We start from the raw sequence: 56,533 nt of genomic DNA, 5'->3' as shown, positions 1-56,533 counted from the left end.
CAGGCCTTGAGGTTGACGGTGGTGCGCCGCTCCTCGTCCATGATGCCGACCTTGAGCGTGTTCTCCGGCAGGCCCAGCATCGTCTCGACGCGGTCGAATATCTCGCACGTGAACGAGACCTCGTCCGGGCCGTGCATCTTCGGCTTGACGATATAGGCAGATCCCGTGCGGCTGTTCTTGACCTTGGAGTTGCCTTTCAAGTCATGAATGGCAAGAAGCCCGGAGACCGCGGCATCGAGCAGGCCTTCCGGGACTTCCTCGCCGGTCTCGTCCAGCACCGCATCAGTGAACATGTGGTGACCGCAATTGCGCATCAGCAGTAGGCTGCGGCCGTGCAGCTTGACCTCGCTCTTGCCGTCCGGCGTCTTGTAGGAGCGGTCGGCGTTGAGTGAGCGCGTCAGCGTCTTGCCGCCTTTTTCGAAGTCCGCCGACAGCGTGCCGTTCATCAGGCCGAGCGTGTTGCGATAGACCAGTACCTTGTCCTCGGCGTCGACGGCGGCGACCGAGTCCTCCATGTCGAGAATGGTCGACACGGCCGATTCCATGATCATGTCGGCGACGCCGGCCGGATCGTCCTTGCCGATCGCGCTGCTGCGATCGATCTTGACCTCGACGTGCAGGCCGTTGTTGGCGAGCAGCACCGCGCTCGGCGCGGTCGCATCGCCCTGGAAGCCGGCGAATTGCGCGGCGTTCTTCAGCGCGGTGGCGTTGCCGCTCTTCAGCTTCACCGCGAGCTGGCCTGCGACGACGCTGTAGGCGGTCACGTCGGTATGGCTGCCGGTCGCGAGCGGCACGGCGGCATCGAGGAAGGCTTTTGCTTTCGCGATCACCTTGTCGCCGCGTGCCTTGTTGTAACCCTTGCCGCTTTCCGACGGATCGTACGGGATCGCGTCGGTGCCGTAGAAGGCATCGTAGAGCGAGCCCCAACGCGCATTCGCCGCGTTCAGAGCGTAGCGTGCGTTGGTCAGCGGCACGACCAGCTGCGGGCCGCAGATCTTGCCGATCTCCTCGTCCACATCAGCGGTCTCGACCTTCTGCGTCGCGGGCTCGGGGACGAGATAGCCGATCTCTTTCAGGAAGGCGGTGTAGGCGTCGAGGTCGAACGCCTTGCCCTTGTTGGCGCGGTGCCAGTCGTCGATCTTGGCCTGCAGCGCGTCACGGAAGGCGAGCAGCGACCGGTTCTTCGGCCCCAGCTCCTTGATGATGGCGGCCACCCCGGCCCAGAACGCATCCGGCGCGATCCCCGTTTTCGGGGCGGCTTCCTTGGCAATGAAGTCGAAAAAGACGGGGGCGATCTTCAATCCGTGGGCGTCAACGCGTTTCATGATGGTCTTTCTTGTTGGAAATGGCTGTTTTTGGCTGCTTTGACCCGACAGCAGCAAAATGCGCCCGCGTGGGGCGGCTTTCGGGACCTATTAGCCTCAAAATCGGGGCGGTGAGAAGACCCCCGACGTCTGTCAAAATGTCAAGGAGAGGTGGCGGCTGCTCCGCGCGCCGCCGTCATTCCCCGCGAAGGCGGGGAATCCAGTACGCCGCAGCTTTTCCGTATCCCAACGCTGTCTCTGGAATACTGGGCGCCCGGTCAAGCCGGGCGACGGCAGGTGTGGAAATGCGATCGGCTCAAATATTCGCGGCGAGGTCCACGACTTCGTCGAACAGCACGCCGGTGGTCTTCAGCATCTGCTCGATCTCGTCGGCCGCGTCAGCAACCGTCCGCGTCGACGTGTCGATCACGAGCTCGGCGGCCTCGGGCCGCTCGTAGTCGTTGCCGATGCCCGTGAAAGAGGCAAGGGCGCCGGCGCGGGCCTTCTTATAATGGCCCTTGGGATCGCGCTCCTCGCAGATTTCGGCCGGTGTCGCGACATGGATCTCGCGAAACGCGGCGTCAGCGATGCGACGTGCAGTGGCGCGGTCCTCGCGGGCCGGTGAGACGGCGGCGACGATGGCGATGTGGCCGTTGCGGGCGAGATGGGTTGCGACCTCGGCGAGCCTGCGGATATTCTCGCTGCGATCGGCTGCGGAGAAGCCGAGATCGCCATTGAGCCCGGCCCGCAGCGTGTCGCCGTCGAGCAGGATCGGCGAGCCGCCATTGGTGAAGAGACGCCGCTCCAGCGCCTTCGCCAGCGTCGACTTGCCGGAGGCCGGCAGACCCGTGAGCCAGACCACGGCACCGTTGTGCTGATAGCGCGCCGAGCGCTCGTCGGGCCGCAGCGCCGATTCCACCGGCACGATATCGACCGGCACGGCGCGCTGGCCGGCATCGACCGACAGCACCAGGCCGCCGCCGGCGATGCGCCCGGAGACCTCGATCACGAGACGGCCGGTGCGCGGATTCTCGGTGTAGGGATCGGTCGCGATCGGATTGGACAGGGAGATGTCGATCTCGCCGACATGGTTGCGGCCGATCGCCTTGTTCTCGATGCTCGAGAGCTCGCCAGGATCGACCGCCTTCTCGATGGCGACGACGGTGGCGCGGCTCTCCTTCGGCCCGCAGCGGACCAGGAGCTGATCGCCCTTGGCGAGTGGCTTGTCGTGCAACCAGAAAATGCGCGCGCGCAGCCGCCGCGTCTCGCGCGGGGCGGTGTCCGTATGCGCGATGATGTCGCCGCGCTCGATGAACAATTCTCGGTCGAGCGTGATGCCGACCGAGCGGCCGGCGCCTTGCCGTCCCGCGATCGGGGTCACCGGCCAGCTCTCGACCGTCTTGATCCTGGCGATCTTGCCGGCCGGCATGATCACGATCTCGTCGCCGGCAATCAAGCTGCCGGATTCGATGCGGCCCGCGACGATGCGGCGGTCGTCGAACTTGTAGATCGCCTGTACCGGCAGGCGCAGCGCCAGCGCTTCGAGCGGCCGCGCCGGCTCGAGTCCATCGAGCGCCTCGACCACGGTCGGCCCCTTGTACCAGCCGATGCGGTCGGTGCGCTCGGCAACGCCGTCGCCGTCGCGCGCGGAAATCGGGATGATCGCGGCCGGCGTCACGCCGAGGCCGTTGAGATGCGCGGAGATCTCCTCGCTGATCTCCTTGAAGCGGTCGGCGGAGAAATCGACGCGGTCCATCTTGTTGACGACGACCGCGACCTGCTTCACGCCGAGCAGATGCAGCAGATAGCCGTGACGGCGGGTCTGGTCGCGCACGCCTTCGAGCGCGTCGATGATCAGCACCGCGCCGTCGGCCTGCGAGGCGCCGGTGATCATGTTGCGCAGGAATTCGGCATGGCCGGGCGCGTCGATCAGCACGATGTCGCGCGAATTGGTGCGGAAGCGGATCTGCGTGGTGTCGATGGTGATGCCCTGGTCGCGCTCGGTCTGCAGCGCGTCGAGCAGGAACGACCATTCGAACGGCATGCCGCGCCGCGCGCTGACGGCTTTGAGCATCTCGAGCTTGCCGTCAGGCAGGCTCCCGGTTTCGTGCAGGAGACGGCCGACCAGCGTCGACTTGCCGTGGTCGACATGGCCGACGATGACGATGCGGACCTGCGGTCGCGTCGTGCCATTCGGCATCGAACTGGTGTCGTTCGGCGTGGCGGACGAAGCGGGAGTGACGATCATGTTCATACGACTGCGCGTCCTTGATCAGAGATAGCCGGCGACGCGCAGGCGCTCGAAGGCGTCCTCGGTCTCGTGGTCGAGCGCGCGGCCCGCGCGCTCCGGCACCTTGGTCTGCTCGAGCTCGGCCAGGATCTCGTCGATGTTCGACGCGCTCGATGCGACCGGATTGGTGATGTCCTGATCACCCAGCGAGCGATAGCGCTTGCCATTGTGCGAAAGATAGAGCGGGATGATCGGGATGTTCTCGCGCTTGGTATAGGCCCAGATGTCGGCCTCGGTCCAATGCAGGATCGGGTGGATGCGCAAATGCGCGCCTTGCGGCGGCGATGCGTTGAAATGATCCCAGAACTCCGGCGGCTGGTCGCGCACGTCCCAATTGCCTTCGAGGCCGCGCGGCGAGAACACGCGCTCCTTGGCGCGCGTCGCTTCCTCGTCACGGCGGATGCCGGCGATCAGGCCGTCGAAGCCGTATTTCGCCAGCGCCATCTTGAGGCCTTCGGTCTTGCGCGCGGCGGAACGGGCGGCCGGCGGCAGCGTTGGGTCGACGGCATCGATGGGCGGGCAGGGCTCGACGCGCAGGTCGAGCTCCCACTGCTTCCCGTAGTGATCGCGGAAGCGATACATCTCCGGAAACTTCTTGCCGGTGTCGACGTGAAGGGCCGGGAACGGCAGGCGGCCGAAGAAGGCTTTCCGCGCCAGCCAGATCATGACGTTGGAGTCCTTGCCGAGCGACCACAGCAGGGCGATCTTCTTCAGGCGGGCAAAGGCCTCGCGGAAGATGTAGATGCTCTGGGCTTCCAGCTGGTCGAGATGGTCCATGCTGGGGGCGGTCAGCGCGACGGGAATTTGCTCGGAAGCCGGGGCGCGGAGGTCCCGTCCATCTGCACCAGAATCGGTCCTGAGAAGATGCATCTCTGCCACTTTGCGTTTGGAGGCGAATTTTCTATAGTTGCGCTGCAGAAGAGAAGAAAAAATTTTCTCTTTGCGCGTCAGAAACGACACATATATAGAAAATAATTCCAGTCAACCCCGGATGTGGGGGAAGCGAGTATCGCATGCGGTTCTTGCCGGTGTTCCTCGATCTCAAGGCCGGTCCGGTGGTCCTCATCGGCGCGGGCGAGCTTTTGCGCGCAAAACTGCGCGTGCTCGCCGCTGCCGGTGCGCGCATCCGCGTGCATGCGATCGACGGCAATCAGGACCTGGGTCTGAGCTCCGATGACGCGGCGCGTATCGAGATCGCGACGGGCGATCCGCTCACCGCCGATCTCGCCGGTGTCATTGCCATCGTCTGCGCAGGCGCGGGCGATGTCGGCGTGGCGATGTCGGCGCGGGCGAAGTCGCTTGGCCTGCCCGTCAACGTCATGGACGATCTCGAACATTCCAGCTTCATCTTCCCGGCAATCGTCGATCGCGGCGATGTCGTGGTCGCGGTCGGCACCGGCGGCACCTCGCCGGTGGTGGCGCGGCGCGTGCGGGAGAAGATCGAGGCGCTGCTGCCCGCGCGCATCGGCGAGCTCGCCGAGTTCATCGGCGGCTTCCGCAAATCCATCAACGAACGTATCGCCGAGTTTCCGCTGCGCCGCCGCTTCTGGGAACGCGTCATCGACGGTCCGATCGGCGCCGCCGTGTTGGCCGGCCGCAAGGACGAGGCTGACGCAGCACTCAAGCAGATTTCCGATCCGTCCGCGTTCGCGCGCGCCGACAAGCCGGACGGCTCGGTGGCGCTGGTTGGCGCCGGCCCCGGCGATCCCGATCTCCTCACCATCAAGGCGCTGCGCGCGCTGCAGGATGCTGACATCGTCTTCCATGACGAGTTGGTCTCGCCCGAAATTCTTGACCGCATCCGTCGCGACACCGCGCGCATTGCCGTTGGCCGTCGTGTCGGCAAGCCCGGCATCGGCCAGGACGCCATCAACAGGCGCATGATCGAGGCCGCGCAAGCTGGCCAGCGCGTGGTGCGGCTGAAGGGTGGCGATCCCTTCGTGTTCGGCCGCGGCGGCGAAGAGGTGGAAGCGCTGCGCGCCGCCGGCATTGCTTATTCGATCATTCCCGGCATCACCGCAGGCCTCGGCGGCGCCGCTGATTTCGAGGTGCCGCTCACTTACCGTCACGAAGCGACCCGCATCACCTTCCTCACCGCGCATAAGGCGCGCGACGCAGAGACGGTGGACTGGTCGACGCTGACGGACACCAAAATGACTGTTGTGGTCTACATGGGCATGACCGCTGCGCCGGCCGTTCGCGCTGGTTTGTTCGCCGCCGGCCGCTCGCCGGAGACGCCGGTCGGCGTGTTCGCCCGCGTCACGCGGCCGGATGCGCAAAGCGCGATCGGCACATTGCGCGACCTGCCCGAGCTCGTGCGGCAGACCAATGGCGGTCCCGCCATTCTCATCATCGGCGACGTGGTCCGGCATGCCGGTTCGCTTCGCCGTCAAACACCCAACCAAATCATCTCTGACCTACTGGATGCAGCCGAATGACCTCCCCGCTTGAACAGAAGAAGATCAAAATCGCCGGCCCCTCGGTCGTAACCGCCAACCGCACCTGGGATGGCATCGTGGTGTATCGCACCGCCGCCAAGAGCTGGTCCGCGGACCTGTCGGAAGCCGCGATCGTGCGCAACTCGGACGAGGCGAAAGCGTTGCTTGCGGAGTCGGTCGCCGATGACGTCGGCGCGATCGGTCCCTATATCGCCCCGGTGCAGGTCGGAGCGGATGGCAAGATCGAACCCGGCAATCTGCGCGAACAGATCCGCCGCACCGGTGTGACCGTCGGACAGCCGGCCCAGGTTTAAGGCATTCTCTTATGTACGCTTACGACGAAATCGATCGCACGCTCGTCAACGAGCGCGTCTCGGAGTTCCGCGACCAGGTGAAGCGCCGCCTCTCGGGCGAGCTGACGGAGGATGAGTTCAAGATCCTGCGGCTCCAGAACGGCGTCTATCTGCAACTGCACGCCTATATGTTCCGCGTCGCCATTCCTTACGGCACGCTGGCGACGAACCAGCTGCGGGCGCTTGCCCATGTCGCGCGCAAGTACGACCGTGGCTACGGCCACTTCACCACGCGGCAGAACATCCAGTTCAACTGGATCAAGCTCGCCGAGCTGCCGGATGCGCTCGCCGATCTCGCCGAGGTCGGCATCCATGCGATGCAGACCTCCGGCAACAACATGCGCAACGTCACCTCGGACCAGTGGGCCGGCGTCGCGCCCGGCGAGATCGAGGACCCGCGCATCTGGTCGGAGCTGATCCGCCAGCACACCACGCTGCATCCGGAATTCTCGTTCCTGCCACGCAAGTTCAAGATCGCGATCACCGCGTCGGACCATGATCGTGCCGCGATCAAGATTCACGACATCGGATTGAAGCTGATCAAGAACGAGAAGGGCGAGACCGGCTTCGAGGTGCTCGTCGGCGGCGGTCTCGGCCGTACCCCGTTCATCGGCAAGACCATCAAGCACTTCGTCCATGGCCGCGATATCCTCAGCTATATCGAGGCGATCCTGCGCGTCTACAACCAGTACGGCCGCCGCGACAACATCTACAAGGCGCGCATCAAGATCCTGGTGCACGAGCTCGGCATCGAAAAATTCTCACGCGAGGTCGAGGAGGAGTGGCAGCAGATTCGTAACTCCTCGCTCCAGATCGACGACGAGGTGATCGAGGACATCCGCTCGCGCTTCACCTATCCGAACTACGAAAAGCTGCCGCACATGCCGGACGAGCTGCGCCAGGCCGCGGCCGATAGCGACTTTGAGGCGTGGCGCAAGAACTCGGTCTCGCCGCACAAGGTGCAGGGCTACTCGATCGTCACGATCTCGCTGAAGCCGATCGGCGCGCCTCCGGGCGATGCCACGGCCGAACAGATGGATGCGCTGGCCGATCTCGCCGACAAATATTCCTTCGGAGAGATCCGCGTCGGCCACGAGCAGAACCTGGCGCTGCCCCATGTCGCCAAGCGCGACCTGCCGGCGTTGTGGAAGGCGCTCGACAAGCTTGGGCTGGCGACGCCGAACGTCAATCTGATCACCGACATCATCGCCTGTCCGGGTCTCGACTATTGCTCGCTGGCCAATGCACGCTCGATCCCGATCGCGCAGGAGCTGACACGGCGCTTTGCCAATCATGAGCTCGCCAATCTGATCGGCCGGCTGCACATCAACATCTCGGGCTGCATCAATGCCTGCGGTCACCACCACGTCGGCCATATCGGCATTCTCGGCGTCGAGAAGAACGGCGAGGAGGTTTACCAGATCACCATCGGCGGTCGTGCCGACGAGGGTGCTGCGCTGGGCAATCTGATCGGACCCGGCGTCAAGTTCGACGAGGTCGCCGACGTGATCGAAGACGTCGTGGAAGCCTATCTTGCGCTGCGCGAGCGGCCCGAAGAGCTGTTCATCGACACGGTGAAGCGCCTCGGCGTCGAACCTTTCAAGGAGCGCGTCTATGCCACTCGTTAACGGCGGAAAAATCGCCGACGACAGTTTCGTCAAGCTGGCCGTCGACACGCCGCTGCCAGAGAGCGGCGACATCCTGGTGCCCGCCGAGCGGTTCCTGGGCGATGCGGACGCGCTGCTCAAGCGCGGCGGCAAGATCGGTGTGATCTGGCCGAACAATCGCGACATCGCCGAGCTCGTGCCTTATCTCGGCAAGGTCGCCGTCGTCGCGCTGGTGTTCCCGACCTTCCGCGACGGACGCGCCTACAGCCAGGCGCGGCTGCTGCGCGAGCGTTACAATTATCGCAGCGAATTGCGCGCGACGGGCCAGATCCTGCGCGACCAGTTCGTGTTCATGCTGCGCGCCGGCTTCGATTCCTTCGAGGTCAAGAAGCAGGCGGACGCGGAAGCCTTCATGCAGACCGCGAAGCGCTACTCGGTGTTCTACCAACCGACCGGCGACGGCCGGATCACGGCGCTGCACCGGCGCATGCAGCTGCGTCACTCCGAAGGAGTCGGTACGTGAACGCCATGGCTACTCAATTTGCATCCCAATCCACCTCGGTGTTGCCGACCGCGGATGAGCTCGACCGCGCGCTGCGCGACGCCGCTCCGGCCGAAATCATTGCTGCCGCGCTGAAGACCGTCGGCCGCGATCAACTCGCCGTGGTGTCGTCGTTCGGGACGGAGTCGGCCGCGCTGTTGAAGGTGATGGCTGATGTCGATCCGGCGATTCCAGTGATCTTCCTCGATACCGGCTGGCTGTTCGAGGAGACGCTTGCCTATCGCGACACGCTGATCGCCAGGCTTGGCTTGAGAGATGTTCGTTCGATTAAGCCGCTGGAGGAGGCGCTGAAGCGAGACGATCCCGATCAGGAGCTCTGGTTCTCCAATCCCGATGCCTGCTGCCGTATCCGCAAGGTCGAGCCGCTGGCGCGGGCGCTGAAGCCGTTTTCAGCGTGGGTCAATGGCCGCAAGCGGTTTCAGGGCGGCGTGCGCGCCGACATTCCGGTCGTCGAGGTGGATGGCGGGCGGCTGAAGTTCAATCCTTTTGCCAATGTCTCGCGCGAGGAGATCAAGGACATCTACGCGCGTGCCAAATTGCCGCAGCATCCGCTTCAAGCGTCGGGTTTCATGTCGGTTGGGTGTATGCCTTGCACCAGCAGAACGACCGAGGGCGAGGATGAGCGCGCGGGTCGCTGGCGCGGCCGCGCCAAGACAGAATGCGGCATCCACACGATGAAGACTTCGTAGCACAGGCAAGCTGCCGGGCTGCGAACAAGAAAATCCGGTTCCGTTGACTTGAGCGTGTTTCGCCACGAGTTTCGCCTGCATGCCTTCGCCGACAGTGACGTCGTCGAGGTGAATGGAGATGGACATGATGCGTCGTATCGTTCCGCTCGCGGCAGGACTGCTCGTGACAGGATTCTTGGCAAGCTCGGCTCTCGCCGCTGACATCAACCTCTTGAACGTGTCGTATGATCCGACGCGTGAACTCTATGTCGAGTTCAACAAGGCGTTCGCGAACGCCTATCAGAAGGAAACCGGCAAGAGCGTCGAGATCAAGCAGTCGCATGGCGGCAGCGGCTCGCAGGCGCGCGCCGTGATTGACGGGTTGCAGGCCGACGTGGTGACGCTCGCGCTCGCCTATGACATCGACGCCATCGCCGGCAAGGGCCTCACTGCAGCCGATTGGCAGAAGCGGCTGCCGCAGAATTCATCGCCCTACACGTCGACCATCGTGTTCCTGGTGCGCAAGGGCAATCCGAAAGGCATCAGGGACTGGGACGATCTGCTCAAGCCGGGCGTCGCCGTGATCACGCCGAACCCGAAGACCTCCGGCGGCGCGCGCTGGAATTATCTGGCGGCTTGGGGCTTCGCGCAGAAGAAATACGGATCAGTCGACAAGGCCAAGGATTTCATCGGAAAGCTCTATCAGCAGGTGCCGGTGCTCGACACCGGCGCGCGCGGCGCCACCGTGACCTTCGTCGAGCGCGGCGTCGGCGACGTGCTGCTGGCCTGGGAGAACGAGGCCTATCTCGCACTGAAGGAATTCGGCCCGGAAAAATTCGAGATCGTGGCGCCGCCGCAATCGATCCTGGCAGAGCCGCCGGTCGCGATCGTCGACAAGGTGGCCGACAAGAAGGGCACCCGCAACGTCGCCGATGCCTATCTCCAGTACTGGTACACCAAGGAAGGGCAGGAGATCGCCGCGCGCAACTTCTACCGTCCGCGCGATCCCGAGACTGCTAAAAAGTATGAAAACTCCTTCGCAAAGGTCGAGCTGTTCACGATCGACGATGTGTTCGGCGGCTGGACCAGGGCGCAGAAGGAACATTTTGCCGACGGCGGCGTCTTCGATCAGATCTACAAGAACTGATCGGGCGCTGTCGGAGGGGTTTGAACAGGGGGCCTGGTGAGCGCAATCGCAGCACGACGCCGGACATTGCCGGGCTTCGGTCTCACGATGGGACTGACGCTGACCTGGCTGTCCGTCATCATCCTGATTCCGCTCGCGGGGCTGTTCCTGAAGTCGCTCGAGCTCAGCCCCGAGCAATTCTGGAACATCCTCTCGAGCCGCCGCACCCTGAACGCGCTCCGCGTCTCCTTCGGGCTCGCGTTTGCGGCGGCCTGCGTCAATCTCGTAATGGGCAGCATCATCGTCTGGGCGTTGGTGCGGTACCGCTTCCCGGGCCGGCGGCTGTTCGACGCCATCGTCGATGTGCCGTTCGCCTTGCCGACCGCCGTCGCCGGTGTCGCGCTGACCTCCTTGTTTGCCGAGAAGGGCTGGCTGGGCGCGCCGCTTGCCGCGCTCGGCATCAAGGTCGCGTTCACGCCGCTCGGCATCTTCGTCGCCATGATCTTCATCGGCATTCCCTTCGTGGTCCGCACCGTGCAACCGGTGCTGCAGGATCTCGACCCCGAGATCGAGGAGGCAGCCGGTAGCCTCGGCGCCAGCCGCTGGCAGACCATCATCCGCGTGATCCTGCCTTCGCTCGCGCCGGCGCTGCTCACGGGGCTAGCACTCGCCTTTGCGCGCGCGGTCGGCGAATACGGTTCGGTGATCTTCATCGCCGGCAATCTGCCCAACGTCTCCGAGATCGCGCCGCTCTTGATCGTGATCCGGCTGTCCGAGTTCCGCTATGCCGACGCGACCGCGATCGCCGTCGTCATGCTCATCGTCTCCTTCGTCGTCATCTTCGCGGTCAACCGGTTGCAGCGCTGGGCGCAGAACCGGGTCCCGGTGCATTGAGGCGGGATGCGATGACGATGCAGATCGCCGATTCCGTTTCGCTGTCCTCGCCCGAGGCAAAGGCGCGCGCGCATGCCGCAGCCGCGCGCAACAATCTCCGCACCGAGCCCAAGGCGGTGCGCATCGCCATCATCACGCTGGCGATATTATTTCTCTCCGTTTTCGTCGTGCTGCCGCTGGTGCTGGTGTTCGCGCAGGCCTTCTCGAAGGGTATTCTGGCCTATTTCGACGCACTCGCCGAGCCGGAGGCACTGGCTGCGATCAAGCTGACGCTGCTGGTCGCGGCGATCTCGGTCGTCCTCAACCTCGTGTTCGGCCTCGTCGCCGCCTGGGCGATCGCCAAATTCGAGTTTAGAGGAAAAACCTTCCTGATCACGCTGATCGACCTGCCGTTCTCGGTGAGCCCGGTCATCTCCGGCCTCGTCTTCGTGCTGCTGTTCGGCGCGCAAGGCTATTTCGGCGGCTGGTTGAGGGATCACGACATCCAGATCCTGTTCGCGGTGCCCGGCATCGCGCTCGCCACCACCTTCGTGACCTTCCCGTTCGTGGCGCGCGCACTGATCCCGTTGATGCAGGAGCAGGGCACGCAAGAGGAAGAGGCTGCGATCTCGCTCGGCGCCTCCGGTTTGCAAACCTTCTTCCGCGTCACGCTGCCCAACATCAAATGGGGCGTGCTGTATGGCGTCCTGCTCTGCAACGCGCGCGCGATGGGCGAGTTCGGTGCGGTCTCCGTCGTCTCCGGCCACATTCGCGGCGAGACCAACACCATGCCGCTGCTGGTCGAGATTCTCTACAACGAGTACCAGTTCGTCGCCGCGTTCGCGATCGCCTCGCTGCTGGCGATGCTGGCGCTGATCACGCTGATCGCCAAGACCATTCTCGAACGTCATCTCGACGAAGGACACGACGTCAATGACCATTGAAGTCAAAAATCTCGTCAAGAAGTTCGGCAGCTTTGCGGCGCTCGACGGCGTCGACCTCAAGGTCAATGACGGCGAGCTGCTCGCTCTGCTCGGCCCCTCCGGCTCGGGCAAGACCACGCTGCTGCGGATCATCGCTGGCCTCGACTGGCCGGACTCAGGCGAAGTCGCCTTCAACGGCGAGGATGCGCTGGCGCAGGGCGCGCGCGAGCGCCATGTCGGCTTCGTATTCCAGCACTATGCGCTGTTCCGCCACATGAGCGTGTTCGAGAATGTCGCCTTCGGCCTGCGCGTGCAGCCGCGCGCAGTCCGGAAGGACGATGCGACGATCCGCGCCCGGGTCAAGGAGCTGCTCGATCTCGTGCAGCTCGACTGGCTCGCCGACCGCTATCCGAGCCAGCTCTCCGGCGGCCAGCGCCAGCGCATCGCGCTGGCCCGCGCGCTTGCGATCGAGCCGCGCATCCTTTTGCTCGACGAGCCCTTCGGCGCGCTCGATGCGAAGGTGCGGAAAGAGCTGCGCAAATGGCTGCGCTCGCTGCATCACGAGATCAACGTCACCTCGATCTTCGTCACCCACGACCAGGAAGAGGCGCTCGAAGTCGCCAACCGCGTCGTGGTGATGGACAAGGGCAGGATCGAGCAGATCGGCTCGCCCGACGACGTCTACGAGACGCCGGCAACCGCCTTCGTGCACGGCTTCATCGGCGAATCCATCGAGCTGCCGATCCAGGTCGAGGGCGGCGTCATCAGGCTCGGCGACCGGCCGCTGCGGCTTGTCGCAGACGGGCTTGCGCCTGGCGCGTCAAAACTGTTCGTACGGCGACACGACATGCTGGTCGGTCCGCCCGGTTCGGGCGCCTTCGAGGGGGCGGTTCAGCATGTCCGGAATTTCGGCCCCGTGCAGCGAGCCGAGGTCGCATTGTCAGGGGGCGAGACCATCGAGATCGACGCTCCCCGCGACCGGGAACTGCGCGCCGGCGACACGATCGGCCTCGAGCCCCGCCGCTATCGCATATTTGCGGGCACCTGAGCGGGTCCCGACAGGTCGAATTTTCCTCAAAATTCACCTTTCAGCCACGGTTGGTATGCAACAACGGCCCCTCATTTGGGGGCCCCGATTCATGCGTGCTGCGGCCGCAATTCTCATCACTTTGCTTCTCGCCGGCTGCGCCGGCAATGAAGCGCCGGTCCAGCAGCCGTCGATGTATGCCGACATGTCGGTCCCGGGCGCCAAGCTCGATGCGCCGGCGGCCGCGATCATGATCTCGCAGTACCGCCAGAACAACGCTCTCGGCACCGTCATCGTCGACCCCGATCTGATGCGGCTCGCCGAATCCCAGTCCAACGCCATGGCTGCAGCCAACAAGATGGACCACGACGTCCGCGCGCCGCTCGCCAAGCGTCTTGTCGCCGGCGGCTATCCCGCGACCGTGGCGGTCGAGAACATCTCGGCCGGCTATCATACACTGGCGGAAGCGTTTTCCGGCTGGCGCGACTCGCCTCCGCACCGCGCCAACATGCTCAAGGGCGGTGTCACAAAATTGGGCATAGCGGCGAGCTATGCTCCGGGCACCAAATACAAGGTGTTCTGGACCATGATCCTGGCATCGACCGACCCCCGATAAGCCAGACTTGATCCCGGGATGCATTGAAGTCGCGGCAGACTGTCGCCACGGTGGCTCGCCTTCTGCTAATGTTCCCGAATGACCGATCATAGCCCGGAAGTCGCAACAGTCCCCGCGAAGGCGCAACGTGTCCTGGTTCTCCAGGGCGGCGGCGCGCTCGGCTCCTATCAGGCCGGCGCCTATCAGGCGCTGTGCCATTTCGATTTTGAGCCCGAATGGGTTGCCGGCATCTCGATCGGCGCGGTCAATGCCGCCATCATCGCCGGCAATGAGGGCCACACCCGCGTCAAGCGGCTCAAGGAATTCTGGGAGATGGTTTCCGCGCCGGTGCCGTGGAAGCCGATCGGCAAGAGCGACCACAGCCGCGAGCTGTTCAATTCGACCAGCGCCGCGCTGATCGCCACCTTCGGCGTGCCCGGCTTCTTCACACCGCGCATCCCTCCAGCGCCGCTCTGGCCGCCGGGCAGCCCGCAGGCCGAAAGCTATTACGACACCGCGCCGCTGAAGAAGACGCTGGAGCGGCTGGTCGATTTCGACCGCATCAACGACCTGAAGACCCGCCTGTCGGTCGGGGCCGTCGGAGTCAGCTCCGGCAACTTCAAATATTTCGACAATTACGAGTTCAAGAAGCTCGGCAAGAAAATCGGCCCCGAGCACATCATGGCCTCCGGCGCGCTGCCGCCGGGCTTTCCGTCGGTCGTGATCGAGGGCGAGCATTATTGGGACGGCGGCATCGCCTCCAACACGCCGCTCGACTTCGTGCTCGATGCCGAGGTCGATCGCGACATGCTGATCTTCCAGGTCGACCTGTTCAGCGCGCGCGGCGATCTGCCGAATTCGCTGATCGAGGCCACCGAGCGCGAGAAGGACATCCGTTTCTCCAGCCGCACGCGGATGAACACCGACAAGAACAAGCAGATCCACAACGCCCGCCGGGCCGTGCGCGACCTGATCGGCAAATTGCCGGACTATCTGAAGAACGATCCGTCCGTCGAGTTCCTCGCGAAGGTCTCGCGCGAAAGCACCGTCACCGTGGTGCACCTGATCTATCGCAGCAAGAACTACGAATCCTCGTCCAAGGACTATGACTTCTCGCATGTCGCGATGGTCGAGCATTGGGAAAGCGGCGTGCGCGACGTGCATCTGTCGATGCGCCACAAGGACTGGCTCGAGAAGCCGCAGTCCGGCGAGACCATGGTGACCTACGATCTCACGGGGGACGTCACCGCGCCCCCGCCAAAAAGGAGCGAATAATATGGGTACTCTGTCAGGCAAAAACGCCGTCGTGACCGGTTCGACCAGCGGCATCGGGCTCGCCTATGCGCGCGCCTTTGCGGCTGCCGGCGCCAATGTCGTTATCAACGGGTTCGGCTCGCCGGAGGACATCGAGAAGGAGCGCTCCAAGATCGAGTCCGATTTCGGCGTGAAGGCGGTCTACTCGCCCGCCGACATGACCAAGCCGGCCGAGATCGCCGGGATGATCGCACTCGGCGAGAAGTCTTTCGGCTCGGTCGACATCCTCGTCAACAATGCCGGCATCCAGTTCGTCTCGCCGATCGAGGAATTCCCGCCGGAGAAGTGGGACCAGATCATCGCGATCAACCTGTCCTCGGCCTTCCACGCCATTCGCGCCGCGGTCCCCGGCATGAAGAAGAAGGGCTGGGGCCGTATCATCAACACCGCGTCGGCGCACTCGCTGGTCGCCTCGCCCTTCAAGTCGGCCTATGTGTCGGCCAAGCACGGCATCGCCGGCCTGACCAAGACCGTGGCGCTGGAAGTCGCGACCAACAAGATCACCTGCAACTGCATCAGCCCCGGCTATGTCTGGACGCCGCTGGTGGAGAAGCAGATCCCGGATACGATGAAGGCCCGCAATCTCACCCGCGAGCAGGTCATCAATGACGTGCTGCTCGATGCCCAGCCGACCAAAGAGTTCGTGACGTCGGAACAGGTTGCGGCCCTTGCGCTGTTCCTGTGCAGCGACGATGCCGCGCAGATCACCGGCACCAATCTGTCGATCGACGGCGGCTGGACCGCGGAGTAACGGCGCACTCCTTGTCCCGGACGACACACCTGTAGGGTGGGCAAAGGCGCGCCAGCGCCGTGCCCACCATCTTTCTCCGATCGAAAAAAGTGGTGGGCACGCTTCGCTTTGCCCACCCTACGATTCCGTCCCTTGGTCGGGCCTCAATGGCTCCAGGCCAAAGCCGTCACGATCGCCGATTGCAGGTTCAGCTCCGCGAACATGATCTTGCCGGCGACCACGACGAGGACGCTGGCGAGCGCCACACGCAACACCGTCTCCGGCACGCGCGTCGCGCTGTAGCTGCCGAGGATGATGCCGGGCAGCGAGCCCAGCAGCAGCACGCCCATCAAGGCCCAGTCGACCGAACCGAGCATCCAGTGTCCGATGCCGGCCACCAGCGTCAGCGGCACCGCGTGCGCGATGTCGGAGCCGATGATGGTTGCCATCGGCAGGCGCGGGTAGAGCAGCAGCAGCACGGTCACGCCGACCGCACCGGCACCGACGGACGAAATCGAGACCAGTACGCCGAGCACGACCCCGGTCACGACGGTCGCAATCAGGGTGGTGCGCTCGCTGACCTGCTCCGTGCGCCGGCGATACCGCTCCATGATCGACTTGCGGAAGATCAGCGATGTCGCGGTCAGGATCAGCGCAAAGCACAGCACCAGATTGACGAGATTGCGCTCGGCATCGCCCCTGAGATCGAGCTTCCACAGCACCAGCAGCGTTAATGCGCTCGCCGGGATGCTGCCACAGGCAAGCCGCAGCACGGCCGGCCAGTGCACGCTGCGCGACCAGCCATGCACCACGCTGCCGCCGGTCTTGGTGGCGGCGGCATAGAGCAGGTCGGTGCCGACGGCGGTGGTCGGGTGGATGCCGAACAGCAGGATCAGCAGCGGCGTCATCAACGAGCCGCCTCCTACGCCGGTCAGCCCGACAAGCAGGCCGACGCCGAATCCCGAGGCGACGTAAAGCGGGTCAATCATGGTCTGGGGGAATCTAGATTTATCTCGTCAGTTGGGCAATACGACGTAGAATAAATTTCCCCCAGGGCGCAACTGCTTGGGTGGAATAAGAAAAATTGTGCTCCGAGCTGGAAATCGGCAGGTGTTTCGCGCTGTCCTTGGGGTCGTTGCGAAACAGCCATTCCCCGAGGGGGCGGCCCAGGACGAGCGCGTCGTACCTATTTACCAAACGCCAGCACGTGCAGCCCCAGGCGCTGCCGCACGATCCAGAACAGCAGCACTGTCTCGAAGGTGAGCGAGATCGAGGTCGCGGCCGCGGCGCCGTGGCCGCCGAAGCGCGGCACCAGCGCAATGCAGAGCACGACATTCATTGCGAAGGCCAGCGCGTAGGCCAGCGCGCAGATCTTCTGCTGCCCGAGCATGTTGAGCAGGCGCTCAACCGGGCCGATCGCGGCGCGCACCACGAGGCCGATCGCGGCGACGAACATGATGTCGTAGCCGACCACGAATTGCGGCCCGAACAGCCAGAGCAGCGGCTTGCCCAGCGCGAGCAGCACGGCGGTCGCCGCCAGCGACGGCCAGAACGTCCAGTTGATGGCGTGCGCGACATAGGCCGACAGCCGCGCCTTGTCTCCGAGCGCATTGTATTCGGCGAAGCGATGCGCCGTCGTTGCCGACATCGCATAGTGGACGAAGGACACCAGCGCCAGCGTCTTCACCACGGCAAAATAGACGCCGACCTCGTCGGACGGGCGGAACTGCTGCAGCACCAGCACGTCGGTGTAGGACAAGAGCAGGTAGAAGCTTTCGACCAGCATGATCGGCAGCGAGACCGCGAGCCAGCCGCTGATGTCATAGGCCTTGGGGCCGGGCGCGACGTGATCGGCGAGCCTGCGGTTCAGCACCACCATCTGCCCGGTCATCGCGATCCACACGGCGCCGGCGCTCGCCACCATCGCGGCGATCGCGCCGAGATGATAGCCGAGCAGGAAGGCGCAGGCCGTGATGCCGATGATCAGCGCCTGGCGGATGATGAATTGCGGCATCAACCCAAGCTGCATCCAGTCGTGCGATCGCGCGATGCCGTCCTGGGTGTTGGCGACGACGAAAGCGGGCAGCGTCATGCAACCGATATAGAGCGGCAGCTCTTCGGCCGGATCGATCCACGGCGACATCAGTTTGACAATTCCGGCAAGGCCGAGCGAGACCAGCGTGGAGACGGCGAAGGTGAGCCAGCGACTGCCGGAGAGAAAGCCGCGCAATAGCGCATGGTCCCCGCTGGCGCGATATTCGGGAATGATCTTTTGCGCGGAAGCCGAGATGCCGAAATCCATCATGCTGCCGAGCAGCAGCACCCAGGTCCAGACATAGACATAGATGCCGTAGTCGGAGGTCCCCATCCAGCGTGCGAGCAGCACCTGCGAGAAAAAGGCGAGGCCCGCGCTGATGACGCGTATGATGAAGATGGTGCCGGCCAGCCGCCGGGTCAGCGACGCTTCGCTCGAGCCGCCCGTCAGCCTGGCGCGCAGCCGCGCGATCAGCCCGGCCGATCTGGTCGTTGCGGGTTCTGCATCCATCACGGCCACGTCGAGATCCCCGGGCGTCCCGCATGCTCCGGCAGGCTTGATGCGGTGGTCCCCGGGATTAGCAAGGATTCGTTAAGATTCGGTTGGGTGTGCGCCCATCCTCGATGTCGTTCCAGATCTGCACGCGCTTGAGGCGCGCTTGTCCGGGACGGCAACTCAGAGTCACTCTAACTTCGTATTGAACTCGTAGGATTTCTCCGCCCCCACCAGCGTGAACTTCAGAGCTGCACCGTCGGGCTTGGCGCCCGGTGGCAAGCCGTCGAGCTCGAAGGAAAATCGCTTCACGCCGGGCGGGCTGTGCGCGACCGGATCAGGAATGGGCAACGACCACTCGGGCGTCGGCCCTTCCACGAACAGATTGACGTTGCTGTTCTCAGGCGCAACGACGTCGACCACCACGTTCTTGGGACCGTCGCGCTTGACGTCGCGGATGGTCAGCGGATTGGCATCGCCGATTGTGGCAGGCTTCGGCACGGTGTCGAGTGCCGCGCGCAGATTGGCATCCTCGGTCGAGGCGACGTTGTTGAAGCCGAGCTCGACATTGGCCTCGACGGGAATGCAGAGCTTTTCGCAGACCGCGTAGTTGATCTCGGCGCGCAGCGTCACCGGCTTGTCGGCGGCCTTGGCGACGATGCGCAAGGGCAGCACGATCTGGTCGTGATAGCCGATCGAATGGCCGCCCGCACCGTCGTCGAACTTCAGCGGCGCCGGCCACATCACGGTCACCGTTTCGACATTGTCCGACTTGGAGAAGTCGAACCGCGGCGGCACGCCGGAATCGCCCGGCATGCGCCAATAGGTCTTCCAGCCGGGCTGGAGCTGGAAAGCGATACCGCCGAGCAGGACCGCGCCGCTGCGCGATCCCGCGAGCAACCGCACCGCGGAATGGCCGTCGCGCTGCCACGGTGAAGCATCGCCGGCATGGGCACCCATCGCCAGCGACGACGCAAGCAAGGTTGTCGCGACGCCAATCGCCGCATGCAGGGGAACTCTTGTCAGCATGGCACGTCTTTACAGGGTCGTTCCGGGGCAAACCATTGAATTGCTTGTGATGGATGCACTTGATTCAAGTCTCTGCAAGCCTTGATTTGACAGCAGGTCGGCCCGACATCAGGATAGGAATTGAACCCGGAGTGCTTTATCCATGGCTCCCACAGGCAAGAGGACGGGCGAAAGCACCCGCGGCGCGGGCCCTGCGCCCCCCAATTCGGCCGGCTATCTCGACGGCCGGCTCCTGATCGCGATGCCTGTCATGGGCGACTCCCGCTTCGAGCGCTCGGTGATTTACCTTTGTGCGCATTCGGCCGAGGGTGCGATGGGCATCATCGTCAATCATCCGGCCGGCAGCATCGATTTCCCGGAGCTGCTGGAGCAGCTCGGCATCGTCAAGAAGGGCGAGCACATCAAGCTGCCGCAAAATGCCGAAAGCATGAAGGTGCTGGCCGGCGGCCCGGTCGACACCGGCCGCGGCTTCGTGCTGCATTCCAGCGATTTCTACATCGAGCACGCGACGCTGCGGATCGATGACGGCGTCTGCCTCACCGCGACCGTCGACATCCTGCGCGCGATCGCCAATGGCTCCGGCCCCAAGCACGCCATCCTCGCGCTCGGCTACGCCGGCTGGGCGCCGGGCCAGCTCGAGACCGAGATCCAGAGCAATGGCTGGCTGCACTGCGACGCGGATGCGGATCTGATCTTCGGCGACGACGTCGACGAGAAATACGGCCGCGCCTTGCGCAAGATCGGCATCGATCCCGGCATGCTGTCGAACGAGGCCGGGCACGCGTAGCCTCATTCTCCGCTGTCATGCCCCGCGAAGGCGGGGCATCCAGCACGCCGCGGCCTATCGATTCTCGCAACCGTCTCGGAGTACTGGATCGCCCGGTCAAGCCGGGCGATGACAGCAGTTGTTGACGCGCGCCTACTCCGCCGCCTGCTGCTGCACCGTCGGCTCGGTCCCCGCCACCGTCGCGCGGCGCATGTCGCGCGGCTGCGACTGGTCGTAACGGCGGACGCGGTGCATAGTCTGGCGGTTGTCCCACATCACGAGATCATGCAGCTTCCATTTGTGGACGTGGACGAATTCTGCTTGCGTCGCGTGCTCGTTGAGATCGCGCAGCAACAGCCGTCCCTCCGGCACGCTCATGCTGACGATCTTGCCGGCATGCGATGAGAGATACAGCGACTTGCGGCGATGCACGGGATGGGTCCGCACCAGCCGCTGCAGCACCGGCTTGAACATCGCTTTCTCGTCGTCGGTATATTCGGTGAAGCCGAGCGATCCGCGCGAGTACATCAGCGAGTGCTCGCAGACGAGGTCGTCGATCTCGGTCTTGGTTTCGTCGTCGAGCGCGTCGTAGGCCGCGCGCATGTCGGCGAATTCGGTGTTGCCGCCCTTCGGGTTCACCACGCGCGCCGACAGCAGCGAGAATTTGGCCGGGATCGGGCGGAACGAGCTGTCGGAATGCCACAGGCAGTTGCCGAGATTGAACAGGTGCGCGCGGCTGTCTTTTGCCAGCGGCTTGCCGTCCTTGCCGAGATTGGAGACGTCGTTGAGGCCGGATTGCAGCCGGTAGTCTTTTTCCTTCGTCACCGTGCCGCCGCGTGCATCCTCGCGTTGACCGAAGTTGAGCGCGAAGGCCATCTGCTGCTCGTCGTTGATGTCCTGGTCGTGGAAGACCAGCACCGCGTATTTGTCCATGGCGGCCTCGACCTCGCGAGCCTCATCCGGTGTGAGAGGCCGTCGCAGGTCGAGGCCGGAAACCTCGCCGACAAAATGCTTCTGAAGCTGCCGGATGGCGATCGTCATGGCGTCTCTCCCGCGAACCGCGAGCGGTTGGCCCCGCTCTGTCGGTGAAAAAGCTACTCCGAGGCCGGTTGATGTCAACGCCGGGCGTGCATGGCTCTTACGCGTTCCGCGCCATCAACCCGCCGTCGACCGGGGATCACGGCGCCGGCCTTGGGCTCTTGTTTCTTGTTCCGAGATCGACAAGGCTTGCATCGATCCGCAGACAGGTCAAACAAGCAAGACAAAAGGGGAGGCCGCGATGGCGAACGAGCTCGATTTCTCAGGCAAGCAGGTTCTTGTCGTCGGCGGTTCAAGCGGAATCGGCAACGGCATCGCGCAAGCTTTTCGCGCGAGGGGCGCGCATGTTGCGGTGTGCGGCACGCGTGCTCGGCCCACGGAATATTCGGCGGAGGAGGGCTCCGATCTCACCGGTCTTGCTTACGCGCAGCTCGACGTCAGCAATGCGAGCGCGATCGAAGCGTTCAAGCCGTCGTTCGACCGGCTCGATATTCTGGTGCTCGCGCAAGGTGCGGTGATCTATCGCCGCGGCGAGTTCGAGATGGCGGGCTTTCGCACGGTCGTCGAGATCAACCTGATGAGCCTGATGGCGTGCGCGACGCGATTTCATTCCATGTTGCGGGATGCGAAGGGCGCGTTGATCATGGTGTCGTCGACAGCGGCCTATCATTCCACCATGGGCAATCCCGCCTACAACGCGTCGAAGACCGGCGCGGTCGGATTGACGCGGACGCTGGGCGAGGCCTGGGCCGAGGACGGCATCCGCGTCAACGGCATCGCGCCCGGTCTCGTCGACACCAAGATGACGAAGGTGACGACCGACAATCCCAAGCGGCTCGAAGGCGCGCTGGCGCGCATTCCGCTGCGGCGATTGGGCACGCCGGCCGACATGGCAGGGGCGGCGCTGTTCCTGGCGTCGCCATTGTCGTCGTACATTATCGGCCAGACACTGGTCGTCGATGGCGGGCTCATTCTCTAGGCATGCAACGGAACCGCGTTGCTTCTGATCGGTTACTCCGGCTGATCACCGAGGAGGATTATCATGGACGCGGATCGGATTATCGGATCAGCCAAGGAAATGGCGGGCGGCGTGGAAGGCACTGTGGGCGAGATGGCCGGAGACGCGAAGACCCAGGCTTCAGGGAAGGCGCGCGAGGCCGCCGGCACCGTGCAGAACCTGTACGGTCAGGCGAAAGATGCGGCGCGCGATGCTACGGACACCGCCGCGAACTACGCCAAGGAGGCCTATGAAGCAGGCCAGGACACGTTCCGCGATGGCTCGCAGGCAATCGCGCAGAAGGTGCACGACAACCCGCTCGGCGCGCTGCTCGTCGCCGGCGGCATCGGCTTCGCGCTCGCGCTGCTGATGTCGCGTCCCGCCCGTCGCCCGCCGCCACGCTGGCGCTATTACGGCTGAGCCGGCATTCCGGGGCGCGCCTTTGGGCGCGAGCCCGGAATCCATGTATCGACATTGATTGTGGCACGATGGATTCCGGGTTCGCGCCAAGCAGCGTGCCGGAATGACGGTGACTAGCGAAACACTTCCGCCGAACGCCCGACGTTACCGGGCGGACGCGGGATCGCGGGATTGGGATTCGGATTGCGCGGGGCCGGCGCGAATTGCCGCGGCGGTGGCTGCGGCGCGCCGAAGCCGAAGAAATCGCGAATTGACGGCGTCGCCTGAGCCGGCTGCTGCTGCGGCGCCGGCTTCTTCGGTGCGAGCTTGGGCGGTGCGATTGCAGCGGCAGCGCCCGGCGTGCCGGGAGCCGAAGCACCACCCTCAGGCGTCGTCGCCGCCATCGGCGTATCGCCCTTGGCCTGCTCGCGACCAACTTCGCGGCGCGGCCAGGCATAATCGTCGGCGCGGCCTGCGGGCGCTGCCAGCGGCTCGCCCTTCACCAACGTCTTCGCAGCGAGTGCATCGACGGCGGCGGGGCGCGTCCCCGGTCCACCCAGCAATTGATCGGTCGAGATCGAGGCCGCGACCAGCGGCACGATCGGACCCGCGAGCGGCCGCGGCGCGGGCTTGCCGGGCTCGGCGCTGGTGTCCGGCGTCCCCGGCTCGCTCGGCAGCGCGATCGGGCCGGAGCGTCCCGCCAGCAGGCGCGTGATCTCGCGTTCGACATAATGGGCGAGCTTTCGCGCACCCGGCTTGGTGAAGTAGACGCCGTCACCGCTGCGCAGCTGGCGGATTTGGCCTTCGAAATCCGGGCCCTTCTGCAGGAAGCGGCCGGCTTCGTCGACAAAGCCGTCCCAGACATCGACATAGGTGATGCCGGCCTTGGCCGCGCCCTCGCGATAGAGCGAATCCAGGAACAGCATGTCCGCGGTGCCCTTCGGTCCGCGGATCGCGGGCAGGCCGACCCAGAGCACCGGCACGCCCTTGGCCTTGAGGACGTTGGCGAGCTCCTCGATCTTCTTGCTGTAGAGCTCGACCCAGTGGTCGTCGCGGAATTCGTAGAGGCCGTTCGGATTGCGCGCGGTCTTTTCGGGCGCGGCGGCCGGCGCATCGGCGTTATCGGCATCGTCCTGCGGCAGGTCGGTGTCCACTGGCTTGTCGTCAGGCTTGGCGGCGGTGTCGGGCTTGGCGTCGCCGGGCTTGGCCGGCGGCTTGGCCTTTGCGCCCTTGTCGTTCTTCTTGTCCTTGTCGGTCGCCTTGTCGGATTTGTCTGCGACAGGCTCGCGGATCGAGATGCGGTCGTTGAGGCCGAGCATGACGACGATGATTTCGGGCTTTTCGGTCTCGAGGATTCCCTTCGCAGCAGCCGTCCAATCCGAGGGCTCACCCTTCGGCTGGTATTTGATCAGGCCGGACGTCGTCTTGTGCTTGCGGATCACGCCCATGTCGGGCTGCTCGGTGTAGGCGTCTTCCAGGCCGTAGGCGAGCCAGTCGGCCATGGCGTCGCCGATCACCAGCACGTTCTTGTCGGGGATCGTCTCGCGCTTGGCGGGCGAAGGCGCCCGCGAAAAATCCTGGCGCGGGGCCTGCTGTTGCTGCTGCTGGAACGGTTGGAAGAAATCGCCGCCGAACCAACCGCCCCCACTGCGCGGCGGGGCCTGGCGCTGCGGCGGGCCACCGAAGCCGGGGAAGTTGAAGAACTGCGCCGAAGCCGGTGCCGCGACCCCGACCATGATCGCAAGCGCCGTCCCCAGCGCGATCAACGGGCCGGTCTCGGTCAGCGCCTTGAAGAAAGATTTTGGCTTCGACATGCGATCTCGGGCGCGCGCAACAGGGTCTGGATGTGTCTCGATATAATAACGGAATCGGGCGCCAAACGGGCAAATTCTCTTGCAGATTCTTTGGGGCAATAACGGAGATCGGCCAAAATCCCGCTTCAGGGTTACTTTCGGCGCGATTTTACCGCCCGCGCAGTCGGTCCAGCACGTCGGAGGAGGCAAACCCGTCGGCGGGCGCCCCGATCGAGGCCTGGAAGTTGCGAAGCGCGTCCCGGGTCTGGCCGCCGAACTGGCCGTCCGGGGTGCCCTTGTAGAAGCCGCGTTGGACCAGCAGTTGCTGGAGTTCCAGCCGCTCGCCCCTCGACAATTCCCGCTCCTGCCGCGGCCAGGGCTGCACGAAGGGCTGGCCGCCGCGCAGCCGGTCGGCGAAATGGCCGATCGCCATCGCATAGGCCTCGGCCGGATTGTACTTCATGATGACCCGGAAATTCTGCAGCATCAGGAAGCCGGGCCCCTGCGCGCCGGCCGGCGCCAGCAGGTAGGCCTTTTCCGCCGGATGCGGGAACGGCTGGTTGGTCGGCCGCTTGAGCCCGTGCTTTTCCCATTGCGCGATCGTCATCGCCTTGGCGCGATCGGCCAGCATGTAGTTGAAGCCCTCGGGCACCAAGACCTCAAAGCCCCAGGTCTGGCCGCTCTGCCAGCCGTCCTTTTTCAGATTGTTGGCGGTGGAGGCGATCAGGTCGCTTGCGTTGTCGACGACGTCGCGCCGTCCGTCACCGTCGCCGTCCACGGCAAAGCGCTTGAACGCGGTCGGCATGAACTGGGTCGGGCCGAAGGCGCCGGCCCAGGAGCCGCGCATCTGCTCCGGGCGCAGATCGCCGCGGTTGAGGATCTCCAGCGCGGAGAGGAATTCGTCCTTGAAGTAGGCCTGGCGGCGGCCGACGCAGGCGAGCGTAGCGGTCGATTGCAGCACGCTGCGGTCGCCCATCTGGGTCGAATAATTGGACTCGATGCCCCAGATCGCGGCGATGACATAGCGGTCGACGCCGTAGGCCTTCTCGGTCGCGTCGAACTGCGCCTTGTACTTGGCGAGGACTTCCTTGCCCTTGGCGAGGCGGTTATCGTTCACGAGGATGTCGAGATAGTCCCAGATCGATTTGCTGAATTCGGGCTGCGAGTCCATCAGGTCCATGATGCGCAGATCGGGCGAAAGCCCTGCGGTGAAGCGCTGAAAATTCTCCTGCGTGATGTTGCGGCGTGCGGCATCAGGCCACATCCCGGCAACGCAATTGTCGAAATTGCCGGCCGCCTCGCGGATCGCGGCCGCCGTCATCAGCGGATGGCCGGAGGCGCCGTCCTCGCCGCTCCAAGGCTGAGCTCCCGTTTGGGCACCGCCGGGGCCGGGCGCGGCTTGCGAGGGCGCCGGATTCGGGCCGGAGAAAATACCGCTGAACAGGTTCGACAGGCCGTTTTGCCCTTGTTGCGCTTGTTGCCCTTGCGCCTGCGCGGACATGGGGAACAGGAGCGCGGCCGCGAGCATTGTCGCGCCGGTCAAAGATAGAGTTACCGCTGTCACCAATTGCCTCATGTCTCACCCGTCCGGCCAAAAATCAGCCATCAGGAGGCCTCGTTACGGTTGCCAATATCTTAACAAAGGTGAAATTTTGCCGGTCACCTTTTTCTCGAATTCATTGAGCGGGAGCCCTACATCCGCCTTTGTTACCGGCTGCAAAACGGCTAGCAAGATACCATTGCTTCTTTCACGTGTGCCTCAAGGTATTCGATCAATCACATGAAAATCCGCAAAGCTGTGTTCCCCGTCGCCGGCCTCGGCACCCGCGTTTTGCCCGCCACCAAGGCGATGCCGAAGGAGATGCTCACCATCGTCGACAAGCCGCTGATCCAGTACGTCTATGACGAGGCGAGGGAAGCCGGCATCGAGCACTTCATCTTCGTCACCGGCCGCAACAAAAATGTCATCGAAGATCATTTCGACAAGATGTTCGAGCTCGATGCGACGCTCGCTGCGCGCGGCAAGAAGGCCGAGCAGGAGATCCTGGCGCAGAACCAGCCAGAAGCCGGCGCCGTCAGCTTCACCCGCCAGCAGGCGCCGCTCGGCCTCGGTCACGCGGTCTGGTGCGCGCGCGACATCGTCGGCAACGAGCCGTTCGCGGTGGTGCTGCCCGACGAGCTGGTGCTCAACACGCCCGGCTGCCTGAAGCAGATGATCGAGACGGCAAGCAAGCTCGGCGAAAAATCCAACGTCATAGCGGTCGAGGCGGTGCCCGACCATCTCACCCATCAATACGGCATCTGCGGCGTCGGGAAACGCACCGGCAAGATGTTCGAGGTCGACGGCATGGTCGAGAAGCCGGCCAAGGGCACCGCGCCCTCCAACCTCTCGATCACCGGCCGCTACATTCTCCAGCCCGAGATCTTCAAGATCCTCGAGACCCAGGAGCGCGGTGCCGGCGGCGAGATCCAGCTCACCGACGCCATGATCGGCCTCGCCAAGTCGCAAAAATTCTACGGCGTCGAGTTCGAGGGCGAACGCCATGATTGCGGCTCCAAGCCCGGCTTCCTCCGCGCCAACATCGCCTACGCGCTGAAGCGGCCGGAATTGCGCGAGGGGCTGATCGCGGAGATGAAGAAGTATCTGGGGCAGTAGGCCCTCAAGCCACCAGCGACAGCTTCGGCAGGCTCGCCACCACCGACTGATTCCGCCCGCCGGCCTTTGCCGCATAGAGCGCCTTGTCGGCGGCGGCGACCAGGATGGCCGAGTCCATGCCGCTTGTCGGCGCGAGGCTGGCGATGCCGCAGGAGACGGTCGATCCCGCCCCGCCGTCGGACCAGCCCAGCACCTTGGCCCGGATGGTCTCGGCGACCTTGAAGGCGTCGGTGGCCGAGGTGTTCGGCAGCAGCACGGCGAATTCCTCGCCGCCATAGCGCGCGGCGCAGTCGCCGGGGCGGCGCACCGAATCGGAGATGCAGATGGCGATGCCGACCAGCACCTGGTCGCCGGCCTGGTGGCCGAAGGTGTCGTTGTAGCCCTTGAAGTGATCGGCATCGATCATCAGCAGCGCCACCTGCGTCTCCTGGCGCATGGCGCGGCGCCATTCGATGTCGATGACATGGTCGAACTTGCGGCGGTTGCGCAGGCCTGTGAGCGCGTCGGTCGTCGCCATCTCCTCGAGCTTGCTTTCGGCATCCGCCCGCCGGCCGATCTCGCGGGCGAGCACGATCGCCGAGCCCAGCACGAACAAAGCGAGCACCAGAACCACGCCGCCGATCCGAAGCGCTTCCTTCTGCCACAGCGCGAACACCGCGCTCAGCGGCTTGCCCGCCACCACGAACAGCGGGCCGGTGTCGCTGCTGCGCACATAGAGCCGCGCGGTCGGATCGACCGGGCCCTGTCCGGCAAACGAGCCGCCGACGCGGAGATTGTCGGCCTTCCAGCGCTGGCTGTCGTTCAGGTTCCTGCCGATGATGTCGAGATCGAACGGCCGCCGCATCATGATGGTGCGGTCGCGCTTGAGCACGGTGATGGTGTCCTCGGGGTCGAGGCTCAGCCGCTCGAACAATTCGTGGAAATAGGTGAAGCGGATCGAGCCCGCGACGACACCCATGAAGCCGCCGTCGGTATCGCTGAGACGCCGGCTCAGCACGATCGAATAGGCGCTACGAAACAGCATCGGGCGGCTGATGAACAGGCCGACGTTGGGATTGTCGCGATGGACCGAGAAATAGTCCTCAGTGCCGCGGTTGTCGGGCACCGGGTCGAGCGTCGAGGCATCGATGGTCAGATTGCCGTCCGCATCGAACACCTGGATGGCGCCGAAATGCTTTGCGGTGGTGGCGTGGTCGAACAGGATGAGCTGGCGGATCGGCTTGGAGACCGTGTTGATCTCGGGCAGCAGCATGTTGCTGGCGACCGCCTTGAGGGACAGGTCGTAGATATCGATGTTGCGGCTGATGTCGGCGTCGATCGACGTGGCCAGGTTTTTCAGCGTCTGGCGGGCCAGCGCCTCCTCGCCGCGGCGCATGTCGAGCATGACGTTGACGCAAATGGCGGAAAAGCCGATCACCGTCACGACGGACGAGATGATCAGCAGCTTCGCCGAAATGCGCCAGGGCCGGCGGGCCGTGGCGTCGCGCCATGCAGACAGCATCCTTTGCTCCCGAGCCTAGTGGATGCGCCTGAAATCTTGCGTAGTGTTTAAGCCGCGACGGCGCTGCTGCAATCAGTTAAGGATTGGTTTCCGCCGGTATCGCTTTTGAGCAGGTCAGCCCGCGGACAAGGGGATAGAGGACGGCGGTGAACGATTACGACGCGCTACGCGATTACCTGCTGCGGCAGAAGCAGACGGAGCTCGTGCTGAGCTTTGAGGAGATCGAGGAGATCATCGGCGCGGCCCTGCCGCGTGCGGCGAATCGTGCCTCCTGGTGGGACACCTCGCGCAGCCCGGATATCAAGATGCCGCAGCGCGAAGCCTGTATCGCCGCGGGCTTCAAGGCCACCCGGATGCCGGACGGCCAGACCGTGCGGTTCACGAAGCAGAAGAGTGACCGGCGCAGGCCAACGGCCAAGAGCGACTAGCTCGCCGCTTCGAGCCGCACTTCGGTCAACAGCCGCATCGCCGCGTCGGCGTCCATCGGCTCGCCGAAGGCGAAGCCCTGCGCGTATTCGCAGCCCAATTGATACAGCTCGACCGCGTCGGAATCGGTCTCGGCGCCTTCCGCCACCACGTCCATGCCGAGATCATGCGCGAGCGCGATGATCGACTTCAGGATCACCGGCCGCGTGCCGCGATTGGTGGTGCGGACGAACGACTGGTCGATCTTGATGGTGTCGAACGGGAAGCGCTGGAGATAGGCCAGCGACGAATGGCCGGTGCCGAAATCGTCGAGCGATAATCCAGTTCCGAGCTCGCGGATCCGCGTCAGCATTTGCGCCGCGTGCTCCGGATTCTCCATCACCAGCGATTCCGTCAGCTCCAGCTTCAGCGTGCCGCGCGCCACCGAGGAGCGCGACAGCACGGTGCGGATGTCGTGGATGAGGTCATGGCGCAAAAGCTGCCGCGAGGAGACGTTGACGCTGGCGAAGATCGGCTCGCGCGAGCGCATCGCGCGCTGCCAGATCGAGAGCTGCTTCGCGGTCTGGTCGAGCACGAACATGCCGAGATCGACGATCAGGCCGGTCTCTTCCGCAATGGTGATGAATTCGGAAGGCGCCATGCGCCCGAGTTTCGGGTGATCCCAGCGCACCAATGCCTCGAAGCCGGCGACCGAACGGTCCTCCAGCCGGACGATCGGCTGGTACAGGATCGTCAGCTCCTGCCGCTCGATGGCGCGGCGCAGCTCGCTCTCCAGCGTCAGGCGGTCGGTTTTTCGTGCGCGCATGGCGGGCTTGTAGACGTCGATGCGGTCGCCGCCGATGCGCTTGGAATGGTACATCGCAAGCTCGGCGTCCTTGATGATCTCGTCCGTCAGCTGAACTTGCGGATCGGAAAGGGCCAGCCCGATCGAGGCGGTCAGGAAGATTTCGCGCTCGTTGAACGCGATCGGCGCGCGGATGGTCTTGCGGATGGTTTCGGCAAAAGCGGTGATGCGGGCGGGATCCTGCTCCGACAGCAGGATCAGCCCGAACTGGTCGCCGGCGAGCCGCGCCAGCGTGTCCTGCGGCTTCAGGATGCGGGTGAGGCGGCGGGCCAGCGTCAGCAGGATGGAATCGCCGACCGCGATGCCGACGGAATCGTTGACCTGCTTGAAGCGGTCGAGGTCGATCACCATCAGCGTCGGCCGCAGCGTCGGCATGGTCTTGGCGAAATGCGCGACTGCGCCGAGCCGGTCCATGAACAGCTTGCGGTTGGGCAGGCCGGTCAAATTGTCATGCACGGAATCGTGCAGCAGGCGTTCCTCGGCGTTGCGGAGCTCAGTGACGTCGGTGAGCGTGCCGACCACGCGTGAGACTTCGCCGTCCGAGCCGACCACCGGGCGCGCCTTCAGCGCGAACCACATGAAGTGGCCGTCTGGCGTGCGCAGGCGGAAATCCTGCACCAGCCGGCCGCGGCGCTGGTCGAGCACGCTGTCCAGCGCAGCGCGGAAACGATCCTGGTCGAGCGGATGCAGCACCTCGAGCCAGGAGGCCGCCGGGCCTTCCAGCGTGCCGCGCTTGAGGCCGAGCAGGGCTTCGGTCTCGGGGCTGGTGAACACCTTGTCGGCGGAAACGTCCCAGTCCCAGATCAGATCGCCGGAGCCGGCCAGCGCCAGCGCCCGTCGCTCGATGTCGGAGACGACGCCGGTGGTGGCGCCGCCGCCGGCGAAGGCGTGCTGCATCACCGTGAAGCCGATCAGCATCACGATCAGCACGAGGCCGCCGAGCAGCGCCGGACCGACGATATCGTTGGTGACCGAACCGGCGACCGTCATGCCGGCCGCGACCACCCAGACCACGAGGAGGAACCAGGTCGGGATCAGCAGCACCGCGCGGTCGAAGCCGTGGGTGGAGAGATAAACGATCAGCGCGAAGCCGGCGAAGGCGATCAGCACCAGCGAGATGCGTGCGATACCGGAGGCGACGGCCGGGTCGAACAGAGCGAGCGCCACCAGTGAGCCCAGGAAGGCGAGCCAGCCCACCGTGATGTGGGAATAGCGCACATGCCATCGACTGAGGTTGAGATAGGCGAACAGGAACACCAGCAGCGTCGCCGCCAGGATCGCTTCGCCCGCCGCACGCCAGATGCGCTCGGCGTTGTTCGACATGTCGAGCACCTTGCCCCAAAAGCCGAAGTCGACGCCGATATAGACGAGCACCGCCCAGGCCAGCGCCGCGGCCGCCGGGAACATGATGCTGCCCTTCACCACGAACAGAATCGTGAGCACGAGCGCCAGGAGCCCGGAGATGCCGATCACGATGCCCTGGTACAGCGTGAACGAATTGACCTTGTCCTTGTAGGCTTCCGGCTCCCACAGATAGAGCTGCGGCAGCTTGTCGGTGCGCAGTTCCGCGACAAAGGTGATGACGGCGCCGGGATCGAGCGTGATGCGGAAGACGTCGGCGGTCGGGCTTTCCTGCCGCTCCGGCCGGTCGCCGGTCGAGGGTGTGATGGTCGCGATGCGTGACAGCCCGAGGTCGGGCCACAACAGCCCCGAGGACACGATGCGGTAATGCGGGGCGACGATCAGACGGTCGAGCTGGTCGTCGGTATTGTTGGCGAGCGCGAACACCACCCAGTTCTGGCCGCCCTCGCGGGCGCGCACCTCGATGCGGCGGACGATGCCGTCGGTGGCAGGTGCGGTTGAGACCTGGATGCGGTCGGCGTCGCTGCGCTGATGCTCGAGCACGCCGGTGAGGTCGATGGCGGGCGCGTCGCCGCGGACGCTGACAGCGTCAAGCGCGCGTGCAGGGGACGCGGCGACAAGAATCATGAGGCCCAGCGCGATGGGCGCGAGGCACCTGATTAGACGCAAGGTGAGTTCTCCGCGTTCGACGCAAACTCTTCAGTGCAAGGCGATTTCCGAACAGAACGAGATGGTTCGGCGCGTCGCGATAGATGCCACGAAAGCGAGGAAAATCAAAGGGTTTCCGCCCTGCCCGGTGGGCCAGCGGCCTAGAGCTCCAACACAATTTTGCCAATATGTGCCGAGGTCTCCATGCGCCGATGTGCGTCGGATGCCTTTTCCAGCGGGAAAGAGCTGTCCATCAGCGGTTTGACCCGGCCTTCGCGCAGCAGCGGCATCACTTTCGCTTCAATCGCAGCCACCATCGCCGCCTTGTCCGCATTACTACGGGGACGCAAGGTCGAGCCGGTATGGGTCAACCGCTTCACCATCACCTTGGCGATGTTGACGCTGACCTTGGGCCCGTTGAGGGTTGCGATCTGCACGATGCGGCCATCGACGGCGGCGGCATCGTAGTTGCGGTCGACATAGTCGCCGGCGACCATGTCGAGGATCAGGTTGACGCCGGCCTTGTCGGTCGCTTCCTTGACCACGGCGACGAAGTCCTCGTTCTTGTAGTTGATGGCGCGGTCGGCACCCAGCTTGAGGCAGGCATCGATCTTGTCCTGTGATCCCACGGTGACGAACACCTTTGCGCCGAACGCTTTCGCAAGCTGGATTGCCATGGTGCCGATGCCCGAGGAGCCGCCATGGATCAGCAGCGTCTCGCCGGCCTTGAGCCCGCCGCGCTCGAACACATTGTGCCAGACCGTCATCAGGGTTTCCGGCAACGCGCCGGCTTCCTTGATCGACAGCGCCGGCGGCACGCTCATCGCCTGGGCGTCCTGCGCGATGCAGTACTGCGCATAGCCGCCGCCGGCGACTAGCGACATCACCTTGTCGCCGATCTTGTGCCGCTTGGCGTTGCTGCCGACGGCAACCACTTCGCCCGCAATCTCAAGGCCGGGCAGGTCGCTGGCGCCGGGCGGCGGCGGATAGGCGCCGGACCGCTGGGCGATGTCGGGCCGGTTCACGCCGGCGGCCTGCACCTTGACCAGGATCTCGTCGGGACCGGGCTGCGGAACGGTGCGTTGTTCCGGCACCAGCACCTCCGGTCCGCCGGGCTTGGAGATGGCGACCACGGTCATTTGCGCGGGCAGCTTGTCCATGATGTGTCCTTGAGCAAAGGTGCGAGAGGGGAACGAGGCCTTTGATTAGCCAGCGCAGTCCGGGCTGGCAACCGCCACGGCCGCAGGTGGCGCGAACGCAGGAGGAACGATGATGCCGACGGAAGACGACGACCGCCCGCGCAAGAAGGTCACCCACGAGATCGGGCAGGATCTCTCACTGTTGTCGGTCGAGGAACTGACCGAGCGCGTCACCCTGCTGAAGACCGAAATCGCAAGACTGGAAGAAGCAGCCACCAAAAAGCGCGCCTCGCGCGATGCGGCGAACAGCGTCTTCAAGTCGTAAGAATTCGAAGGAGGAGCGCAAGCGTTTCTACGGCGTCATGGCCGGGCTTGTCCCGGCCATCCACGTACTTGATCTTTCGCCGACAGAAAGAACCTGGATGCCCGGGCCTTCGCCTCGCCGAAGCGGCTTCGGCCGCGCAGGCGGGACAAGCCCGGCCATGACGGGCAGATTGTTCCGCGAACCCCCTCGGCCTCTGGCCGACATGGCTAACGAACCCTCAAAAAATTCGCTCGTTTACTCCACATTAAGCTTTTCGCTTTATGACTGGAACTGTCCTCGTTTGGACACCGAGTGGCTCCTGTCCACTCTGTTTGACGCCTCCCTGTTATCAACTTTCAAAGCCGCCGGTTTTCCGGCGGCTCTTTTTTGCGTCTCGTTCCGGTTGAATTCCGGGGAATGACCCGCGGAAACCATATCCGCGCTTGTCGCTGGACTCCGCGATCCCTACGCGCAATGATTTGTTCATCATAAGCCGGCGCCAAAGCCGGACGGGTAAACAGTTGCGTAAGGGGCGTTAACCATGGAACGTTTGCAAGCCGACGGCGCTCTCGTTCAACTCAGCGAGCGGTTCACCAATTCTGCGGCGTTCGGTGCCCTGTTCCGCGAAGGCATGGATCTCGTCGAAGAGACCGCCGCCTATCTCGATGGTGCCGGCCGCACCGAGGCCAAGGCGCTCGATCGCGCCGTCAGCCTCACCTACGCGACCGAGAGCATGCGCCTCACCACCCGCCTGATGCAGCTCGCCTCGTGGCTGTTGCTGCATCGCGCGGTGAAGGAAGGCGAGATGACGCTGGGCCAGGCCAACCGCGAGAAGACCAAGGTCAAGCTCTCCGCCGCCGATCCCGGCCCCGCCGACACGATCGAGAAGCTGCCGTCGCAGCTCCAGGAGCTGATCCATCGCTCGATGAGCCTGCAGACCCGCGTGCGCCGCCTCGACACCACCATCCACACCCCGCCCGTCGATTACCCTTCGATCGGCAATCCGCTGGTGCCGCACCTCAACGCCTTGAAGGCCGCGTTCGAGCGGTAAAGCTCCAACAGCCCGTCATTGCGAGCGAAGCGAAGCAATCCAGGAAGCCTCCGTAGAGGCAGCCTGGATTGCTTCGTCGCAAGAGCTTCTCGCAATGACGATAGCCCCAAAACAAAAACGCCCCCGGTCTCCCGGGGGCGTTTTTCGTCTCCAGCCTTGCGGCCAGGATCAATCCTTTTTGAGGAAGCCCGAAAACTTCTTCTGGAAGCGCGAGACGCGGCCGCCGCGGTCCATCAGCTGGGCGTTGCCGCCGGTCCAGGCCGGGTGCGACTTCGGGTCGATGTCGAGGTTCAGCGTGTCGCCTTCCTTGCCCCAGGTGGAGCGGGTCAGGTACTCGGTTCCGTCGGTCATCACGACCTTAATCGTATGATAATTCGGATGAATCTCGGCTTTCATGGCAATTCCTGGGGCGCCCGGCGCCTTGCTTGAGTGGCTATCGAATGACGGATTTGCCGGGTCTATACCCCAGAGACCCCCTCAAAACAAGCCATTGTGGGCACAGCAGAACCGGGCGGTCCCCTAAGGGACATCCCGGATTTGCCACGGCCGGTCCCCCGGCCTATCTGGAGCAGACTTATCTCTTTTGGTCGGATCTCATGAGCGCAGTAGAACGGCTTGAAACCGGGCCGGCAGAAGCCCCGTCGATCGAAGTCGAGCTGATCGAGCAGCCCGAGAAGGGCCGCGCCAGGCTGCGGCCGCTGATGGCGCTCGCGCCTTACGTGGCCCGCTATCGCGGCCGGGCGGCGCTCGCCTTTGTCGCGCTGACGGTCGCAGCCCTGACCACGCTGCTGGTGCCGGTCGCGGTGCGCCGGATGATCGATTTCGGCCTGACGCCGGAAGGCATCGCGCTGATCAACAGCTACTTCTCGGTGATGATCGCGGTGGTCGCCGTGCTCGCGCTCGCGAGCGCGGCCCGCTACTACCTCGTGATGACGATCGGCGAGCGCATCGTCGCCGATCTCAGGCGCGATGTGTTTGCGCATCTGCTCTCGCTGTCGCCGGCGTTCTTCGATTCGGCGCGCAGCGGCGAGCTGGTGTCGCGGCTCACTGCCGACACGACGCAAATCAAATCCGCGGTCGGCGCCTCCGTGTCGATCGCGCTGCGCAATCTGATGATGTTTTTTGGCGCGGCGGCGATGATGGTGATCACCAGCCCGCGTCTGTCCGGCTTCGTGCTGCTGGCGATTCCCCTGATCGTGCTGCCGCTGGTCGCCTTCGGGCGCTGGGTGCGGCGGCTGTCGCGCAACGCGCAGGATACGCTGGCCGATGCGTCCGCCTATGCGGGCGAGCTGATCGGTGCGATCCGCACCGTGCAAGCCTATACCAGCGAAGGCCTGGCTGCGAAGCGTTTCGGCGGCGAGGTCGAGCAGGCCTATGAGGCGGCGCGCACGTCCACGCAAGCCCGCGCGGTTCTCACCGCCATCGTCATCTTCATCGTGTTCGCAAGCGTGGTCGGGATCCTCTGGATAGGCTCGCATGACGTGCTCACAGGGGCAATCACGCCGGGCCGGCTCGGCCAGTTCGTGCTCTATGCGGCCTTCGCGGCCGCGGGCCTCGGCCAGCTCAGCGAGGTCTGGGGCGAGGTCTCGGCCGCATCCGGCGCTGCCGAACGCCTGTTCGAGATTTTGCACGTGCAGCCCGACATCAGGGCGCCGGCGTCGCCGCGCGCGCTGCCGGTGCCCGGGCGCGGCGAGGTCGGCTTCGATCGCGTCAGCTTCTCCTATCCGGCGCGACCCGATGTCAACGTGCTCGACGCGGTGTCGTTTGCGGTGCGGCCCGGCGAGAAGGTTGCGATCGTCGGTCCGTCCGGCGCCGGCAAGAGCACGATCTTCCATCTGCTGCTGCGCTTCTACGATCCGCGGGGCGGCGCGATCTCGCTCGACGGCGTGCCGGTGAAGGCTGCCGACCCGCGCGACTTCCGTTCACACATCGCTTTGGTCCCCCAGGAATCCAACGTGTTTGCCGCGAGCGCGCGCGAGAACATCCGCTTCGGCCGGCCCGATGCGACCGATGCCGAGGTCGAGCGCGCCGCCGAGCTCGCGCATGCCACCGAGTTCATCCGCCGCCTGCCCGAAGGTTTCGACACCCCGCTCGGCGAGCGCGGCGTGACGCTGTCCGGCGGCCAGCGCCAGCGCATCGCGATCGCGCGCGCCATCCTGCGCGACGCACCGCTTCTGTTGCTCGATGAAGCCACCTCCGCCCTCGACGCCGAAAGCGAGACGCTGGTGCAGACCGCGCTCGAGGAGCTGATGAAGCACCGCACCACCCTGGTGATCGCGCATCGCCTGGCCACCGTGCTGTCCTGCGATCGCATCCTGGTGATGGACCAGGGCAAGATCGTCGAGCAGGGCACCCATGCCGAGCTCGTCGCTGAGAACGGGCTCTATGCCAGGCTGGCAAGGTTGCAGTTCGAGGGGGCGTGAGGCGGGGCCTCATTCTCTCGTCATTGCGAGCGCAGCGAAGCAAGCCAGAATCTTTCCGCGGAGGGACTCTGGATTGCTTCGTCGCATCAGCGCAAAGTCCCGATTTTCAGGACGCCAAGGTTCGCACCTTGAAGATTTCCGGGACACCGGCCCCATGACAACTTTCGAATTTGACATGACTATCCCTCCATTGGTTGCGGCCTGAAGGCTGCTTGGAGGAGGCAATCAGTGAAATATCTCGCCCGTTCTTCAATTGCGATTTGCCTCATCGCAGCTGTTTGCACGACTGCCGCCACGGTCAGTGGGTTGGCCGCGGCCGAGGACTTTCCCCACCGCACGATCAAGATCGTCGTACCCGTGCCGCCGGGACCGTTGTTGGATGTCGTACCCCGGATTGTCGCCGAGAAGCTGTCAGCGAAATGGGGCGTTGCCGTCATCATCGAGAACCGACCCGGGGCGGCTCAGAACCTCGGTGCTGAGGCCGTGGCCAGATCGGATCCCGACGGGTACACGCTCTTGGCCTCGCCCCCGGGGCCGCTCGTTGTCAGCGGTCATCTTCGGAGCAAGTTGAACTTTGATCCGGACGCGTTCGTGCCGGTGAGCCTGCTGGTCAAACTTCCGACGGTGCTCGTCATCAATCCCAAGGTACCGGCCTCAAATTTCCAAGAGTTGCTTGCCTATGCCAAGACCAATCCCGGCAAACTCACGTTCGGATCGCCAGGAACGGGTAGCACGCCGCATCTCGCCACCGAGCAATTGATGAAGGCTGCCGGCATTCGCCTGGTCCATGTGCCTTATCAAGGCATGGCGCCGGCGATGAATGACCTGATCGGTGGTCATATCGACATGATGATCGACCTCTACGGCAACGTCGCAGGCAACATCAAGGAGGGCAAGCTCAGGCTTCTCGCTGTTACAACGCCAGCACGACTGCAACAGGAGCCTGCCGTTCCGAGCATTTCCGAGGCAGTGCCGGGATTTGCTCACGAGGAATGGTTTGCGATCGTCGCTCCACCAAAGACGCCGGATGCTATCGCCGCAAAGCTTTCCGCAGCGATCAGAGAAGTCCTGGCGCTTCCCGATGTTGCCGGACGCCTGGCCGATCTCGCAGCGGTTCCGGTCGGCAGCAATCCGGATGAATCCGCCGCCTTCATCAAGGCCGAAAGCGCCCGCTGGAGGGAGCTGATCGACACGACCGGTCTCAAGATCAACTGACACCGCGTCAGGCCAGAGCCCTTGAGATGAGCAAACCCCGCGCCCTGGTCATCGGTGGCTCCCTGAGCGGACTGCTCACGGCGAACCTCCTACGATCCATCGGGTGGCATGCCGATATTTTCGAACGCGCACGCGGAGATCTCGCCGGGCGCGGGGCCGGACTTGGTGCGCAAGCCGACTTGTTCATGGTCATGCGGCAGATTGGAATCCGTATCGACAGGTCGATGTGGACGGAGGTGCGCTCGCACGTCTGCCTCGCCCGGAGCGGTGAGTCGATTTGCCAACTGCCGGTGCGAGAAGTGACTACGGCATGGGACCGGGTCTACCAGTCTCTCAGGGAAACGTTCTCGACCGGACCCTACCATGGGGGAATGACGCTCATCCGCTGCGAACAGAGGGAACGCAGTGTTGTTGCCTTGTTCGAAAATGGGGCGCGGGTCGAAGCTGATCTGCTGATTGGGGCGGATGGTATTCGTTCAACGGTGCGCCGGCAGTACATGCCTGAAATCGTCCCGCGCTATGCCGGCTATGTCGCATGGCGAGGCATCGTCGCGGAAGACAGCATCTCGCCGCAATGGCGCGCCAGTACACTCCAGGACATGGTATTCTGCCTGCCGAACGGTGAACTCGCGTTTTCCATCCCGATCGCGGATCGTGATGCGGTTGGCGGCCGCAGATGCATGTTTGTCTGGTTTCGTCCGGCCGACTTCGATTCCACGCTGCGGGAGTGGTGCACCGATGCGACGGGGTATTGTCACGGAGATTCGATACCGCCGCCTCTCATTCGAAAAGAGGTCATCGCCGAACTCAAGCTGACCGCTCGCACATTGCTCGCTCCTCAGCTCGCCGAGTTGGTCGCCGGCAATCAACAGCCGATTCTTTCTGCAATCTTTGACCTCGAAACGACGTGCATGACGTTCGATCGTGTCGTACTCGTTGGCGACGCGGCTTTCGTCGCTCGACCGCATGTCGGCACCAGCGTCACCAAGGCTGCGCAGGACGCCTGGGCGCTTGCCGATGAGCTTGCCAAAGGTGACATTGGCGGCGCATTGCTCGCCTACGAGCGCCGCCGAAAGCATGCGGGCAGAGAACTTGTCGCGCGCGGCCGTCGCTTGGGCCAATATCTCGAACCCACAGGCGGGGGCACACGGCCTCCGATTGATACCCTTCTAAGGGAATACGGACCCGGCAGCATTGGCGCGTGGCCCTCGACGGTTTAGTCGTGGATATGGTAACTTGATGCCACAAATCGTGCTAGAGCCGCACACCCTCGTGGGTACCCGTGTTGCCTTCAACGCAGCAGATTCGCTTTTGCGCCAGCCGCGATGGCACACGCATCGCCTATGGAATATGCGGCAACGGACCTCCGCTGGTGTGGGTCGCGCATTTTGTCCACCACCTCAATTTCGATTGGGACAGCCCGGTTTGGCGGCCTTGGATATCGGCGCTGGCAGAGCGGCACACCCTGATACGCTACGATTTTCGCGGGACCGGCCTATCCGATCGTTCGGGTGTCGAGTTCACCTTCGAAAAGCTCGTTGAGGATTTTGAAGCCGTCGTCAACGCGTCTGGAGTCCGCAATTTCGCACTCCTGGCCATGTCCGGTGGCGCGCGGATCGTTCTCCCCTTTGCCGTGCAGAATCCTGATCGCGTCAGCCGGCTCGTGCTGTATGGCACATCGCCGGCGGGGCCATTGACGGCAAAGGCCCCGCCTGAGCGGGTCGAAAATATGCAGGTACAGCTCAAGGCGTTCGAGTTGGGTTGGCCGCAGGACATTCCCGGATTTGGGACCTTCCTGACATCTCTGCACATTCCAGACGCGACTGCGGAGCAGGCTCGCTCTTTCAATGAGCTGCTACGCTTGACAACCTCTGCCGCAAACGCGGTCGCGCTGCTGCGCACCCTCGTGGAGAGTGATATGCAGGACCTGCTGCCGAACCTGCGCTGTCCAACACTTGTCTTTCATTCCCGTCAGAGCGCGGTGTTGCCCTTTGATGATGGTCGCAGGGTCGCAGCGCTAGTTCCCGACGCGCGATTTGTGCCCCTCGAGAGCCGCAATCACATTCTGTTGGGCACCGAGCCGGCCTGGAAGCAGTTCGTGTACGAGCTCGACGAATTCCTTCCCTGTACCTCTCATGACGGCGCGACCGAGTCATTCGACGAATTGACAGCGCGGGAGCGCGATGTCGTCGAACTTCTTGCTCACGGTATGAGCAATGGCGACATCTCTGTCCGGCTGAAGATCTCGGCAAAGACTGTCCGCAATCATGTCTCGGCTGTCTTGGGGAAACTCGGAGCAAACAGCCGCGCCCAAGCGGTCGCCGTTGCCCGCGACGCAGGCTTCGGCCGAAGAATGATGGCGCGTACCGGAAGTAGACAGCGCTCTGATTAGCCCCAAGTGTGAACTGGCGTTAGGCGCCCGTGCGGGCCCGCTACCTTATCATCGGCTACTGTGCATGGGGTTGTTTTCGTCGTTTCGGTTGCGGCGGCCGCGCTCACGGGCACTTCGGCGAGCCCATCGGCACGTTCGGCCACGGCCAGTTCTTCCAGCTGCCGCCCTCGCCGATGCAGGCCGACCCGCCATCGGCCGGAGCCGGGCTGTCTGTTGGAGCGGGAGTGCTCGTCGGCGCCGGCTCACTCGCTGTCTCATTCGCCGTCTTGGGCGGCGGCGCGAGGCGCTGGTCGACATAGATCGTGGAGACATAGCCGGCGACGATGACGGCCAGAAACACCGAAGACCCCTTGGCCAGATCGCTCAGCCGCATCGATCCTCTCCATCTGCTTGCCGTCACGGCCGCCACGCCATCTTCAGCACCGGCCGTCCCGACGTCGGGTTCACATCCTCGCCGGCATGGGCAAAGCCGTTGCGCTCGTAGAAGCGGATGGCGCGGCTGTTGTCCTTGTTGACCAGCAGCGTGACGCCCGATGGTGACAGGCGCTTGGCCTCGTCAACCAGCAGCCGTGCCGCGTCCGAGCCCCAATGATCAGGATCGACCACGAGCTGGTCGAGATAGCCTTCACCATCGATGGTGACGAAGCCGGTCAGCGCGCCGTCCTGTTCGGTAACCACGATCGCGGCGTTCGGCACCAGCTCGCTGCGCCAGCGCTCGCGCCACCAGTCCACCCGCGCGGCAAAATCGATCTGCGGATAGGCCTGCTGCCAGGTGCGACGCCACAGCTCGATCGTCGCCGCTTCGTCGGCGGCCAGGTAGGGGCGGAGGTGGAGCGTGCTCACTACCGCTCCGTCAGCTTCAGCTCGATGCGGCGGTTGCGCTTGTAGGCGTCCTCGGTGTTGGCGCTGTCGAGCGGCTGGAATTCACCGAAGCCGGCGGCGACGAGGCGCTGGGCCGGCACGCCCAGCGAGATCAGGTACTGCACGACCGAGATCGAACGGGCGGCCGACAGGTCCCAGTTGGATTTGAAGTTCGGACCGCTCACCGGCCGCACGTCGGTGTGGCCATCGACGCGCAGCACCCAGGCGATCTCGGCCGGGATCTTCTTGTCGAGCTCGATCAGTGCGGCCGCCACGGTGTCGAGCTCAGCGCGGCCTTCGGGCAGCAGCGTTGCCTGTCCGGTGTCGAAGAACACTTCCGACTGGAACACGAAGCGGTCGCCGACCACGCGAATATCAGGACGGTTGCCGAGAATGGCGCGCAAGCGGCCGAAGAATTCCGAGCGGTAGCGCGACAATTCCTGCACGCGCTGAGCCAAGGCAACATTCAGACGAGACCCCAGATCGGCGATGCGGTTCTGCGATTCCTTGTCGCGCTTCTCGCTGGCGTCGAGCGCCTCCTCGAGTGCCGCCAATTGCCGGCGCAGCGCGCTGATCTGCTGGTTCAGCACCTCGATCTGCGCCAGCGCCCGCGCCGAGACCGCTTTCTCGGAGTCGAGCGCCTTGCCGAGCTCGGAGGTCTTGCCCTGCGCGTCGTTGCCGGCGGCGGCGAGCCCCTCATAGAGGCCCTTGATGCGGTCGCGCTCGCTCTCGGCCGAGGCGAGGCCCGCCTTCAGCTGCGAGACCTGGTCGTCGAGCGAGAGCTTGCCGAGCTTCTCCAGCGATAGCAGCTCGTTGAGCTGGGCGATCTTGGCGTTGAGCTGCTCCAGCGCCTTGTCCTTGCCGGTCACCTCCTGCGACAGGAAGAACTGCACGACCAGGAACACTGACAGCAGGAACACGATCGATAGCACCAGCGTCGACAGCGCATCGACGAATCCGGGCCAGTAGTTGAAGGCGCCATCGCTGCGGCGGCCGCGGGCTAGAGCCATTGTCGTCGGTCTCCCATTCCGTGTCCCGGACGCGGTGCAGCGTGCAACGCTGCTCCGCAGAGCCGGGACCCATTCCTGGTTTTTTCTGGGCCCCGGCTCAGCGACGCATCACTTCGTGCTGCGTCGCGTCCGGGGCACGCGAGCGTCTAACTCTTCTCGGGCTGGCGCGCGATGCGCTCCAGCAGGCGACGGATCTCGCGGTTCTGCTCGCCCTGGCCGTCGGCCCATTCGCGAATCATCTGCTGCTCGGTGCGCATATGCGACACCAGCGCCTGGATCGCTTCGGCGAGGCTCGCCATCGACGCGGTGGTGCTGCGGCTGGCGGTGCCTTCCTCGAGCACGGAGCGCAGCCGCTCGACGGCCGCCTGGAGCTCGCCGCTGGCAACCCCGCCGCCGCTCGATGCGACGGCCACCTCGCCGCTGCCATATTCGCGCACGGTGGTGGCGAGCCAGTCCTCGAGGTCGGTGTAGAAGCGGTTCTGCGCCTGGCTCGATTGCAGGTCGAGGAAGCCGAGGATCAGCGAGCCGGCGAGGCCGAACAGGGAGCTCGAGAACGAGATGCCCATGCCGCCGAGCGGGGCGGCCAGGCCCTCCTTCAGCGTGTCGAACAGTGCGCCGGCATCGCCGCCGACCTTGAGGCCGTCGATCACCTTGCCGACCGACCCGACCGTCTCGATCAGGCCCCAGAAGGTGCCGAGCAGGCCGAGGAAGACGAGCAGGCCGGTCATGTAGCGGGAGATGTCGCGGGCCTCGTCCAGGCGGGTCGCGATCGAATCGAGCAGATGCCGCATGGTGGTCTGGGTGATCGACATCCGCCCGGTGCGCTCGCCGCCCAGGATCATCGCCATCGGTGCCAGCAGTTTGGGGTGCCGGGCCGGCGCCAGGCCGGGATCGGCGATGCGGAAATTGTTGACCCAGGACACCTCGGGGTAGAGCCGGATCACCTGGCGGAAGGCCAGCACGATGCCGATGAACAGCACTGCCCCGATCAGGGCGTTCAGCCCGGGATTGGCGAAGAAGGCCTGGACGATCTGCTTGTAGAGCACCACGCCCACCAGGGTGCAGAGCACCAGGAAGACCAGCATCCGCACCAGGAAGACGCTGGGCGAGGAGAGCTTGGTGTACTCGATGTCGAGGGAGGAGCGGGGCGAGGCGCCTGACGGCATGGCCGGTATCATCCGTTACGAAAGCTTGCTTGCATCCGCACTATGGCACAGCGCTCGCCCAAAAAAAGCGCCGGATGTGCGGATTTCGGGAGGGATCGGGGAACCCAAGGCTGAAACCCGGCTTTGATACACGTATTTTGCAAAACTTCGGTATTCCACAGACTTAGGTCGGATTCTTGGCATGGCGACGTTTCCTAGGGGACTGACGGCCATCGCACTCTCGGCGGTCTATCCGTGGGCCTGGGCCCGTCTGCTTGCGCCTGCCCATCAATCCCGAACCAGCATGTTCTTTCCCCTGCCACCCAGAGAGGGAATGGCCGCATGAGCGTCGTCTCCGCGATCATCGGGACTGCCGAACGCGTGCCGCTGCCGGACCTCGTGGTCCGCGCCGCGATCCAGCGGCTGTGCTCGCGCACCGCAACGCGCCTCGCCGCGCACACCGCAGCCGACGATGCCGCTTTCGCCGGACGCATGATGATAAGGCCGATCGCCGAGCACACCAAGACGGCCAACAGCCAGCATTACGAAGTGCCGCAAAGCTTCTTCGCGCAGGTGCTGGGCCCGAACCGCAAATACTCCTCCTGCTTCTACAAGACCGATGCGACCACCTTGCGGGAGGCTGAGGAGGAAGCGCTGCGCCAGGCCGTCGAGCATGCGGGGATCGCCGACGGGCAGACTGTCCTCGAGCTCGGCTGCGGCTGGGGTTCGCTGTCGCTGTGGATCGCTCGGCAATTTCCGCATGCGAAGGTGACCGCGGTGTCGAACTCGCAGTCGCAGCGCGCCTATATCGAGGAGATGGCGCAGAGCCGCGGCCTGTGCAATTTGCGCGTCGTCACCGCCGACATGAACGTGTTCGCGCCGGAGGGCCAGTTCGATCGCATCGTCTCGGTCGAGATGTTCGAGCATATGATGAACTGGCGCAAGCTGATGACCCGGGTGCTCGCGTGGCTTGCGCCGGAGGGGCGCTTCTTCATGCACATCTTCACCCATCGCGCCGGCTCCTACGCGTTCGACCGCGCCAATCGCGAGGACTGGATCGCGCAGCATTTCTTCACCGGCGGCGTGATGCCGAGCCATCAACTCGTCAGGCAGTATGACGATATCTTCGCCATCGAGAAGGAATGGCGCTGGAGCGGCACGCATTATCAGCGCACCGCAATTGACTGGCTCGCCAATTTCGATGCACGTCGCGACGCGATCGAAGTTTCATTGCGGAACGTTTATGGCGGGGACACCGCGTTGTGGATGCGGCGCTGGCGCTGGTTCTTCCTCGCCACCGCCGGTCTGTTCGGCTACGCCGACGGAACCGAATGGGGCGTCAGCCACTATCGCATGAGAGCCGCAGATTAGGGCGCCTACGGATCAATCGTGCGACGGGACGAAGCAGCGGTCCCTGCTTGCAAACAATTCCGGCGGTGATCGGAAACGTCGAGCTCCTCGGCGGTTATCGGCGTAAGACCCTGAGGAGGAAACACCATGCGACATCTCGCACTCGCGGCAATTGCTCTGGTGGCCGGCTTCACGGCACCGGCGATGGCGCAGCAGGCCTCGCCATCGCACAATCTCCAGAATGAGGCCGACAAAGGCATCAAGACTCAGAACTCCGGTGCATCGGGTTACGTCTCGGAACAGGAGAAGCCCGGGTCCGCGGCTCAAATCCCGGGTAGCCCTCCTCGCGCCGAGTCCGGCAGCGCGGCAACCGCGCCGAGTGCGCAGAACTCAGGCGCAGGAATTGCGGGTGCTCCCGGCAACAAGAACGGGCCGCCGGCTGGTACTGGCACGGTTGGCTCGGCGTCTCAAAATCAATCGGTGCAGGAGCAGGATCCGGCGAACGTCAAGGGATTGCCGGGCAACAAGAGCGGTCCGCCAGCCAAGCGATAAGGTCGCTACCGTTCTGCAGGCCCCGCGACGGCATCATCGCCAGCGCGGGGTCGCGCGGCGGTCACGTAATGGATGATGCTGTTTTTGGAGGGCAGGTGATGTTGCGGCCAATCGCCGAATATCCGGACGCCCCAAACGTCCAGCACTACGAAATGCCCGCGGCTTTCTTCGAGCAGCTTTCTTCACCGGCGGGCGCCGTAGTCCAAAGCCTACCTAAGAAAGCCTACCTAAGTATGGTCACTTCATACCTGCGCGCGATGGCAGCGACCAAGTGTTGGTGGTACCGATACATCCAGAGTGAGAAAAGCAACGGAACCGGCCCTCCGAGCCGGCAGTTGCGGGACAAGGCCGGCGGCGTAGCGCCCACCGGCCTTTCTTCCGATCCAGCGGCGCTTTTCCGCTCAACTGATGCTTACTGTCACAGGTGGTGCAGCGAGTACGCCATGAGAAACATCGCCGGAAACATCGCCGATCTCCTCATGCGGCTCTGGCAGGGAAGCCAGCCCGCGTCCAATACTCAGGTTGCGGCCATGGCTGACAACCGAGATCGATCCAGCATGGCTGATTTTGTTCGGATCCTGCAGGCCTGCGATCAAGCCCAGTAGTTCGTAGGTAGAGCGACTTGTCCGCCGTAGCTCGAAGGCGGAAGCGAACCCCATCAAACTCCGTCCGCGCAGTGACATCGAGCTGACAACCACGAGCAGACGCTGCGTCTGCCCGTCAGGGCGATGGGTTTTGCAAGAGTTCAACCCATCTACGAAGCTGACGGAATTCATTGTAGCCCCAGTCCCTTGCGATGTTCTGTCGCAGCGCGCGACGACGGAACCCGACTCACAATCCGGTGAGTCCCAAAAATAAGCCTGAAGTCAGCGCGATAGCTCATGTGACATTGAGCCGCCCGCCGCATGCGTTGCGCCGCAGCAAGTCCATTCTATCTTGATCGCATCAGGCGCGCAGAAATTGCCCGGGACGGGCGCTGCGCGAGAAGCGTGATCAGTTTCAACAATTTTGGGGCACCCCACTTCATGTCAGGACTTCGAGCGCGATCGGCATGCGTTGCAATGATGCTCGCGGCCTTTGCGCCGCTGCTAGGCGCTTGCGACGAATCCTCTTCCGCCGTCTCCGCTGCCCAACCCATCGAACCCGATGTCAGCGTCGTCGTCGTCAAGCAGCAGGCCCGCGCCGTGGTGCGCGAGCTGCCCGGCCGCATTTCGCCGACGCGCGTCTCCGAGGTGCGACCGCGCGTGTCCGGCATCGTGGTCGAGCGCCTGTTCCGCCAGGGCAGCGAAGTGAAGGCGGGCGATGCGCTGTACCGCATCGATCCGCGCCCATTCGAGGTCGAGGTGATGGCCAACGACGCGGCGGTCGCCAAGGCCGAGGCCGCGTTGATGCAGGCGCAGCAGCAGGCGCGCCGCATCGCGACGCTCACCAGCCAGCGCGCCGCGCCGGAAGCCGAGAACGAGAAGGCCATCGCCGCCGAGCGCCAGGCCCAGGCCGAGGTCGAGGGCCGCAAGGCCGATCTGGCGCGGGCAAAACTCAATCTCGATTATGCCACCGTGCGCGCGCCGATCGACGGTGTGGTCGGCGCTGCCCTCGTCAGCGAGGGTGCCCTTGTCGTGCAGAACGAGACCAATCTCGCCACCGTGCAGCAGCTCGACCCGATCTATGCCGACTTCACCCAGTCGGTGACCGAGCTCAACCAGCTGCGTCGCGCTTTCGAGAGCGGCGATCTCGATCGCATCGAGGCCGATGCCGTCAAGGTGCGCCTCGTGCTCGACGACAACACCATCTATGCGCTCGACGGCAAGCTTCTGTTCTCGGACGCCAAGGTCGATGCCCATACCGGCCAGGTGACGCTGCGTGGCGAGTTCCGCAATCCCAGGCGCGAGCTGCTGCCGGGCATGTATGTCCGCGTCCGCCTCGATCAGGGGCTGGATTCCGATGCGATCGCGGTGCCGCAGCAGGCGGTCCAGCGCAATGGCGGCGGCGGCAGCGAGGTGTTCGTCGTCAAGGACGACAACCGCATCGCCGTGCAGCAGATCCGCACCGGCTCGGTGCAGGACGGAATCTGGTTCGTCACCGAGGGCCTCAAGGCCGGCGACAAGGTGGTGGTCGAAGGCTTCCAAAAGTTTGCGGCCGGCGACAAGGTCAATCCACAATCCTGGTCCGAGGCCGAGGCGAGCGCGGACAACCGGCACGCCCTCAAGGTCACGCGGTAACGCGCCATGGCGAGCTTCTTCATCGACAGGCCGGTCTTCGCCTGGGTCGTCGCGCTGTTCATCTGCCTGATCGGCGCGATCTCGGTCCCGCTGCTGCCGATCGCGCAATACCCGATCATCGCGCCGCCCTCGATCTCGGTCTCGACCAGCTATCCCGGTGCGTCGCCCGAAAACCTCTACAACAGCGTCACCCGGCTGATCGAGGAGGAGCTCAACGGCGCCTCCGGCATTCTTAATTTCGAATCGACCAGCGATTCGCTCGGTCAGGTCGAGATCATCGCCAATTTCCAGCCGGGCACCGATACCAGCGCTGCGTCCGTCGAGGTGCAGAACCGCATCAAGCGCATCGAGGCACGGCTGCCGCGCGCGGTCATGCAGCAGGGCATCTTGATCGAGGAAGCATCCAGCGCGGTGCTTCAGATCATCACGCTCAATTCGACCGACGGCAGCCTCGACGAGGTTGGCCTCGGCGACTTCATGATCCGCAACGTGCTCGGTGAAATCCGCCGCATTCCCGGCGTCGGCCGCGCCACGCTCTATTCGACCGAGCGCAGCCTTCGCGTCTGGGTCGATCCGGCAAAGCTGGTCGGCTATGGGCTGACCGCCGATGACGTCAACAAGGCGATATCGGCGCAGAACGCGCAGGTCGCCTCGGGCAGCATCGGCGCGGAGCCGTCGACCGACAGCCAGCGCACCTCTGCGCTGGTGCTGGTCAAGGGCCAGTTGTCGTCGCCGGACGAGTTCGGCGCCATCATCCTGCGTGCCAATGCCGACGGCTCGACCGTGCGGCTGCGCGATGTCGCGCGGGTCGAGGTCGGCGGCCTCAGCTACCAGTTCAACACCCGCCTGAACGGCAAGCCGACGGCCGGTCTCTCCGTGCTGATGTCGCCGACCGGAAATGCGCTGGCGACCGCAAGCGCGGTCGAGGAGAAGATGAAGGAGCTGTCGCGCTTCTTCCCGGCCAACATCTCCTATGAGATCCCCTACAATATCACGCCCGTGGTCGAGGCCTCGATCAAGAAGGTGCTGACGACGCTGGTCGAAGCCGTGGTGCTGGTGTTCGTGGTGATGTTCCTGTTCCTGCAGAACATCCGCTACACCATCATTCCGACCATCGTGGTGCCGGTGGCGCTGCTGGGTGCCTGTACCACGCTGCTGCTCGCCGGCTACTCCATCAACATGCTCTCGATGTTCGGCATGGTGCTCGCGGTCGGCATCCTCGTCGACGACGCCATCGTCGTGGTCGAGAATGTCGAGCGCATCATGACCGAGGAGGGCCTGCCGCCGAAGGAAGCGACGCGGAAAGCGATGTCGCAGATATCTGGCGCCATCATCGGCATCACCTTGGTGCTGATGGCCGTGTTCGTGCCGATGGCGTTCTTCCCGGGCTCGGTCGGCATCATCTACCGCCAGTTCTCGGTGACCATGGTCGCGGCGATCGGCTTCTCCGCCTTCCTTGCGCTGTCGCTGACGCCGGCGCTGTGCGCGACGCTGCTCAAGCCCGTCGCGGCCGGTCACGGCCATGCGAAGAAGGGCGTGTTCGGCTGGTTCAATCGCATGCTCGAAGGCGGCAAGGAGGGCTATTCCCGCACCGTCGTCTTCTCGCTGAAGCGCACCGGCCGCTTGATGCTGGTTTATGTCGCGCTGCTCGCCGGCCTGTCCTGGGCCTTCGTCAATCTGCCGGGCGGCTTCCTGCCCGTCGACGACCAGGGTTTTGTGACTACGGACGTGCAGACGCCGTCGGATTCGTCCTACGGCCGAACCGAGGCCGTGATCGAGAAGGTCGAGAAATATCTCGCCGAGCGACCAGGCGTGAAAGACGTCACCTTCCTCACCGGCTTCAGCTTCTCCGGCCAGGGCATGAACACCGCGCAGGCCTTCATCACGCTGAAGGACTGGTCCGAGCGTGGACCGACGGAGTCCGCTGCCGCGATCGTCAACGACACCAACCGCGATCTGTCGTCGTCGATCCGCGACGCCAAGATCTCGGCGCTGCAGCCGCCGCCGATCGACAATCTTGGCAACTCGTCCGGCTTCTCGTTCCGTCTCCAGGATCGCGGCCAGAAGGGCTATCCGGCCCTGATGCGCGCCGCCGACCAGTTGATCGCGGACGCCAATGCGAGCCCGGTGCTGCAAAAGGTCTATGTCGAGGGCCTGCCCGAGGCCGGCGTCGTCAATCTCGTGATCGACCGCGAGAAGGCGGGCGCCTTCGGCGTCACCTTCGAGGATATCAACAACACCATCTCGACCAACCTCGGCTCGAACTACATCAACGACTTCCCGAACCGCGGCCGCATGCAGCGCGTCGTGGTGCAGGCCGACAGCCGCGACCGCATGAGGACCGAGGACATCCTCAACTACAACGTCAAGAACTCCCACGGCCAGCTTGTGCCGTTCTCGTCCTTCGCGACGGTCGAATGGTCGCGCGGTCCGACCCAGATCGCCGGCTTCAACTACTATCCCGCCGTGCGCATCTCGGGCGAGGCGAAACCCGGCTTCACCTCGGGCGACGCGATCGCCGAGATGGAGCGGCTCGCCGGAAAACTGCCGCGTGGCTTCGGCTATGAATGGACCGGACAGTCGCTTCAAGAAAAGCTGTCGGGCTCGCAGGCGCCGTTCCTGCTCGCGCTCTCCGTGTTCGTGGTGTTCCTGTGTCTGGCCGCACTCTACGAGAGCTGGACCATCCCGCTCGCGGTGCTGCTCACCGTGCCGCTCGGCATCGTCGGTGCCGTGGTTGCGGCCATGCTGCGCGGTCTACCCAACGACGTCTATTTCACCGTCGGCCTCATCACCATCATCGGGCTCGCGGCCAAGGACGCGATCCTCATCATCGAGTTCGCCAAGGACCTGCGGAAGGAAGGCAAGCCGCTGGTGGAGGCCACCATCGAGGCCTGCCGTCTCCGTTTTCGCCCGATCCTGATGACCGGTCTCGCCTTTATCTGCGGCGTGCTGCCGATGGCGATCGCTCACGGCGCCGGCGGCGCCAGCCAGCAATCGCTCGGCACCGTGGTGATGGGCGGCATGATCGCGGTGGTGATCCTGGCGCTGCTGATGGTGCCGGTGTTCTTCGTCTCAGTGCAGCGCGTGCTGGGCGGGGATCGGCAGAAGGCAGAGAAGGAAAGCGAGGCGTATGGGCCGCCAGCGCCGGTGAAGCCATAGGGCACACTGTCATGCCCGCCTAGTGCGCACTTGCGCACGGGGGCGGGCATCCAGTACGCCGCGGCCTTTCCGCATCCAACAGACGCCTGTGGAATACTGGATCATCCGCCTTCGCGGATGATGACAGTCGAGTGTGGAGCAGCCGTCTCCGGCCCAGACTGCTCAGCACATTCTCCCGCGCCGGCGAGGGCAGGCCACTGAACGCGGGATCGGGCGGCTTGCTTTCTCGGGGTGGTCAATCCAGACTACATCCCTGAATTGAAATAGCATGTATTCGCACCGCAGCGCGAATGCACAGCCAACCCGCCGATTGAGAGCGTGTGATGCGTCCGACCGACGTTGCGATTTCCAACTATCGCTCCATTCGGCAGCTCTCGATACCCATCCACCCCTTGTCCGTGTTTGTGGGTGAGAATGGTGTCGGCAAATCCAATCTCTACAAGTCCTTGTCGCTGTTGCGCGACGCGGCGGCAGGTCGAATCACGCGCACGATCGCCGAGGAGGGTGGATTAAATTCCATCTGTTGGTCCGGCCTTCGCAAGCGAGGAGAAGATGGCCGACTGCGTTTGTCGGCCAAATTCGATCGTCTCAGATATTCTATTGAACTCGGATTTCCCGGCCCGGTTGAGGCGGCATTTTCCGGCGAGCCGATGATCAAGGCTGAAAGTATCGAGACGACACAGGGCAAACGTAAGGTTCAGCTGATGGCACGAACGAATTCGCTCGTCAGCGTCCGCGGCGAGAGCGGTGCCTGGGTCAGCCACAAGGATGCGGTGCTGCCGTCAGAGATGGCGCTTGCGGGTTTTTCCGATGGCAAGGAATGCCCCGAAATCGACCTGATCAGAAACGCGATGCTGGGCTGGCGATTCTATCATGATTTTCGTACCGATCCGGCGTCGCCGATACGAAAGCCGTGTCTGGCGATCACAACGCCCTCGCTCAGTGCCGATGGAACCGATTTGGCTGCCGCCCTGGCGACGCTTTATTCCATTCGGGAAGATGCCACCGACTTGCAGGACGCGATCCAGGATGCATTCCCGGGCGCTGAGCTCCGCGCATGGGAAGAAAATGGTTGGTGTGAATTTGATTTGCAGCTGGCGGATATGCCGCGGCCGTTTAGGGCTCATGAACTGTCCGATGGGACGCTGAAATACATCTGCCTGCTCGCAGTGTTCATGGGCTATCGGCTGCCGCCCTTCATCGCGCTGAACGAACCGGAGACCAGCCTGCATCCGTCGCTGCTGGCGCCATTGGCGCGGCTGGTCGCCAAGGCGTCACGCCGCGCCGACGTCTGGATCGTCACCCATTCGGAACAACTGATGGAGGCATTGCGAAGCGAGAGTTCAGTCCCGCCTCGCCGGGTGATCAAGCCGAAAGGCGCCACGACGATCGAGGGCCTGACCATCGGCGGTGAGTACCGCGACGAGGAATCCGACGAAGACGACTCTTAGTCGTTGCAGGTCGTGCCGTCGTGCGACGGCTACTTCCGCAAAATCTTCACCAGTTCCCCGTGCGAATGGCCTCCCAATCGAACGACATCGCCGCGGAACGATATCGCCGATCCACCGCTGTTCTAATCTGAATATTCCCAGAAATCGTCCGGAATAGAGCTTCCCATGGCAGCCCGCATGGCATCCCGAAAAAGCCTCGCTGCGGGCATTGGACGAAAAGCTAGTGTGCGATCGACGATGAATCCCTCGTCGTTTTCTTCGATAAGATCGAAGCTTTCCAGCTCGTGGCCCTGAATTTTTCCCTTCCATCTCAGTAGGGTTCTTCGGTCGTCTAGCTTCCATTCACCCGTATAGGCACCCTCCCGTAGCGTGGTCGACGTCGCGAAAATCTTCGCAACTACCGCACGACCTTCTGCAGTTCGTATCAACACGGGACTGTGAAAAACAACATTTGGAGCGAGAAGCTTTTCGTAGTCAGCAACAGTGGCGTGGCCCGACTCACGCAGTTTGCGAATTGCATGCATGGTGGACGGCTCCTTGGATGGCTGCAACCCTATGCCTGCTTCTTGGTGACATTTGGCGAGTATAGCGGCAACGCCGCCCGCTTGAAAGCGATTGCGAACGGCGCCGTTTCGGCCCCGCACCCTGACGAAATCGCTCGAAGCCTTCCGCGTTTCGGAAGGAGACTTCTCAGTTTTCCCGTCTGTTGCACCGACAGTTTTCGCTCCACTTTCACCCAACGGCGCCGCCCGAGCGCGACAGCTTACAGATGGAGGCGAATATGGGTGAGGTTATCCGGTTTGTTCCAAAGGCCGAACCCAAAGGCCGAACGCGAACGGCTCCGCCTGATTCAAGAAGCCCGGGCGATCTATGACAGCGTTTTCCCGTCTGATGTCATCGGTGGGCGAAGCGACGGGGCATCAACCGTAGATGCTCGTCGTGGCGATACCCGCCCCTAAGACACAGCACCAAAGCGCACACCACCATCTATCCACTTCGAACGAATCCAAAGGAGGTCACCATGTCGATCCGAAGCGCTCTTTTCACGATTGCATTCCTCACAGCTACCCTTGGTACAGCCCATGCCGAAAGCCTGCGTCCGATCCAAGCCAAGAGCATTGATCTCGGCGACGTATCGGGCGTCACTTACTACACGATCGAGGGCGACGGTTTTCATGTCGTCACAACCCTGGCCCAAGGCGAGGCGGGAACGCCAATCCGTGTTGTGTCAGTTCTTGCACCTGGCCAGCACGTGGTCCTGTCGACGACAAGCCGGAAGACCGGGCTTGAAATCAGCCGGCAAGGCGATCGCGTAATTGTCCGCAACGCGAGCTCCGCCGTCGACTGAAGTTTGATTGGTCCGCGTATTCTGAAGATTGGGAGCTGAGCATGTCTACGATCCATATCCACCGAACGACCACGTCAACACCTGAACAGTACATTGCTGGGCTCACCGACTTCGGGCCGGGCCGTTCGGAGCTTTTTGGTAACAGCGCGGACGAGTACCTGGAGGTGCATCACAAGGGTATTTCGGAGGCCGACGTTACGGAGGGGTCAGGTGGCATCTGGGAACGCTTGCACTACGATTGGTCTCATCCCAATCGGGTAATCCTCTCGACGACAGATTCCAATGTTTGGGGAGGCGCGTCAGGTCACACCTACAGCTTCACTCGGCGTCCTGACGGCATGACCGAAATCGACGTGACCGTCGTTCGCGATGGAAAGAATTTCAAAGGCTGGGTGCTAGGTGCCATACTAGGCACGGTTGGCAGGCATGTTTTAGAAAGCGCGTTTGACCGCTCGATCGAGGCGATCGAGGCTCGAAACAGTCTTTCGAGATCTCGCGAAACGGTTGAGCAGGGTCGTGCGGCCTAACTATTAAACTCTGCCAGAACTCGTTTTAGCCGCGGGGCTGCGAAATCGAGGAAAGCTCGCACTTTGATCGGAAGAAATTTATCGGCCGTATAGACGAAGTTGACCGGCATCGTGGGCGGACGAAACTCATCCAGTAGAGTTGTTAACGATCCGCACTTTAGTCCGGAATGGAAATGATACGAGAGAGCGATCGTAATTCCCACGCCCGCGCACGCCGCTTCACACGCGGCCTCGGCGTTGCTGACAACGAGCCGTGGACGCATAGGTATCGCAACCGTCGTCTTGCCTACCGCAAATGTCCAAACATCGGGCGCCATGATGGCCGGATAGCTTATGCAGTCATGACCGGCCAGATCTTCCGGCTTGCGGGGCGTTCCGCGCGTCGCCAGATAGGTGGGATTGGCGCAAACTACGCTTCGCGTTGTTCCCACAGGCACCGCTATCAGACTGCTATCCGGTAACGCGCCAATGCGCAGGCCGATGTCGACCTGCTCTTGAAACAGGCTCTGCACACGATCTGTAAGAATCAAGTTCGTCCTGATGTCAGGAAAGGTCTTGAGGAAGTCGGCAAGGATCGGGATGAGGTGAGTGCGCCCAAGACTCTCCGGAGCCGTAACCGTCAATTCGCCGGTTGGCGCGGTAAACTCTCCAGAGGCCATGCGCTCGGATTCCGCAACATCCGCAAGAATGCGCTTGCACGCAAGCAGATAGGAGCTGCCAGCGTCGGTGAGGACGAGTTGGCGACTTGACCGGTTGAACAGCTTGACCCGCAGATGAGATTCAAGTTCGGAGATCTTGCGGCTAACTGTTGTAAGGGGCGTCTTCATCTGACGCGCCGCAGCCGACAGGCTGCCAGCCTCGACGACCGCAAGAAAGGTTGACATGGCGTCCAGGCGATCCATCGCATCCTCTTCCAAAATTCGGAAGGATAGGTTCCGATTGTGCCACGTAACCGCGGATTTCGGAAGTCGTCGCTAAAGAACACAAGTAATAAGCCCTTGGGCTTGCGGGGCTTCTTCGCTCGAGGGCAAGAGCCCGGGGACGTCGAACCTATAGACCCTCCGTGGTTTGGTAGGGCTCCTTCCGCATCCGTCAGTTGGCAATGTCGAGTGTCGCCTCCACTTTTCGCAGTGAGAGCGAAGTGCCACCATCCGGCACAACGACCACCAAAGGAGAGAATGATGGCCGAGGTTCAGAAAATGCGAGGCGAAAAGATTTACGAGTGCGACTTCAATATCACCGGAGTGACCGACTACGGCGTGACGCTGGATGCACTCCTAAGCGGCAAAGAAAGGGTGCCCCTGCAGGGAGCACGAATTGATGTGGCTTTCGAGGGAGACATCAAAGGTCGGATCACGGGCAAAGTACGTAGTGGCGTCGAATACCTCCAGCTGCGTGCCGATGGACGCACTGATCTCGACGGCAGAGCCACAATTGAAACTGAAGACGGCCATCGCATCGCCATGCGTATTGAGGGCGTTGCGACGCCGCGAGCGAATGAACCGATGATGGACCTCGTTGCCAACGTGCGTCTTACCACCGCAGCTCCGAAGTATGATTGGGTCAACACGAGGCAGATTTGGGGGCTCGCCACTGTAAATTTGGCGACGGCGAAGATACACGTCGAATCGTTCTTGCAGTGACGAACGCAAACCGGCCGGCGGGGCAGAACGCTATGAGAGAATACTTCGCACCATAGAGGAGTTAGGCATGAGCACAATCCAGGAGCAGAGGGGAGCCGCGTCCAGGCATCCGGATGCAAAGAAGGTGAACTTCAAGCTTGAGGCCGTCGTCATACCCGTATCGGATGTCGATCGTTCAAAGTCTTTCTACGGCAGCCTTGGCTGGCGGCTCGACGCAGATTTCGCCGTCGGCGACGCGTTTCGCGTGGTGCAGTTCACGCCTCCCGGTTCACCAGCCTCGGTCCATTTCGGCAAGGGGCTAACGTCCGCAACACCCGGCGCAGCACAGAATATCTACCTGATCGTATCCGACATCGAAGCAGCCCACGCCGAACTCATCGCGCGTGGCGCCCAGGTGAGCGATGTATTCCACCGCGCCGGACCGGGGCAGCCGCCTCTGAGCGGACGCGATCCGGCGGGGCGCAGTTATGTCTCGTTCGCCTCTTTGAGCGACCCCGACGGAAACACCTGGCTCCTGCAGGAGATCACCGCGCGATTGCCCGGGCGCGTGGACTCCGACGACACGGCGTTCTCCTCGCCGGCTGAGCTTGCCGCAGCACTTCGTCGCGCCGCCGCCGCGCATGGCGAGCACGAGAAGCGGACCGGCACGCATGATGAAAATTGGCCGGATTGGTATGCCGAATACGTGGTGGCCGAGCAATCCGGCCGTGAGCCGCCGAAATAAGCCAAGATCCAACCGGATCAGGCAACGTCGTCGGATCGCTACACGCTACGATAAGCTTGCCGCCAACTATCTTGCCTTCGTCCAGATCGCATCCATCCGGCTATGGCTCGCTGCCCGTAGCGAGTCCACGCCCTAGAGCGTTAGCCCATCTGACTGAATCGTTGGGGATTCACAAATCAGCGTTTTGGTGATTCAAGCTACCCGCCGGGACGGGAGGCCGGCGG

The 56,533-nt window shown here is 63.7% G+C and carries 52 protein-coding genes and 1 pseudogene (1 of these 53 cut by a window edge); 34 read left to right on the top strand and 19 right to left on the bottom strand.

Annotated features, from left to right (window positions below):
* The 3 genes from ABID59_RS28565 to cysD all read right to left on the bottom strand — a co-directional run.
* Positions 1-1,325, bottom strand: partial view of a malate synthase G gene (locus ABID59_RS28565; RefSeq protein WP_354085586.1) — the 5' portion only. Its footprint begins 841 nt before the window's first position; only the first 1,325 of its 2,166 coding nucleotides appear in the window; the start codon lies at positions 1,323-1,325; its stop codon lies off the left edge, out of view.
* Between the two features lie 295 nt (positions 1,326-1,620).
* Positions 1,621-3,558 carry an adenylyl-sulfate kinase gene (gene cysC / locus ABID59_RS28560; RefSeq protein WP_354085585.1) on the bottom strand — a complete coding sequence of 646 codons (1,938 nt, stop codon included), beginning with the start codon at positions 3,556-3,558 and terminating at the stop codon, positions 1,621-1,623.
* Between the two features lie 18 nt (positions 3,559-3,576).
* On the bottom strand, positions 3,577-4,371 hold the full coding sequence (gene cysD, locus ABID59_RS28555; protein ID WP_148755250.1) for a sulfate adenylyltransferase subunit CysD: 795 nt from the start codon (positions 4,369-4,371) through the stop codon (positions 3,577-3,579).
* 236 nt (positions 4,372-4,607) lie between these two features.
* On the opposite strand from cysD, the gene cysG reads away from it, so the two are divergent.
* The 12 genes from cysG (at position 4,608) to ABID59_RS28495 (ending at position 15,831) form a co-directional block, all read left to right on the top strand.
* Positions 4,608-6,032 carry a siroheme synthase CysG gene (cysG, locus tag ABID59_RS28550; RefSeq protein ID WP_354032401.1) on the top strand — a complete coding sequence of 475 codons (1,425 nt, stop codon included), beginning with the start codon at positions 4,608-4,610 and terminating at the stop codon, positions 6,030-6,032.
* On the top strand, positions 6,029-6,346 hold the full coding sequence (locus ABID59_RS28545; protein ID WP_354032400.1) for a DUF2849 domain-containing protein: 318 nt from the start codon (positions 6,029-6,031) through the stop codon (positions 6,344-6,346). The genes cysG and ABID59_RS28545 overlap by 4 nt, the downstream gene beginning before the upstream one ends.
* An 11-nt stretch (positions 6,347-6,357) precedes the next feature.
* On the top strand, positions 6,358-8,013 hold the full coding sequence (locus tag ABID59_RS28540; protein ID WP_354085584.1) for a nitrite/sulfite reductase: 1,656 nt from the start codon (positions 6,358-6,360) through the stop codon (positions 8,011-8,013).
* Positions 8,000-8,515, top strand: a complete 516-nt coding sequence (locus tag ABID59_RS28535; protein ID WP_148755246.1) for a DUF934 domain-containing protein — start codon at positions 8,000-8,002, stop codon at positions 8,513-8,515. The genes ABID59_RS28540 and ABID59_RS28535 overlap by 14 nt, the downstream gene beginning before the upstream one ends.
* Positions 8,512-9,243: a phosphoadenylyl-sulfate reductase gene (locus tag ABID59_RS28530; RefSeq protein WP_354085583.1), complete on the top strand. Its 732-nt coding sequence runs from the start codon at positions 8,512-8,514 to the stop codon at positions 9,241-9,243. The genes ABID59_RS28535 and ABID59_RS28530 overlap by 4 nt, the downstream gene beginning before the upstream one ends.
* A 124-nt stretch (positions 9,244-9,367) precedes the next feature.
* Complete coding sequence (locus ABID59_RS28525) at positions 9,368-10,369, top strand: sulfate ABC transporter substrate-binding protein (protein ID WP_354085582.1); 1,002 nt, start codon at positions 9,368-9,370, stop codon at positions 10,367-10,369.
* Between the two features lie 36 nt (positions 10,370-10,405).
* On the top strand, positions 10,406-11,242 hold the full coding sequence (gene cysT / locus ABID59_RS28520) for a sulfate ABC transporter permease subunit CysT (RefSeq protein WP_187435321.1): 837 nt from the start codon (positions 10,406-10,408) through the stop codon (positions 11,240-11,242).
* 11 nt (positions 11,243-11,253) lie between these two features.
* On the top strand, positions 11,254-12,165 hold the full coding sequence (gene cysW, locus ABID59_RS28515) for a sulfate ABC transporter permease subunit CysW (protein ID WP_148755242.1): 912 nt from the start codon (positions 11,254-11,256) through the stop codon (positions 12,163-12,165).
* Positions 12,155-13,192, top strand: a complete 1,038-nt coding sequence (locus ABID59_RS28510; RefSeq protein WP_354085581.1) for a sulfate/molybdate ABC transporter ATP-binding protein — start codon at positions 12,155-12,157, stop codon at positions 13,190-13,192. Before cysW ends, ABID59_RS28510 begins: the two co-directional genes overlap by 11 nt.
* Before the next feature lie 91 nt (positions 13,193-13,283).
* Positions 13,284-13,787, top strand: a complete 504-nt coding sequence (locus tag ABID59_RS28505) for a CAP domain-containing protein (RefSeq protein WP_354032395.1) — start codon at positions 13,284-13,286, stop codon at positions 13,785-13,787.
* A gap of 78 nt (positions 13,788-13,865) precedes the next feature.
* Positions 13,866-15,041, top strand: coding sequence for a DUF3734 domain-containing protein (locus ABID59_RS28500; protein WP_148755239.1), 1,176 nt, complete (start codon positions 13,866-13,868; stop codon positions 15,039-15,041).
* Position 15,042: 1 nt separating this feature from the next.
* Positions 15,043-15,831, top strand: a complete 789-nt coding sequence (locus ABID59_RS28495) for a 3-hydroxybutyrate dehydrogenase (RefSeq protein WP_148755238.1) — start codon at positions 15,043-15,045, stop codon at positions 15,829-15,831.
* Between the two features lie 143 nt (positions 15,832-15,974).
* Here the strand turns inward: ABID59_RS28495 and ABID59_RS28490 are convergent, their stop codons facing one another.
* The 3 genes from ABID59_RS28490 to ABID59_RS28480 all read right to left on the bottom strand — a co-directional run bounded on the left by ABID59_RS28490 (position 15,975) and on the right by ABID59_RS28480 (position 19,366).
* Positions 15,975-16,799 (bottom strand): sulfite exporter TauE/SafE family protein, encoded by an 825-nt coding sequence (locus ABID59_RS28490; RefSeq protein WP_148755237.1) that lies wholly within the window; start codon positions 16,797-16,799, stop codon positions 15,975-15,977.
* Positions 16,800-16,996: 197 nt separating this feature from the next.
* Positions 16,997-18,364, bottom strand: coding sequence for an oligosaccharide flippase family protein (locus tag ABID59_RS28485; protein WP_502916834.1), 1,368 nt, complete (start codon positions 18,362-18,364; stop codon positions 16,997-16,999).
* Between the two features lie 162 nt (positions 18,365-18,526).
* Positions 18,527-19,366: a protein-disulfide reductase DsbD domain-containing protein gene (locus ABID59_RS28480; protein WP_354085579.1), complete on the bottom strand. Its 840-nt coding sequence runs from the start codon at positions 19,364-19,366 to the stop codon at positions 18,527-18,529.
* A 142-nt stretch (positions 19,367-19,508) separates the two neighbouring features.
* Between ABID59_RS28480 and ABID59_RS28475 the strand changes: the two genes are divergently transcribed.
* Complete coding sequence (locus ABID59_RS28475) at positions 19,509-20,153, top strand: YqgE/AlgH family protein (protein WP_148755234.1); 645 nt, start codon at positions 19,509-19,511, stop codon at positions 20,151-20,153.
* A gap of 132 nt (positions 20,154-20,285) precedes the next feature.
* Here ABID59_RS28475 and ABID59_RS28470 read toward each other — a convergent pair whose 3' ends face one another.
* Positions 20,286-21,173, bottom strand: coding sequence for a TauD/TfdA dioxygenase family protein (locus tag ABID59_RS28470; protein WP_354085578.1), 888 nt, complete (start codon positions 21,171-21,173; stop codon positions 20,286-20,288).
* A 238-nt stretch (positions 21,174-21,411) separates the two neighbouring features.
* Between ABID59_RS28470 and ABID59_RS28465 the strand changes: the two genes are divergently transcribed.
* Both ABID59_RS28465 and ABID59_RS28460 read left to right on the top strand, forming a co-directional pair.
* Positions 21,412-22,149 carry an SDR family NAD(P)-dependent oxidoreductase gene (locus tag ABID59_RS28465; RefSeq protein ID WP_354085577.1) on the top strand — a complete coding sequence of 246 codons (738 nt, stop codon included), beginning with the start codon at positions 21,412-21,414 and terminating at the stop codon, positions 22,147-22,149.
* 63 nt (positions 22,150-22,212) lie between these two features.
* Positions 22,213-22,587 (top strand): CsbD family protein, encoded by a 375-nt coding sequence (locus ABID59_RS28460; protein WP_354032390.1) that lies wholly within the window; start codon positions 22,213-22,215, stop codon positions 22,585-22,587.
* 113 nt (positions 22,588-22,700) lie between these two features.
* Here ABID59_RS28460 and ABID59_RS28455 read toward each other — a convergent pair whose 3' ends face one another.
* Positions 22,701-24,380 carry an SGNH/GDSL hydrolase family protein gene (locus tag ABID59_RS28455; RefSeq protein WP_148756371.1) on the bottom strand — a complete coding sequence of 560 codons (1,680 nt, stop codon included), beginning with the start codon at positions 24,378-24,380 and terminating at the stop codon, positions 22,701-22,703.
* A 148-nt stretch (positions 24,381-24,528) separates the two neighbouring features.
* On the bottom strand, positions 24,529-25,887 hold the full coding sequence (locus ABID59_RS28450; protein ID WP_502916837.1) for a lytic murein transglycosylase: 1,359 nt from the start codon (positions 25,885-25,887) through the stop codon (positions 24,529-24,531).
* A gap of 252 nt (positions 25,888-26,139) precedes the next feature.
* Between ABID59_RS28450 and galU the strand changes: the two genes are divergently transcribed.
* Positions 26,140-27,015: a UTP--glucose-1-phosphate uridylyltransferase GalU gene (gene galU / locus ABID59_RS28445; RefSeq protein WP_148756370.1), complete on the top strand. Its 876-nt coding sequence runs from the start codon at positions 26,140-26,142 to the stop codon at positions 27,013-27,015.
* A gap of 4 nt (positions 27,016-27,019) precedes the next feature.
* On the opposite strand, the gene ABID59_RS28440 is transcribed toward galU, so the two are convergent.
* Positions 27,020-28,516, bottom strand: a complete 1,497-nt coding sequence (locus tag ABID59_RS28440; RefSeq protein ID WP_354085575.1) for a GGDEF domain-containing protein — start codon at positions 28,514-28,516, stop codon at positions 27,020-27,022.
* Positions 28,517-28,662: 146 nt separating this feature from the next.
* On the opposite strand from ABID59_RS28440, the gene ABID59_RS28435 reads away from it, so the two are divergent.
* On the top strand, positions 28,663-28,944 hold the full coding sequence (locus ABID59_RS28435) for a DUF7662 domain-containing protein (RefSeq protein ID WP_148756368.1): 282 nt from the start codon (positions 28,663-28,665) through the stop codon (positions 28,942-28,944).
* Here ABID59_RS28435 and ABID59_RS28430 read toward each other — a convergent pair.
* Complete coding sequence (locus tag ABID59_RS28430) at positions 28,941-31,817, bottom strand: EAL domain-containing protein (RefSeq protein WP_354032385.1); 2,877 nt, start codon at positions 31,815-31,817, stop codon at positions 28,941-28,943. The genes ABID59_RS28435 and ABID59_RS28430 overlap by 4 nt on opposite strands.
* Before the next feature lie 140 nt (positions 31,818-31,957).
* Positions 31,958-32,956 carry an NAD(P)H-quinone oxidoreductase gene (locus tag ABID59_RS28425; protein WP_148756367.1) on the bottom strand — a complete coding sequence of 333 codons (999 nt, stop codon included), beginning with the start codon at positions 32,954-32,956 and terminating at the stop codon, positions 31,958-31,960.
* Between the two features lie 112 nt (positions 32,957-33,068).
* Here ABID59_RS28425 and ABID59_RS28420 point away from each other — a divergent pair, with 112 nt between their 5' ends.
* Positions 33,069-33,260, top strand: a complete 192-nt coding sequence (locus tag ABID59_RS28420; protein ID WP_148756366.1) for a DUF1192 domain-containing protein — start codon at positions 33,069-33,071, stop codon at positions 33,258-33,260.
* A 520-nt stretch (positions 33,261-33,780) separates the two neighbouring features.
* Positions 33,781-34,290, top strand: a complete 510-nt coding sequence (rcdA, locus tag ABID59_RS28415; protein ID WP_354085574.1) for a protease adaptor protein RcdA — start codon at positions 33,781-33,783, stop codon at positions 34,288-34,290.
* A gap of 168 nt (positions 34,291-34,458) precedes the next feature.
* On the opposite strand, the gene rpmE is transcribed toward rcdA, so the two are convergent.
* Positions 34,459-34,686 (bottom strand): 50S ribosomal protein L31, encoded by a 228-nt coding sequence (gene rpmE, locus ABID59_RS28410; protein WP_007599895.1) that lies wholly within the window; start codon positions 34,684-34,686, stop codon positions 34,459-34,461.
* Between the two features lie 200 nt (positions 34,687-34,886).
* Here rpmE and ABID59_RS28405 point away from each other — a divergent pair, with 200 nt between their 5' ends.
* The 4 genes from ABID59_RS28405 to ABID59_RS28390 all read left to right on the top strand — a co-directional run bounded on the left by ABID59_RS28405 (position 34,887) and on the right by ABID59_RS28390 (position 40,320).
* Positions 34,887-36,713: an ABC transporter ATP-binding protein/permease gene (locus ABID59_RS28405; protein WP_354085573.1), complete on the top strand. Its 1,827-nt coding sequence runs from the start codon at positions 34,887-34,889 to the stop codon at positions 36,711-36,713.
* 228 nt (positions 36,714-36,941) lie between these two features.
* On the top strand, positions 36,942-37,928 hold the full coding sequence (locus ABID59_RS28400) for a Bug family tripartite tricarboxylate transporter substrate binding protein (protein WP_354085572.1): 987 nt from the start codon (positions 36,942-36,944) through the stop codon (positions 37,926-37,928).
* A gap of 26 nt (positions 37,929-37,954) precedes the next feature.
* Positions 37,955-39,148: an FAD binding domain-containing protein gene (locus tag ABID59_RS28395; protein WP_354085571.1), complete on the top strand. Its 1,194-nt coding sequence runs from the start codon at positions 37,955-37,957 to the stop codon at positions 39,146-39,148.
* Between the two features lie 62 nt (positions 39,149-39,210).
* On the top strand, positions 39,211-40,320 hold the full coding sequence (locus ABID59_RS28390) for an alpha/beta fold hydrolase (RefSeq protein ID WP_354085570.1): 1,110 nt from the start codon (positions 39,211-39,213) through the stop codon (positions 40,318-40,320).
* Between the two features lie 103 nt (positions 40,321-40,423).
* Here the strand turns inward: ABID59_RS28390 and ABID59_RS28385 are convergent, their stop codons facing one another.
* From ABID59_RS28385 to ABID59_RS28370, 4 genes are all read right to left on the bottom strand, one after another.
* Complete coding sequence (locus ABID59_RS28385; RefSeq protein ID WP_354085569.1) at positions 40,424-40,693, bottom strand: hypothetical protein; 270 nt, start codon at positions 40,691-40,693, stop codon at positions 40,424-40,426.
* A gap of 23 nt (positions 40,694-40,716) precedes the next feature.
* Positions 40,717-41,163: a GNAT family N-acetyltransferase gene (locus tag ABID59_RS28380; protein ID WP_354085568.1), complete on the bottom strand. Its 447-nt coding sequence runs from the start codon at positions 41,161-41,163 to the stop codon at positions 40,717-40,719.
* Positions 41,163-42,191, bottom strand: a complete 1,029-nt coding sequence (locus ABID59_RS28375; RefSeq protein ID WP_354085567.1) for a peptidoglycan -binding protein — start codon at positions 42,189-42,191, stop codon at positions 41,163-41,165. Before ABID59_RS28375 ends, ABID59_RS28380 begins: the two co-directional genes overlap by 1 nt.
* A gap of 146 nt (positions 42,192-42,337) precedes the next feature.
* Positions 42,338-43,357 (bottom strand): flagellar motor protein MotA, encoded by a 1,020-nt coding sequence (locus ABID59_RS28370; RefSeq protein WP_354085566.1) that lies wholly within the window; start codon positions 43,355-43,357, stop codon positions 42,338-42,340.
* Positions 43,358-43,678: 321 nt separating this feature from the next.
* Here ABID59_RS28370 and ABID59_RS28365 point away from each other — a divergent pair, with 321 nt between their 5' ends.
* The 6 genes from ABID59_RS28365 (at position 43,679) to ABID59_RS28340 (ending at position 52,067) form a co-directional block, all read left to right on the top strand.
* Positions 43,679-44,707: an SAM-dependent methyltransferase gene (locus ABID59_RS28365; RefSeq protein ID WP_354085565.1), complete on the top strand. Its 1,029-nt coding sequence runs from the start codon at positions 43,679-43,681 to the stop codon at positions 44,705-44,707.
* 306 nt (positions 44,708-45,013) lie between these two features.
* Positions 45,014-45,238 (top strand): hypothetical protein, encoded by a 225-nt coding sequence (locus ABID59_RS28360; protein ID WP_354032555.1) that lies wholly within the window; start codon positions 45,014-45,016, stop codon positions 45,236-45,238.
* A gap of 68 nt (positions 45,239-45,306) precedes the next feature.
* Positions 45,307-45,843, top strand: coding sequence for a hypothetical protein (locus ABID59_RS28355; RefSeq protein WP_148756403.1), 537 nt, complete (start codon positions 45,307-45,309; stop codon positions 45,841-45,843).
* A gap of 420 nt (positions 45,844-46,263) precedes the next feature.
* Positions 46,264-47,457: an efflux RND transporter periplasmic adaptor subunit gene (locus ABID59_RS28350; protein ID WP_354085564.1), complete on the top strand. Its 1,194-nt coding sequence runs from the start codon at positions 46,264-46,266 to the stop codon at positions 47,455-47,457.
* 6 nt (positions 47,458-47,463) lie between these two features.
* Positions 47,464-50,616: a multidrug efflux RND transporter permease subunit gene (locus ABID59_RS28345; protein WP_354085563.1), complete on the top strand. Its 3,153-nt coding sequence runs from the start codon at positions 47,464-47,466 to the stop codon at positions 50,614-50,616.
* A 323-nt stretch (positions 50,617-50,939) separates the two neighbouring features.
* A complete protein-coding gene (locus ABID59_RS28340) occupies positions 50,940-52,067 on the top strand; it encodes an AAA family ATPase (RefSeq protein WP_354085562.1) in 1,128 nt (375 codons plus the stop codon).
* Positions 52,068-52,189: 122 nt separating this feature from the next.
* On the opposite strand, the gene ABID59_RS28335 is transcribed toward ABID59_RS28340, so the two are convergent.
* On the bottom strand, positions 52,190-52,591 hold the full coding sequence (locus tag ABID59_RS28335) for a hypothetical protein (RefSeq protein ID WP_148756407.1): 402 nt from the start codon (positions 52,589-52,591) through the stop codon (positions 52,190-52,192).
* Positions 52,592-53,088: 497 nt separating this feature from the next.
* Between ABID59_RS28335 and ABID59_RS28330 the strand changes: the two genes are divergently transcribed.
* Together ABID59_RS28330 and ABID59_RS28325 are read left to right on the top strand one after the other, a co-directional pair.
* Positions 53,089-53,415, top strand: coding sequence for a hypothetical protein (locus tag ABID59_RS28330; protein ID WP_354085561.1), 327 nt, complete (start codon positions 53,089-53,091; stop codon positions 53,413-53,415).
* 41 nt (positions 53,416-53,456) lie between these two features.
* Positions 53,457-53,942, top strand: coding sequence for a hypothetical protein (locus ABID59_RS28325; protein ID WP_354085560.1), 486 nt, complete (start codon positions 53,457-53,459; stop codon positions 53,940-53,942).
* On the opposite strand, the gene ABID59_RS28320 is transcribed toward ABID59_RS28325, so the two are convergent.
* Positions 53,939-54,844, bottom strand: a complete 906-nt coding sequence (locus ABID59_RS28320) for a LysR family transcriptional regulator (protein WP_354085559.1) — start codon at positions 54,842-54,844, stop codon at positions 53,939-53,941. The genes ABID59_RS28325 and ABID59_RS28320 overlap by 4 nt on opposite strands.
* A gap of 276 nt (positions 54,845-55,120) precedes the next feature.
* On the opposite strand from ABID59_RS28320, the gene ABID59_RS28315 reads away from it, so the two are divergent.
* From ABID59_RS28315 to ABID59_RS28305, 3 genes and pseudogenes are all read left to right on the top strand, one after another.
* The gene (locus ABID59_RS28315) at positions 55,121-55,585 is read left to right on the top strand and encodes a DUF3237 family protein (RefSeq protein WP_148756410.1); all 465 of its coding nucleotides are present in this window, start codon (positions 55,121-55,123) and stop codon (positions 55,583-55,585) included.
* 67 nt (positions 55,586-55,652) lie between these two features.
* Positions 55,653-56,309 (top strand): VOC family protein, encoded by a 657-nt coding sequence (locus ABID59_RS28310; protein WP_148756411.1) that lies wholly within the window; start codon positions 55,653-55,655, stop codon positions 56,307-56,309.
* 10 nt (positions 56,310-56,319) lie between these two features.
* A pseudogene (locus tag ABID59_RS28305) lies at positions 56,320-56,445 on the top strand (IS5/IS1182 family transposase); the annotation flags it as partial.
* Positions 56,446-56,533: the final 88 nt, after the last annotated feature.

This window comes from Bradyrhizobium sp. S3.3.6, assembly GCF_040546905.1.
Taxonomy (GTDB): Bacteria; Pseudomonadota; Alphaproteobacteria; order Rhizobiales; family Xanthobacteraceae; genus Bradyrhizobium; species Bradyrhizobium cytisi.
This window is presented reverse-complemented; position numbering and strand designations above follow the sequence as displayed.

What these genes read in the sequence shown, in the direction of transcription:
- ABID59_RS28345 (WP_354085563.1), top strand. Translation starts at nt 47,464, where the DNA reads ATGGCGAGCTTCTTCATCGACAGGCCGGTCTTCGCCTGGGTCGTCGCG.
- ABID59_RS28385 (WP_354085569.1), bottom strand. Translation starts at nt 40,693, where the DNA reads ATGCGGCTGAGCGATCTGGCCAAGGGGTCTTCGGTGTTTCTGGCCGTC.
- ABID59_RS28525 (WP_354085582.1), top strand. Translation starts at nt 9,368, where the DNA reads ATGATGCGTCGTATCGTTCCGCTCGCGGCAGGACTGCTCGTGACAGGA.
- ABID59_RS28320 (WP_354085559.1), bottom strand. Translation starts at nt 54,844, where the DNA reads ATGGATCGCCTGGACGCCATGTCAACCTTTCTTGCGGTCGTCGAGGCT.
- ABID59_RS28395 (WP_354085571.1), top strand. Translation starts at nt 37,955, where the DNA reads ATGAGCAAACCCCGCGCCCTGGTCATCGGTGGCTCCCTGAGCGGACTG.
- ABID59_RS28335 (WP_148756407.1), bottom strand. Translation starts at nt 52,591, where the DNA reads ATGCATGCAATTCGCAAACTGCGTGAGTCGGGCCACGCCACTGTTGCT.
- ABID59_RS28425 (WP_148756367.1), bottom strand. Translation starts at nt 32,956, where the DNA reads ATGGACAAGCTGCCCGCGCAAATGACCGTGGTCGCCATCTCCAAGCCC.
- ABID59_RS28460 (WP_354032390.1), top strand. Translation starts at nt 22,213, where the DNA reads ATGGACGCGGATCGGATTATCGGATCAGCCAAGGAAATGGCGGGCGGC.
- ABID59_RS28420 (WP_148756366.1), top strand. Translation starts at nt 33,069, where the DNA reads ATGCCGACGGAAGACGACGACCGCCCGCGCAAGAAGGTCACCCACGAG.
- ABID59_RS28340 (WP_354085562.1), top strand. Translation starts at nt 50,940, where the DNA reads ATGCGTCCGACCGACGTTGCGATTTCCAACTATCGCTCCATTCGGCAG.
- ABID59_RS28350 (WP_354085564.1), top strand. Translation starts at nt 46,264, where the DNA reads ATGTCAGGACTTCGAGCGCGATCGGCATGCGTTGCAATGATGCTCGCG.
- galU (WP_148756370.1), top strand. Translation starts at nt 26,140, where the DNA reads ATGAAAATCCGCAAAGCTGTGTTCCCCGTCGCCGGCCTCGGCACCCGC.
- ABID59_RS28370 (WP_354085566.1), bottom strand. Translation starts at nt 43,357, where the DNA reads ATGCCGTCAGGCGCCTCGCCCCGCTCCTCCCTCGACATCGAGTACACC.
- ABID59_RS28365 (WP_354085565.1), top strand. Translation starts at nt 43,679, where the DNA reads ATGAGCGTCGTCTCCGCGATCATCGGGACTGCCGAACGCGTGCCGCTG.
- cysW (WP_148755242.1), top strand. Translation starts at nt 11,254, where the DNA reads ATGACGATGCAGATCGCCGATTCCGTTTCGCTGTCCTCGCCCGAGGCA.
- rpmE (WP_007599895.1), bottom strand. Translation starts at nt 34,686, where the DNA reads ATGAAAGCCGAGATTCATCCGAATTATCATACGATTAAGGTCGTGATG.
- ABID59_RS28475 (WP_148755234.1), top strand. Translation starts at nt 19,509, where the DNA reads ATGGCTCCCACAGGCAAGAGGACGGGCGAAAGCACCCGCGGCGCGGGC.
- ABID59_RS28375 (WP_354085567.1), bottom strand. Translation starts at nt 42,191, where the DNA reads ATGGCTCTAGCCCGCGGCCGCCGCAGCGATGGCGCCTTCAACTACTGG.
- ABID59_RS28505 (WP_354032395.1), top strand. Translation starts at nt 13,284, where the DNA reads ATGCGTGCTGCGGCCGCAATTCTCATCACTTTGCTTCTCGCCGGCTGC.
- rcdA (WP_354085574.1), top strand. Translation starts at nt 33,781, where the DNA reads ATGGAACGTTTGCAAGCCGACGGCGCTCTCGTTCAACTCAGCGAGCGG.
- ABID59_RS28540 (WP_354085584.1), top strand. Translation starts at nt 6,358, where the DNA reads ATGTACGCTTACGACGAAATCGATCGCACGCTCGTCAACGAGCGCGTC.
- ABID59_RS28490 (WP_148755237.1), bottom strand. Translation starts at nt 16,799, where the DNA reads ATGATTGACCCGCTTTACGTCGCCTCGGGATTCGGCGTCGGCCTGCTT.
- cysC (WP_354085585.1), bottom strand. Translation starts at nt 3,558, where the DNA reads ATGAACATGATCGTCACTCCCGCTTCGTCCGCCACGCCGAACGACACC.
- ABID59_RS28355 (WP_148756403.1), top strand. Translation starts at nt 45,307, where the DNA reads ATGGATGATGCTGTTTTTGGAGGGCAGGTGATGTTGCGGCCAATCGCC.
- ABID59_RS28545 (WP_354032400.1), top strand. Translation starts at nt 6,029, where the DNA reads ATGACCTCCCCGCTTGAACAGAAGAAGATCAAAATCGCCGGCCCCTCG.
- ABID59_RS28450 (WP_502916837.1), bottom strand. Translation starts at nt 25,887, where the DNA reads ATGCTCGCGGCCGCGCTCCTGTTCCCCATGTCCGCGCAGGCGCAAGGG.
- cysD (WP_148755250.1), bottom strand. Translation starts at nt 4,371, where the DNA reads ATGGACCATCTCGACCAGCTGGAAGCCCAGAGCATCTACATCTTCCGC.
- ABID59_RS28470 (WP_354085578.1), bottom strand. Translation starts at nt 21,173, where the DNA reads ATGACGATCGCCATCCGGCAGCTTCAGAAGCATTTTGTCGGCGAGGTT.
- ABID59_RS28310 (WP_148756411.1), top strand. Translation starts at nt 55,653, where the DNA reads ATGAGCACAATCCAGGAGCAGAGGGGAGCCGCGTCCAGGCATCCGGAT.
- ABID59_RS28455 (WP_148756371.1), bottom strand. Translation starts at nt 24,380, where the DNA reads ATGTCGAAGCCAAAATCTTTCTTCAAGGCGCTGACCGAGACCGGCCCG.
- cysG (WP_354032401.1), top strand. Translation starts at nt 4,608, where the DNA reads ATGCGGTTCTTGCCGGTGTTCCTCGATCTCAAGGCCGGTCCGGTGGTC.
- ABID59_RS28315 (WP_148756410.1), top strand. Translation starts at nt 55,121, where the DNA reads ATGATGGCCGAGGTTCAGAAAATGCGAGGCGAAAAGATTTACGAGTGC.
- ABID59_RS28510 (WP_354085581.1), top strand. Translation starts at nt 12,155, where the DNA reads ATGACCATTGAAGTCAAAAATCTCGTCAAGAAGTTCGGCAGCTTTGCG.
- ABID59_RS28500 (WP_148755239.1), top strand. Translation starts at nt 13,866, where the DNA reads ATGACCGATCATAGCCCGGAAGTCGCAACAGTCCCCGCGAAGGCGCAA.
- ABID59_RS28330 (WP_354085561.1), top strand. Translation starts at nt 53,089, where the DNA reads ATGTCGATCCGAAGCGCTCTTTTCACGATTGCATTCCTCACAGCTACC.
- ABID59_RS28480 (WP_354085579.1), bottom strand. Translation starts at nt 19,366, where the DNA reads ATGCTGACAAGAGTTCCCCTGCATGCGGCGATTGGCGTCGCGACAACC.
- ABID59_RS28405 (WP_354085573.1), top strand. Translation starts at nt 34,887, where the DNA reads ATGAGCGCAGTAGAACGGCTTGAAACCGGGCCGGCAGAAGCCCCGTCG.
- ABID59_RS28535 (WP_148755246.1), top strand. Translation starts at nt 8,000, where the DNA reads ATGCCACTCGTTAACGGCGGAAAAATCGCCGACGACAGTTTCGTCAAG.
- ABID59_RS28465 (WP_354085577.1), top strand. Translation starts at nt 21,412, where the DNA reads ATGGCGAACGAGCTCGATTTCTCAGGCAAGCAGGTTCTTGTCGTCGGC.
- ABID59_RS28325 (WP_354085560.1), top strand. Translation starts at nt 53,457, where the DNA reads ATGTCTACGATCCATATCCACCGAACGACCACGTCAACACCTGAACAG.
- ABID59_RS28440 (WP_354085575.1), bottom strand. Translation starts at nt 28,516, where the DNA reads ATGCTGTCTGCATGGCGCGACGCCACGGCCCGCCGGCCCTGGCGCATT.
- ABID59_RS28495 (WP_148755238.1), top strand. Translation starts at nt 15,043, where the DNA reads ATGGGTACTCTGTCAGGCAAAAACGCCGTCGTGACCGGTTCGACCAGC.